The sequence below is a fragment of the Chryseobacterium gossypii genome, from assembly GCF_041361455.1.
GTDB classification, from domain to species: domain Bacteria; phylum Bacteroidota; class Bacteroidia; order Flavobacteriales; family Weeksellaceae; genus Chryseobacterium; species Chryseobacterium gossypii.
Genome location: NZ_JBGCUR010000001.1, coordinates 288,358 through 346,028 on the forward strand (window position 1 = coordinate 288,358; position 57,671 = coordinate 346,028).

Here is a 57,671-nt window from a genome sequence, read left to right on the forward strand (position 1 = left end):
GAATTTAAAAGTTTCATCCTTGTATTGCATTACCAAGGAGTAAGGTTTACCGGTTTTAAATATAATTTAAAATTATTATCTTTGCCCGTACAAAACCCAAAACAACAGACATGTAGGATATAATTTCTTTCCGTTTTATTGAGCAATAGCCGGCAGCGTTATTGAAGTTTTAACCTTAATAAGAAAGAAATCATGCTTTTTCTACATAATATATCCTTTGGGTTTCCTGCAGGAAATCTGCTTTTCAATTCTATAAATTTAACGGTACAAGCCCACACAAAATCAGCCCTTATCGGTAGCAACGGTACGGGGAAATCTACCTTGCTGAAAATCATTGCCCGTGAAATTGAACCCCTGGAGGGAATGGTCAGCAGCCAGGGAGGAATATTCTATGTCCCCCAAATGTTCGGGAATTTTAATCATCTGACGGTTGCAGAATGTCTGAAAATCGATAAAAAATTAGAAGCTCTCCAAAAAATTATCAATGGGGAAGTGGATGAAATGTATTTTGAAATTTTGAATGACGACTGGGACATTGAAGAACGTTGCCAGTATGCTTTACAACACTGGAAACTTGAGAATGTAAGCTTACATCAGAAACTTGAAAGCCTGAGTGGAGGGCAAAAAACAAAGGTCTTTCTTGCCGGGATTCAGATCAGCCAGCCGGATATTATTTTACTGGATGAACCTACCAACCATCTCGATATGGAAGGAAGAAACCTGCTGTATGAATTTATCGGTAAGACCCATTCAACGATGGTCATGGTGAGCCATGACAGAATCTTACTGAATCTGGCCGATACGATTTATGAGCTGAGCAATCAGGGAATTTCCGCATATGGTGGTAACTATGACTTCTATGCTGCACAGAAGGAAGTGGAGCAGGAGGCCCTGCAAAATGACATTCATGCCAAGGAACGCGCTTTGAAAAAGACCAGGGAAAAAGAAAGGGAAACCCTGGAACGAAAGCAGAAGCTGGATGCTAGAGGGAAAGGAAAGCAGGAGAAATCCGGAGTGGCAAGGATCATGATGAATACATTACGGAACAACGCGGAGAAAAATGCCTCAAAATTAAAAAGCATCCATGCAGAGAAGATCAATGACCTTTCCGGTGACTTAAGGGAACTACGTTCGTCCATGAGAAATTCCGATCAGATGAAAGTGAATTTTGATAACCCTGACCTGCATTTGGGAAAAATGTTGATTGCAGCAGAGAACATCAATTTCAAATACGGTGAAAAAAAACTTTGGAAAGAAAATCTCAGCCTTGAAATCCGAAGCGGTGACCGGATTTGCATTAAAGGTTCCAACGGTTCCGGGAAAACAACGTTGATCAGATTGTTATTGGGAGATTGGGAGCCATCGGCTGGGAAAATTACGAGATCGGATTTTCAAACGGTTTATGTTGACCAGGAATATTCTTTAATTGATGGAAATTCTACCGTATATGAGTTTGCCCAACAGTTCAATGATAACGCGATGCAGGAATCTGAGGTGAAAACATTGCTGTCAAGATTTTTGTTCGGAAAGGAAGCCTGGGACAAAAGATGTAGTGTCCTGAGCGGAGGGGAACGCCTGCGGCTTCTTCTGTGTGGACTTTCCGTCAGTCATAAGGCTCCCGATATGATTATTCTCGATGAACCGACGAATAATTTAGATCTTCAAAATGTAGCGATTCTCACAAACTCCATCAAAGATTATCAGGGAACTTTGCTGGTGATCTCGCATGATAAGATTTTTCTGGAGGAGATTGGGGTGAGTGGTGAGATTGTGTTGGAAAGATAAAAAATTGAATATTGAGTAAAACTTTTGGTATTTTTTCGTTTATTTATTGCTAATATACAATATAAACCAATCAAGAAACGGGAAACCGTATGATTTTCACCCCATTCAAAAATAAAATCCACCTCAAATTTGCTCACCCAATTTTTTAAAAGTAATTTTGCACGAATCTAAAATAATAGTAAAATATGTCAACTTACGTAGTTGTTGGTCTTCAGTACGGAGATGAAGGTAAAGGAAAAATCACGGATGTTTTATCGGCAAAATCAGATTACGTTGTACGTTTCCAGGGAGGGGACAACGCAGGTCATACGGTTTATGTAGGCGATGAAAAATTTGTTTTGCACCTTCTTCCGTCGGGAGTTCTTCAGTGCAAAGGGAAGTGTATCATTGCGAACGGAGTAGTGGTAAACCCTAAATCTTTTATTAAGGAGGTTAATCAGATAGAAAGCAAGGGGCTAAGAACCGATCACATTTTTATCAGCAGAAGAGCGCATGTGATCATGCCTTACCACATTTTATTGGATACTTACCGTGAAGAAGAGCACGGAGGAACACAGATCGGAACTACTAAAAAGGGGATCGGACCCTGCTATGAAGATAAGATCGCAAGGGTGGGCATCAGAATGGTTGACCTTCTGAATCCTGAGATTTTAAGAGAGAAAATTGAGAAAAACTTAAAAGTAAAAAATTCTCTTTTTGAAAAATATTACGGAAAGCCAACACTGGACGTAGAAGAGATTTACAATGAATTTTTAGAGATCGGGAGACAACTTCAGGATAGAATCGTTGATACGGAGCTGGAACTGAATGAAGCCATCCACGAAGGTAAAAACGTTTTATTTGAAGGAGCACAGGCGTTGATGCTGGATATTGACTTCGGAACTTATCCGTATGTAACTTCATCTTCTCCATCCACGGGAGGCGTTTGTACCGGAGCAGGGGTTCCACCGACATCCCTTCAAAATCTGATCGGGGTTGCCAAAGCATACTGCACAAGAGTAGGGAACGGCCCTTTCCCGTCAGAATTAGACAATGAGCTGGGAGAAAAGATCAGACAGATCGGAGGTGAGTTTGGTGCCACAACAGGCAGACCGAGAAGAACAGGCTGGCTGGACCTTGTTTCCTTAAAGCATGCCTGTATGATTAACGGAATCAACAATCTGGTGATTACAAAATTAGACGTTCTTACAGGAATTGATACCCTGAAAATCGTTATCAAATATAAAACGGAAGACGGAAAAATCATCGATTACTTTACTTCTTCAACGACCAAGCTGTACGACTACGAAGCGATTTATGAGGACCTTCCGGGCTGGACGGAGGATATTACAAAAGCCAGAAGCTATGACGAGCTCCCTGAAAATGCTCAGAAATACATCGAATTTATTGAGCAGTATCTGGGAATCAATGTTTACCTGGTTTCTGTAGGACCTGAAAGAAGCCAGAACATTATCAGGAAAGAGCTATTTTAATGGCAGAAAACCGGAAAATAAAATCCTACGGATTTCATAAATCCACAGAGAAAACCGTGAGCCCATGAGATCCGTAGGATAAGTTGTTTTCAATGCACAGGTTGGCAGTGCGCTGAACCCGTCAGCTATTAGTTTTTTGAATATTTCGCATAGGCCTTTGCAAGCTTCTCATCATATTTATTTTGCCTGTAGCCTTCGCCATTGTAGCCTTTGGCAAAAGCAGCCCAGTTTTTATTCCTCAGATGAATCAGAAGTCCGTTTCTGTCCAGGAACTTTCCGAATGCTTTCAGATGCTCACCCTCGTTGATCTCCATCTTTGAGACGAAATCATTTACATCGCTGTAGCCTAAATCTCTGGCATTGAATCCCATGATCTGGAAGCATCCCCAGGAAGCCGAAGATAAGGCCGCATCTTTGAACCTGGTATCGCTTCCCAGGCTGATAGCCTCATTTAGCCTGTCGTATTCCTTTACGCCTCCCTGATAATAGATTTTTGTCCATTTCGGGTATAAAATATCTTTGCTGGAAGCATTGTAATACTGATTCGGATCAATTTCCCTTTTCTTAAGTTCCCTCCAGAAAATATGGCCTTCAAACAGGATTTTGGGCTTGTTATTGATCAGGAAGCCTTTTCCGCTGCTTTCAACTTCATTAACAGCTTTTACGGCTGCCAGCTCTAAACCGTACCGGCTTGCAAAGCCAACCAGGTCGCTTTCTTTTAAAAATTTATCCGTTGAAGGAGTAGAAGCCGTATTTTTTTCAAGCAGTACCGCCCAGGTTTTCATTCCTACAATCCCGTCTACCACTAAGGCATTCTTTTTTTGAAAATCTTTCACGGCAGCATCTACTTCCAGGGAAAAGGAATCGGAAATTTTAATATCGTATCCCAGCTTGTAAAGGATCTCACAAAGGGTGAGAACTTCCGGGGCCTTAGCGTAATATCTTAAAAGTTTCATGGCAAAGTTTTTATTGGTAGTTATGAATTATGAGTTATATGTATTCTTGTTTTGCTCTTTTACCCTGCAGGTATTTTCGGCATTCTTTCACAGATCATTCCGATCAGAAAGAACGACCTGAATTTTACTTCCTCCCGCTGGAGTTTGTATTCCAATGTAAGCGGGGTGGCATTGGTTACACTGAATTTCTCATTTAAAACGGCATAATCATCAATTCTCAGTTCTACGCTATATTCTCCGATATCAATAAGCTGATTGATGATTCCCGCCTCATTGGTTTCAATCTCATAGATCCTGTTGTTATTGATTCCCTTTATGGAAATTGCACATTTGTAAACAGGGTCATTGTTGGCTTTATCGAAAACCTTAAATTGTACGTTTGCACCTGCTGGTGGTGGAGGTGGCGGTACAGGTACGGTGGGATATTTGGGGCCCCATGTGCCCCATGGTGTTTTGATAGGTCCCGGGACCGGAGTTACCGGTTTTACGGGTGTCACCGGCTGTACAGGGCTTGCTCCGTGTACAGGCTTGGGATTCAGATTCCTGATTCCGCTTAAAATATTCCCCATGTTGATTTTACCGGCAGTGGCTGCGGCTGCTTTTATTGTCTCGGGCTGCGCCGGTTCAGCTGTTGCCCTGGCTGCAGGACCATTTTCCATGACCGGTTTTACGGTTTCAGCAGGCGGAGATTTTCTTGCCATATAATTCAGCTGATCAGACTTGATGGTCTTAACGTTCGTAATGGCTTTTAAAAATTTCTGATTGTTATTCTTATTAACAAAAACCTGCTGCTTCATCACGAGCGGCCCGAAATAAACCAGCTGGTTAGGATTACTTACCACATCACTGCTGATCAGCGGATCCAGAATGATCTTAAGATTTTTGATCAGCATCATGGTTTTGGGGAAGGCAGGAAGCTTAAAATCGGTGGAGATCGTCTGCCCGTCCGATATTTTTTTAGGCTCGTTCCATTCAAAAAGTTCTGACAGCATGAAGTTTTTATTGAACCAGTTCCGTTTCAGATGAACAAAGGAAAGGTCAAATTCCACAGCCTGGATCATACTTTCATCATAATCAATGGATAAAATTTCTGACGGAAGGTTTTCATTACTGCCTTTGGCGGTTTGAAACAAGCTTTCCAGCTCATTTTTTTCAATCCTCATATTGTTCCATCCCGATTCATTTTCCATAAAATCATACGGAATGAAATTAATATCGTGAATAGACGAATTGCTGATGATATCTGTTTTTTCGGCCGCCTCAAAAGTGTTTTTTGCGTTTTGGGCCATAGCCACATACAGATCTGCTTCAGAAGCTTTGTTGATCCTGGCCAGTTCCTTTTCGATCAGGTCCTTGTTTCCTTTTACCTTCCATTCCGAAAAGGCAAGCTCTTTTATATTGTTGAGGTTGATTAATTTGTCGTTCCTGTTGCTCTTTTCTTCCTCTGTTTCCAGTCCGTCGGATGCTTCAAGATGAGCGGTGATATTATTCACGGCATCTTCATAAAGAGATCTGTATTTTTTGTAGGCTTTAAACTCTTTGGTATCTGCGTTTTTAGCATCAAAAAGAACAGCACTTTTACTTTCCAGGACTTTTTCCAGGTGTTCTTCTATGTTCTTCACACGGTTTTTTTCCAGAATATCCCTATAAATGTCAAAAAGAGAATTATTGGGGTTGAGATCCCAAAAATTTGGAGAAATCGGAACCGAGTTGAGCTCATAGGCTACATTCTGTTTTTTAATGATGGATAAAGCTTTTTTCTGATCATCATTCAGCAGGCTTGATGGTTTCAGAAGCTCCAGTTCCTCGTTCTCATAAACCCTTAATGACGGGCATATCATAGGGAGGTCATTTTCCATTGAGCTTTGAGACATATAGATATCCCTGAGTTTCTGGTAAACGGCAACAAAATATTTCATGGCTATTAGTTTATTTTAAGATAACCGGCAGAAATTCCCTGCCGGCTATTCTTGTTGAAGATATATTATGATTTTCCGTCAGTCCATTTTTTGATATTTGGATTCGGATCCGGAGATTTAGGGATTACATGGCATTTGTAGCCGATGATATAGATCCCGTCAGACGTCAGTTTTTTACCGCTCCATTTAGAGTTTGATTTTACATCCTGATTGTCGTAACTGTAGTTTCCTCCGAATACGAAAGGCCCTATTCCCACTGCTGCACCTGAATTTACAGAGTTTTTAACATCGGTATATGCTGAGCTGTTGTTGCTGAAATCCAGACAAACATCCTTCGCAATGATGAGCTCGGTAATGATGGAAGGCATCAGCCCTTTGCCTTTACCGTCACTGATGATGTCTCCGTTCAGGGTTTGCGGTGAATTTTCATGCAGTTTCCAGTATTTGGATTCCACGAACTGCTCGCTGAACCAGCCTCTTTCCACCCTCACTTTTCCCAGCTTGAAGGAAATCTTCATATTGGTATAGTCGGTATTGATCTTAGTTTTTTCATGTTTTCCGCCTCCTTTTCCGCCGATGGAGAAAATACCCAGGCTGAATCCTGCGGCAGCTCCCCAATTGTGAACGGTCTTGGAATAATCATAATTGGATTCACCTTCAACGATCGTTACAGTAGGCCACCCTTTGGATTCTTTCAGGGCATTGGCGGCAACAGGAATGGAAGGAGAATAGTTGGTATAATCCAGGATCCTTGTTCTCTGGCTGTTTCTGAATTCAGCCTGAAGCCTTTTCTTGATCACAAGCATATGCTTTTCTTCAATCTCGCTGAGATAATTCTGGATCCTTTCCACCGCTTCCTTATACCCTAAAGATTGCCATGCCTTTAAGGCTGCATCCTCACGCTTTTTCATATTCTTTCCGTCAATGGAGAGTTTGGCCATAGCTTCCGGGTCTCCGTTGTCGGCAGCGGTCCTGATTTCGTTATTCGCATCCACTACATCAAAATATTTCATCTGGTACTCAACATATTTTGCATAGGTAGGAGAAACAAAGGTCTGGAAGATCTCAGGCTTGTTCATATCATCAATCGGGGCTGTTTCATCAAAGTCAGGATTCTTTACCTTTTTGATTTTGAAAAGCTTATCCCTCAATGAATTTAATTTTTTCTCTATTTTTTCATCTATCTCGGTATCCACTACCACAGACCATTGTAAAAGATCCTCATATACTTTAGAGACCCTTTTTTGAGAGTCGTTCATAATGCTCATGATCGTAATCTCTCTTCCATTCCCGCTTTTTGTAAGAGGAGGCAGCTGGGACGGGATTACATCTACCATGGCTGCGAACTGCTCCATTTGAAGGTATTTTTTAAATTTGCTGCTTGATAAGGCATTCTGATAAGCCTCCATGTCTATTTTAGGATTTCCGTTAGCATCAAGAACAGGTTTTCCTGTTCCGTCAAGCAAAGGTTTTGGAGACGGAGCATCCCCAAAAAGTCCATTTAATGCATAGTCGAAAGTATCCTCTGTAAGCGTAACACCTACAGGGTCGAATGCAATGAAATCATTAGGTCCTAAAGAATCCGGATTTCCTCCGTTGGTTACAGTGTCATACACTTGTTTTAAAAGCATGCTCATTAATGAGTTCGATTTTGCTTCCTGAGTTAAAGTTGGCATAATTATAAGTTTTTTAATTTTTCTTGCTTACTCTTTTCGGTTTTCGGCATCCCCGTTTTGTATGGTACAAATCTATTATGGCTGCAAAAGAAAATGTTCAGTGATTTTCCGATTTCTGGGATGTGGTTTTTACTGTTTTTTACTTTATGTTGTTTTTTCAGAGGCTATATCCGGATTTTTTTAAAAAAGTATAAACACATTCATTCCCTTTGGGCAAGAAGTAGTATTCAGGATAATTGATTTTATGTATTGTTATAAATTATTTTAAAATATTGACGTTTTGATAAAATTTTGGCAAATGTTTTGATATTGTTACATTGCTTATCGATAAGACCCATAAAAACTAATAATCATTCTATATTAACAGTTTAAATATTATAGTGATGAAACACGTACACCAGAATGATGAATTTCGGTTGAATGAAATTCTTTTTGAGCATCGTAACAAAGAATATGGTGCTTATGTTTTAAGAAGCGAATCAGACAGAATACTTACCAAATCGCTCTTTGTAGGGATAAGCCTGCTGGCTGCAATCTCTATTACTCCTATGGTAATCTCTGCTTTTAAAGCTACTGAGGTTCCGAAACCAAAACCTCCTGTCATTTATTACCTCCATCCGGTTGATCCCATTGATCCTGTTACACCTATAAAAAAACCGGAGGTGCCGCATATCCAGCAATCCAAACCCGTGAAAACCTATGATAACACGGTTCCTGAGCCTAAAGCTGATGTGACTAATGAGAAGGTCGTAGAAAAAATTGAAGGTGCGGTAGCAGGGATACAGAATAATTCAGAAGGTGAAACAGCCGGAACAGAGTATCACCCTACCATTCCTAATGTGGGAACCGGCCCTGCCGTTCCTTATGTGCAGCCAACAATTTCCGTTACTCCTAAAGCAGGAGAGGAGACCCCTGAGACAATAGTTGATGTTGAAGCTGATTTTGTTGGCGGAATCGATGCATTCAGGAATAAAGTAATGAATGGTTTCGATGGTTCCGGATTTGATGATAATGATGTTATGAAAACTACAATTACCTTTATTGTGGAAAAAGACGGCAGCATTTCAGGAATCAGGGCAGACGGAAAAAATACCGCATTTAATAATGAGGCGATCAGAACAATCAAATCGATCAAAGGAAAATGGGTTCCCGCTAAAATAAAAGGACGGGCCGTAAGAAGCTATTTCAAATTTCCGATTTCAATGAAGTTCAGCGAGTAATCTCAAAAACGATCCAGATACTACTTATCCACAAAGATTTTTTTTTGTGGATAATTTTTTTTATGGCTAAAAACCTTATTAACAATATTTTAACTCAATTTTCGTTTTCTTCATTCACCGAGAGCAAAGAAAAAAGTGTATTTTTGAAGCTTAAAGTTCTAATAATGGCAAAAATCATAGGTATCGCTAATCAGAAAGGAGGAGTTGGAAAAACAACAACAGCTGTAAATTTGGCCGCAGCATTAGGGGTATTAGAGAAAAAAATATTAATTATTGATGCTGATCCCCAGGCTAATGCAACATCCGGTTTAGGAGTTGATGATGTTCAGTATTCTACCTATAACCTACTGGAACACAGTGTTGATACGAAAAGCTGTATCAAGAAAACAGCCACTCCGAACCTGGATATCGTTCCGTCACATATAGACCTGGTAGCGGCGGAAATTGAGCTGGTAGATAAAGAAGACCGTGAATACATGCTTAAAAAAGCATTGCAGGACGTAAGAGATGAGTATGACTTCATTATCATTGACTGTGCTCCGAGTTTAGGTCTGATCACCGTCAATGCACTTACTGCAGCAGACTCTGTAATTATTCCCATCCAATGTGAATATTTTGCGTTGGAAGGTTTAGGGAAACTTTTGAATACCATTAAAAACGTTCAGAAAATCCATAATAAGGACCTGGATATTGAAGGTTTGCTGCTGACCATGTATGACAGCAGGCTGAGATTGTCTAATCAGGTGGTGGAAGAGGTGAATGCCCATTTCCCCGAAATGGTTTTTGAAACCATCATCAGCAGGAATGTAAGATTAAGTGAAGCGCCAAGCTTCGGAGAAAGCATCCTGAATTATGATGCAGAAAGCAAGGGGGCTATCCAATATATTCAGCTGGCGGAAGAAGTTCTGCTGAAAAATGAAAACTTAGTAAAGCAATAAAATATAATAGTGAATGGCTAGATCGATAGGGGATGATTATTAATGATCTTCATCCTTATCAATATAATTTAACCATCATTTATCATCTATATCTATGAAGGACAAAAAAAGAGCGATGGGGCGTGGTTTGGGCGCGATCTTAAGTGCTGAATCCAAAGCAACGATCAACTCTGCAACCGATGAAGGGGCAGATAAATTTGTTGGAAATATCGTAGAGGTGGCGATAGAAGATATTTATCCGAACCCGACCCAGCCGAGAACTTATTTTGATGAAAAAGCCTTAAACGAGCTTGCCCAGTCCATCAGGAATTTAGGGGTTATTCAGCCGATTACCCTGAGAAAGGACGGTGAGAAATTCGAAATCATATCAGGGGAAAGGCGTTACAGAGCAAGTAAGATTGCAGGATTAACCACTATTCCTGCATATATCCGTCTGGTAAATGATCAGGAGCTGCTTGAAATGGCTCTTGTTGAAAATATCCAGAGGGAGGATCTTGATGCCATTGAAATTGCCCTTACATATCAGAGGCTGATGGATGAGATCGGCCTTACCCAGGAGAATCTCAGCCAGAGAGTAGGTAAAGACAGAAGTACAATTACCAATTCCATCAGGCTGCTGAGGCTGAGCCCGGATATCCAGAATGCGATCCGGAGCGGTGAAATCTCTGCGGGACACGGCAGAGCCATTATCAGCCTGGAAAATGAAGAACATCAGCAGACCCTATTTGATATGATTATCAAAGAGAAACTGAATGTTCGTCAGGCAGAGCAGGCTGCTACAGCACTGAAAAATCCAAAATCACCGGCGGCTAAAAGGGCAAAAGCCGAGCTTTCCAACAATTACAAGAGAGCTCAGAAAACCATTGCAGATATCCTAGATGTAAAAGTGGAGATCAAAACCTCCGGCAACGGAAAAAAAGGTAAAATTGTCCTGGACTTCAAAAATGAAGAAGAGCTGGAATATATTTTATCCCATATTAAATAATGAAGAAAATACTTTTCACATTTTTCCTGTGCCTGTTTGCAGCTGCATATTCCCAGGTAAATCCTAATGATACCATCCGGGTGGAACATCATCCGAAAGACAGTATCCCTGTGGAAAGCCATAGTGCAAAACCTGAAGCGAAAATTGTTGCAGATCTGGAAAAAGCCAACGGGCCTACCAGAAAAACATTAAAACTAAACCCTACGAAAGCAGGGCTTTATTCCGCGGTTTTACCCGGACTGGGGCAATTTTATAATAAAAAATACTGGAAGATCCCTATTGTCTGGGGAGCAATGGGAGTAGGCGTAGGAGTAGCCGTATGGAATGATAACCAATATAGGAAGTACAGGGAATACTATGTGGCTAAACTCAACGGAACCCCTAATGAATTTGTTGATACCCATCCCTGGCTGGATAAAGTAGCCCTGGGAAATGCGCAGGACAGTGCAAAAAGACAGAGGGACTACGCCATTGCCATTACAGGGCTGTTATATATTCTGAATATTGTGGATGCCGTGGTTGATGCCCACCTTTATGAAAGCCGTCATGACCCGGATCTCACTTTTAATCCGGCCGTTATTCAGGACCAGTACGGAATCACACCTCCAAAAACAGGGATAAGTTTAAGTTACAGATTTTAATTACAGATTTCATATGAAAATAGCATTAGTTGGATATGGTAAAATGGGCAAAATCATTGATGAGATTGCAATAAGGAGAGGACATGAGGTGGTAGCCCGGCTAAAAGAAACTCCAACTGCTGAGAACCTCAATAATCCCGATGTGGTTATTGAATTTTCCTTGCCCGAAGTTGCTTTCGAAAATATCAAAACCTGCCTTGAGAACAAAATCCCGGTTGTATGCGGGACAACAGGATGGCTGGACAAGAAAAGTGAAATAGAAAAAATAGCCGTTGAACATGATACGGCATTCCTATACGGATCAAATTTCAGCCTCGGAGTAAATCTATTCTTTGCCCTGAATGAGAAACTGGCCGTACTGATGAGAAATGTGGATGAGTACTCCTGCCAGCTGGAAGAAATTCATCACATTCATAAAAAAGATGCTCCAAGCGGTACAGCGATTTCCATTGCGGAAGGGATCATTAAAAATAACCCTAAATTTGAAGCGTGGAAGCTGGAGGAAACCCAGGGAAACCAGCTGGGTATCTTTGCCATCCGCGAAGATGAGGTACCGGGTACGCACAGTGTTTTCTACAGGAGTGAGGTAGATGAGATAGAGATCAAGCATACTGCCTTCAGCAGAAACGGGTTTGCGCTTGGAGCTGTGATCGCTGCGGAATGGATCAGGGATAAAAAAGGAAATTTTGGAATGAAAGACGTTTTAGATCTCTGATTTTGTAACAAATTATTTAAATTGTAAACCAATATAGCGTGGTGAGGATCCATTATCGTAAACCACATTTATAAGTAGAAACAGGCACAAAAATTTATGAATTATTTTTTAACTTATACCGTATACGTTCTCATTTTATCCCTGCTGATGGGGATTTCCACATGGAAGCTGTTCAAGAAGATGGGGTATAGCCCGTTATTTGCGTTCATCCCTTTCTATAATTATTTCATTATCCTGAAAGAAACCAAGCATCCGAAATGGTGGGCTATCATGTCCTATCTTCCTATTGTAGGGCCTATTATGATGTCTGTTTTCCATATTTACTTAATGAAAAAGTTTGGGAAAAGCCTTTTCCAGCATCAGCTGCTTACAGTGATCCTTCCGTTTATTTACATGGCGGTGGTGAACTATTCCAAGGACACTGAGCTGGAAGATGAGAATGAGCTGTTCCTTACTGACGAAGAAAAAAATGCTAAAAAGAAAGACTCTTTTATCGGATCTATCACCTTTGCAGTGGTTTTTGCAACCATTATCCATGTCTTTGTGACACAACCTTTCGGAATTCCTACAGGATCAATGGAAAGAACATTATTGGTAGGAGACTTCCTTTTTGTAAATAAGTGGAGCTATGGTTACAGATTGCCAATGCGTCCGGTTGCAATACCGTTCTTACAGGGGACTATTTTTGATTCAGGTGAGAAAGGAAATCCTAAAGATGATCCGAAATCTTACGTTGATGCCGTTAAGTTGCCATACGAAAGAATTTTCCAGTTCAATAAGCCTCAGAGACATGATGTGGTTGTTTTTAATTATCCGCAGGATTCCGTACATACCGCCATCGACAGGAAAGATCCTTATGTGAAAAGATGTGTTGCTGTTGCAGGGGATATTTTCGAAATGAGAGGCGGAAAGCTTTTTGTGAACGGAAAGCCGGAAACGATTTTGGGTGATCAGGAAATCCAGCATGCCTATATAGTGAATACCGGGGCTCAACTGGATATCCCGTCCTTATACAATACCTACGGATTTTTACCGGTAAGAGAAGTGCAGACAGATCAAGGTTTTGAATATGCATTTCAGGGACTGACGGATAAAACGGCAGCTGAAATCAAAGCCTTACCGAATGTAATCAGCATGAAGGAAAGTATTTTCCCGAAGGATTCAGCAACGATCTCACATAAGCTAAATGCTGATAAAACCGCACTTACAAAAAGTATTGACACCACCCAGTCCATTTTCCCTATCAACAAGCCCTGGAACCAGGATTGGTACGGACCGCTCAGAATCCCTAAAAAAGGTGATGTAGTAACCATTAATCAGGAAACATTACCGGAATACCAGTGGATCATCACTGAATATGAGCATAATAGTTTAGAGAATAAAAACGGTAAAATCTATATCAACGGAAAAGAAACCAACCAATATACCATCAAACAGGATTATTATATGATGGTGGGTGACAACAGGGATGCTTCCCTGGATGCCAGATTCTTTGGCTTTGTTCCTGAAGAGAACATCGTAGGAAAGCCGATGTTTACCTGGCTGAGCCTGCAGGGAGCCTTTAAAGATGCCAGCTCCTCATATCAGGCACCGTTCAAAATCCGTTGGGACAGGATGTTTAAAGCTACCAACACCGGAGAAGCCAATAAAACTTCCTACTGGTGGATCGCAGCCATGATCCTTATCCTGTTCTTCGGTTGGGAATATTTTGTAAAATTATTCAGAAAGAAAAAAACAGAAGAGGATTTATAATTATTAAATAAACTGAATTGAGATGAAGTATTTGAAAAAATACTTCATTCTTGTATAGTAAATATGAAGAATGTATTATTACCGGTATTTTATTTACCACCTGTTTCATGGTTCTCGGTATTTCTGGAGCCTGAAAATGATATTATATTGGAACAGTTTGAAAACTTCCCGAAACAAACCTATAGAAACAGAGCCAATATTTACGGGGCAAACGGAAAGCTTTCTTTGATCATCCCGATCGTGCATAATGGTAAAAGGGCCTTTAAAGACATAGAGATCTCGGAATCGGAAGACTGGAGGAAACTTCACTGGAAATCCATTAAAACAGCTTATCAAAGCTCTCCGTATTTTGAGTATTATGAAGAAAAGTTCAGAAAAATATTTGAGCTGAATGAAAAATACCTATTCAACTTCAATCTCAAAGGGCTGGAGATCATCCAGCAGATCCTGAAGACAGAAAAGGCATACTCTTTGAATGAAGAATATATCAAAAATCCTTCGGAAATCAGTTTCAGAGAAAAGTTTTCTGCCAAGCACCCTTCAGAATTCACAATGGAAGAATATTATCAGACTTTCTCTGATAAATCAGGATTTTTAAAAGATCTGTCCGTTTTGGATTTAATTTGTAACAAAGGACCTGAATCTTTGACTTATATTAAAAATATTAAACAATCTTACTAACATGAAAAAGATATTCTTAGCTGCAGTTTTTTTAGCGGGTTTCAGCTTTACCTTTGCTCAGGAGGCACAGGGAAAAAAACTGGATCCGAAAGAGGATAAAGATCTTATGACCTGGTATCATAAAGATTTTGCAACTACAAAAGTATACGGGATCAATACAGAAAATGCCTATAAATATTTGGAATCAAAAGGTCTTAAGCCTAAAACGGTTATCGTTGGAGTTTTGGACAGTGGTGTTCAGGTAGACCATCCGGGGCTGGTTAAAAATGTATGGACAAATCCTAATGAAGTTCCGGACAACGGGAAAGATGATGATGGTAACGGATATATTGATGACATCCATGGCTGGAACTTTATCGGAGGTAAAAACGGGGATATAGATGTGGATAATATGGAAGTGACCAGAGTGGTAGCCAAGTACAAGCCGGTATTTGAAGGTGAGGATTCCGCTAAAAATAAAGCCAACCAGGCCAAAATGCCGGAAGAGTTCGACATGTATATGAAAGCCAAGTCACTTTATACCACCAAAAGCGTTGAAGCGAAACAGGGCCTTCAGACATTTACCATGATCAATGATCTGATCCCGAATATGGTTAAATTGCTAAGCGGGAAATCCGTTACCCCTGAAAATATAGCAGCCATAAAAAAACCTACAGATCAGAAGGATATGATGGCGCTTAGTGTACTTACTCAGGTTTCCCAGAGTCCTGAGTTTAAAGGTAAATCCGCTGCCGATTTTGAGAAAGCGATGAGAGAACAGATGAAAGACGCGATAGATCACTATGGCCCGGCGGAAAAGCAGTATGATCTCAGCTATGATCCAAGAAAAGAAATCGTAGGAGATAACTACGATGATTATTCAGAAAAATATTACGGAAATAACCATTATGAGGGGCCTGATGCCGAACACGGAACCCACGTGGCCGGTATTATCGCCGGATTGCCGCAGGGAAAAGAAGTTCAGTACGGAGTGGCCTCCAGGGTAGCCAAAATCATGTCTGTAAGAACGGTTCCAAACGGGGATGAAAGAGATAAGGATGTTGCCAACGCAATCAGATATGCCGTGGACAATGGTGCCAGAATTTTGAATATGAGCTTCGGTAAACCGGTTTCTCCCGGTAAAAATGTGGTTTGGGATGCATTCAAATATGCGCAGGATAAAGGAGTATTACTGGTAAAGGCTGCAGGGAATGAAAATGAGGATGTTGCAGAACATATCGCTTATCCTACCAATTTCAAAAATGTTACTGACGAGAAGCCGTTCGTAAACAATGTAATGGTTGTAGGGGCAAGCACCAATAAGAATGATGCTTTGAGAGCCGATTTTTCCAACTTCAATAAAAAAATGGTCAACGTATTCGCACCAGGAGAAGAGATTTATTCTACGGTTCCGAAAAACGAATATAAATACCTTCAGGGAACCTCAATGGCCTCACCGGTTGCGGCTGGTGCAGCGGCTGTTTTATTAGCCTATATGCCAACACTGAAGCCTGCCCAGATAATCGAAGCTTTGGTGAAATCCAGCAACCCGAACACTGAGAACAAATTCAATGAGTTCTCTCAGGCAGGAGGAGTTATCGATCTGGAAAAGGCCGCAGAATATGCTTACACCCATTTCTACAATGGACAGTCTTCAGGGGTTAAAAAGCCTGCGAAATCTGCAAAAAAGGGCGTTAAAAAATAACTTAAATGCCTGTTTTTTAAGATAAAAGATAGAAAGTCCGAAATTTTCGGACTTTTTTTATTTTTATTTTTCATTTTGGCACGGTTTTTTGTAACTTTATTGTACTAATAATAAACAACAATATGAAAAAGTTACTACTTGCAGGAATGTTGGGAACATCCCTTTTTGCAGTGTCTTGTTCCTCAACGAATAAAGCGGCAACATCTCAGAACCAAAGATCTGAATTCCTGAAACTGAAAGGAGACTGGCAGATTGTAAGCATTGATTATGACAAGCAATACAAAATCAAGCCTTTTGACGAAGGAGCGGATGCCCAGTGCTTTGTGGGAAGCCACTGGAGACTGATTCCTAACAACTGGACAGGAGCCTATACTTTGAATGGAGGTGGAAGCTGCCCGGCGATCACCCAGCCTATCAAATTTGAAGTGAAAGACGGAAATACTTTCATGTTCAAAAAAATAGCTGAAGGTACTAAAGCGAAACAAAATACAGTAGGATATACCTTAACTGTGATAAACCAGACTGCAGACCAGTTCTCCCTGGAACAAAACGTACCATTCGACGGGGATAATGTAAAAGTGGTCTACAACTTCCAGAGAACAGGAATGAAACAATAATAAACATAAAAGATTAAAAAAAGATGAAATTTAATAAAACATATATTGGAGCCCTTTTCCTATCATCAGCTTTATTACTTACCAGCTGTGAGGCCGTTCAAAATTCAAATCACCAGCAAAGAGGTACTGCGGTAGGAGCAGCCTCAGGAGCCGTGATCGGTGGTATATTGGGAAATAACGTTGGTAAAGGTAAAAACTCTGCATTAGGAGCTGTTTTAGGAGGTATTATCGGCGGTGTAGCGGGTAATGTGATCGGGTCTAAAATGGATAAGCAGGCCAGAGAAATAAAAGAAACCCTTCCGGGTGCGGAAGTGGAGAGAGTAGGAGATGGTATTAAGATTACCCTGAACGAAAGTATCGTTAATTTTGCATTCGATTCCTCAGATCTTACACCGGCAGCTAAAACCAATCTTGATAAGCTTGCCCAGGTACTCATCAACAACCCTGATACCAACATCAATATTTACGGACATACAGACAATAAAGGTTCTGATGATTATAACATGAAACTTTCTGAAAGAAGGGCCAATTCTGTGAAGGCATATCTTTCCGGTAAAGGAATTGATTCCAGCAGATTATTTGCAATGGGTGAGGGGGAAAGCATGCCGGTAGCCAGCAATGATACAGAAGAAGGAAGAGCTAAGAACAGAAGGGTGGAATTTGCGATCACTGCGAATGAAAAAATGATTAATGACGCCAAACAGAGCGGTAATTAATTAACATATAAATATTTTCTTAAATAACCGCTTCGGCGGTTTTTTTTGTATTTTTATGCTGAATTTTTTTTAAATTATTATTTTTGCATCTGAAACAACATAAATGAAGAAATATTTTAAGCTGCTCCGTGTGGAGCAATGGGTGAAGAACCTTTTTGTTTTTGTTCCCCTGTTTTTTTCAGGTAACATCAAAAATTTTGATTTACTCACCAAAAGTATATTCGCCTTTTTTATTTTCTCGCTTGCGGCAAGTGTTGTTTATATTTTAAATGATTATAATGATATTGAGGCAGACAGGAAGCATCCGGAAAAAAGACGGAGGCCTCTTGCGAGCGGTGCCGTTTCAAAGCCGCAAGCAATAGGCATCCTTATAGGGCTTATTGTTTCAGATGTAGCCCTTATTTTGCTGGCACAGACCTACTTTCACCAGAATCTCTGGAAATTTGCCACGATCATAGGATTCTATTTCGTTATGAACCTTGCATATACCTTCAGGTTAAAACATGTCCCGATTATCGATATTTTCATTATTGCCATCGGGTTTGTTTTAAGGGTGCTGTCAGGAGGGTATATCACAGGGATCAATATTTCGCAGTGGGCCATATTGCTGACCTTTGTGCTGGCATTGGTTTTGGCCATTGGAAAAAGAAGAGGCGAACTTATTAATGCGCAGGTCTCAGGGAAGACAAGAAGGGCTTTGGACGGATATAATGTACAGTTTGCGGATATAGCGCTTTCCATTTCCGTTACGCTGGCCATTGTATGCTACCTGATGTTCACCCTGTCACCGGAAGTGCAGACCAGGTTCCATGAAAGGGTTTTTTATACGGTGATTTTTGTTGTATTTGCCTTTTTACGGTATTTGCAGCAGACGTTGGTGTATAACAGGACGGAGTCACCCACAAAAATCGTTTATAGAGACAGGTATATACAGGTTACCTTGTTATTATGGGTCGCTGCATTTTTAATTCAAATCTATTTTAAAAAATGAAGCCGAATTTTGTACAAAAAGTTACCAATTGGGGCAATTTTCCCGTAGTGGAAAAAGAGATGAAGTCTGAAGACAGCTTCGGAAAAATAAAAGAGTTTGTATTAAATCATAATGAAGTGATCGCAAGAGGGAACGGAAGATGTTACGGGGATGCTTCATTGGGTGAACATATTTTTTCTACCAGGAAATTAAACAAGTTTATCAGCTTTGACCGCCTGAACGGGATCATCGAATGTGAATCGGGAGTATTGCTTTCCGAGGTCCTCGAGGTTTCTGTTCCCCAGGGATATTTCCTATACGTTACACCCGGAACCAAATTTGTTTCCGTAGGAGGAGCCATAGCCTCAGACGTTCATGGCAAGAACCATCATGCGGAAGGCTGTTTTTCGGAATACGTCATTGAATTTAAACTTATGACTGAAAACGGAGAGATTATTACCTGTTCCAGGGAGCAGAACCCAGATAAATTCTGGGCGACTATCGGAGGGATGGGTCTCACAGGAATTATTCTCACTGCCAGATTCAAGCTTAAGAATATAGAAACGGCATATATCCGTCAGGAAAGCATTAAAGCCGAAAACCTGGACGAAATTTTCAGATTGTTCGATGAGAGTGAAAGCTGGACCTATACTGTTGCCTGGATTGACTGTCTTCAAAAAGGAAAGAATATCGGAAGAAGTATCCTGATGAGAGGGGAGCATGCTTTTCAACACGAATTACCGCCTAACCTGGCCAAAAATCCGTTAAGATTAAAAAGCAAATTCCAGCCGACGGTTCCTTTCTATTTCCCGAATTTTGTCCTTAATGCCTTTACGGTAAAGATCTTCAACTGGCTGTATTATAAAAAGCAAACCAGGAAGGAAGTCAGAAATTTTATAGATTATGAAACCTTCTTTTATCCTCTGGATGTCATCAATGAATGGAATAAGATTTACGGGAAATCGGGCTTTATCCAGTATCAGATGGTAATCCCCAAGGAAACCGGAAAGGAAGGGATGAAAAAGATCCTGGAAACGATAGCCGATAGTGGTAACGGATCTTTTTTAGCTGTTTTAAAGCTTTTTGGGAAGAATAATTCCCAGGCTTACAATTCATTCCCCATGGAAGGGTATACTTTAGCACTTGATTTTAAAGTGAATCCCAGGCTAAAGAAACTGGTGGGGCAGCTGGATGATATCGTACAGGAATACGGAGGCAGGATTTATCTTACAAAAGACAGTATGAGCCGGTCATCCTTAACTAATTATCTTAAAAATATTCAAAATCCTAAATTTGTGTCCTTACAGCACAAAAGAATCATAAATAATAATTCATAAATGATAGTTCTGGGAAGTACATCTGAGGTAGCACAGGCTTTTGTGGAAAAAGCTTTGCAGGAAGGGGAAAAATTTGAAAAAATATATCTTTTCACCTCCAACAGGGAAGCTACTGAAAGATTTGCAAGGCATATTGATGTGAAGTTTCTTCAGCAGTCTGAAGTGATAGAGCTGGATCTGATGAAAGAAACAGATTACAGTAAATTTGAAAATATCAATTCAAACGTATTATTTTGTGCAACAGGGTATCTGGGAGAAGGGACGGAAGACGGACTGTATGATAATAAAAATACGGAGAGAATCATAGATATCAATTACGCCAGGCTGGTTCCGGTGATAAATTATTTTGCACAAAAGTTTGAAAGCAGGAGATCGGGAACGATCATAGGATTGTCATCGGTGGCGGGAGACAGAGGAAGACAGAGCAATTTTATTTATGGAAGTGCCAAAGCGGCTTTTACGGCCTATTTAAGCGGGCTGAGAAACTACCTTTTTGATAAGAAGGTTCATGTGCTTACCATAAAGCCAGGGTTTATGGCAACCAAAATGACGGAAGGCCTGCCGCTGAACCCTAAGCTGACGGCCACTCCCGGACAGGCTGCAGCCTGTATTTTCAAAGCTTATAAGAACAGGAAAAATGTGGCATATGTTTTGCCGGTTTGGGGAATTATAATGATGATTATCAGGAATATCCCTGAACCCATGTTCAAAAAACTTAAGCTTTAACAAAGATGAAAAAGTTGTATTGTTTTGATTTTGACGGAACCCTCACCTATAAGGATACTATGTTCATGTATCTCAGGTTTTATGATCCTGCCAGATTCCGGATACAATTTTTAAGGCATGTTCCGCTGTTTATTTTATTGAAGCTGAGGCTGGCTGAAACCGAAAAAGTAAAGAAAAGCTTCATAGGATCTATCCTCAAGGGACAAACCCGGGAAAAGATCGAGAAAAAGTCACAGCAGTTTTTTGAGCAACATTATCCCAAAATTGTGAGGGAAAATGCCCTGGACTTTATTAAAAATATTGATCGTAACAATACTCAAAGTCTATTGGTAACCGCCTCGCTGGACATATGGGCCAAACCCTTCGCAGAGGCTTTGCAAATGCAGCTGGTTTCAACACGGGCAGAGTTTAAAAATGGTGTTTTTACAGGGAATTTCATCGGCAAAAACTGTAACGGAAAGGAAAAGCTGATAAGGATACAGGAAGAAATAGACCACTCCAAATATGATAAAATAATTGCTTTTGGAGATACTTCTGGAGACAAATATATGTTGAAGTGGGCAAATGAGGGACATTATCAATTTTTTCACTAATTTTGGAGAAACAAAATATAAATAATGAAAGCATTGCTCATTCTGTGTCTTGGGCTTGTCATGAGCTGTACGAGCACGTTATCCCAAAAACCATCGGAGATGCAAAAAAATGCGGAAATTCTTGTCTCGGAATCCCAGGGCGGATCTGACCAGCCAGGTTTTACCATCATTAAAGATGAACAGGAATTTGAAAAAATTATTAAAAGAAACCCGGGATTGGTAGAATCGGGTTCAGAATCTGCTGCCCAATATCCCAAATTCCCGAAGGATAAGAAGGTTGTTCTATACAACCTGGGGACTTTCAGGTCCGGGAATCACACAATTTCTGAGATCAGGAGTATTTCTGTGAAAGATAATATCCTGTACGTGGAGATTCCGCAGTATGAATCCGGCGGTATGGAGATTCAGGTGATTTCCAGCCCTTGGGTGGTCTTTACAGTTCCGTCCAGTTATCAGTTTAATTTTGTAGAATTAAAATATTCCAAATAAAATGAATAAAATATATTTAGATAATGCTGCAACAACGCCTCTTTCAGAAGAAGTTATTGATGCAATGGTAGATACCATGAAAATGAATTTCGGAAATCCTTCTTCCACTCACAGCTTCGGCCAGGAAGCCAAGATCCTTATCGAAAATGTGAGAAGGCAGATCGCAGATTATCTTCACGTTACACCCGCTGAAATCATTTTTACTTCCTGCGGCACAGAATCTAACAATATGATCATCAAATCCAGTGTGGAGCATCTGGGTGTGGAAAGAATCATCAGCTCTCCGCTGGAACACAAGTGTGTTTCGGAGAGTATCCTGGATATGAAGAACAGAAAGGGAGTTGAGGTAAACTATATCCGGCCTGAGGGAAACGGGGATATTGATCTGAACAAACTGGAAGAATTACTGAAAGCCTCGGATAAAAAAACGTTGGTAAGCCTGATGCATGCCAATAATGAGATCGGAAATATTACTGATATTAAAAAAGTTGCGGAATTATGCCAGGCAAATAATGCATTGTTCCATTCAGATACGGTGCAGACGATGGCCCACCTGCCTCTTGATTTTTCAGATATCGCTGTGGACTTTGCTTCGTGCAGCGCTCATAAATTCCATGGGCCTAAAGGTATAGGATTTGCATTTATCAGAAAAGCTACAGGGCTGAAAGGTATAATTACCGGCGGACCTCAGGAAAGAAGCATGAGGGCCGGAACCGAAAATGTAGCCGGTATTGTAGGGTTGGGAAAAGCTTTGGAGCTTTACCTTAAGAATATGGAAGCCTATAAGGATCATATACAGGAGATCAAGGACTATGCAATCGAAAGATTGTCAGCAGAAATTAAAGGCATTAAATTCAACGGGAGAAGTGCAGAGAAGGAAAGTCTTTATACCGTTTTAAGCGCTCTTCTTCCTTACAAAAACCCTTTAATAGGTCTCCAGCTGGATATGAAGGGCATTGCCATTTCCCAGGGAAGCGCATGCTCATCAGGTGCTTCAAAACCTTCAATGGTAATGATGATGATATTGTCTGAAGATGAAATGGAGCACAGCACCCCGTTGCGTATTTCCTTCAGCCATATGACGACAAGGGAGGATATTGACGCACTGGTGAACGCCTTAAAGGAAATTTCCGGTGATCTGGTTATAGAAAAAACAAATGTTGAACATAGATAACCTTATTTCCTGAAAATCGTAATTTTGATTATCCAAATTAAGGATCAGTATAAATAGAATATTAATTTAAATAAAAGAAACAAAATGGCTTTAGAAATTACAGATAGCTCATTTCAGGAAACGGTTTTGAAATCTGATAAACCGGTATTAGTTGACTTTTGGGCGGTATGGTGCGGACCTTGCAGAACTTTGGGACCCATCATTGAAGAAGTGGCAACCGACTTTGAAGGTAAAGCATTGGTAGGGAAAGTAGATGTTGATAACAACCAGGAAATCTCTATGCAATACGGGATCAGAAATATCCCTACAGTTTTAATCTTCAAAAATGGTGAAGTTGTAGACAAATTAGTTGGGGTAGCTCCAAAAGAGGTGATCGCCGAAAAGCTAAGCGCACACTTGTAAAAAAAATAACTTTGATAATGAATGCCTTCCGCTCATGGAAGGCATTTTTTTTAGAAATAATTTGCAGAGAATTAAAAAAGATGTATTTTTGCAATCACAAAAAAGAAACGAGTTCTTTTAACAGAAAATTGATCCGGTAGTTCAGTTGGTTAGAATGCCGCCCTGTCACGGCGGAGGTCGCGGGTTCGAGTCCCGTCCGGATCGCAACTGTTTAAATAGTAAAAAAGCTGTAAATATATTTACAGCTTTTTTTGTTTTGTTCCCGTTCTATTCTGAAAGTTTGAAAGTAAACTCGTTCCTGGGATCTTTCTTATACGCTTTTTCCTGAGTAGTTGGCGAAATCCCGAAAAGAGGCGAGTATGTTTTCACTTTTACGGTTTTATTATCCGGATAGAACTCAATAATTCTGAGCCAGCCATCACCGCCATTACCGTTGCGGTGCCCACCGCCTTCACTTTGCATATCAAAAAGCATCTGATTTACGTTTTTGCCATAGCTATTGGTATCCACACGGAAACCTTCACCTGAAATATGGCCGCTTAATACCAGCTGAAGGTTTTGAGAAGGCTGTATCAGCTTTTGCCATATCTGTTCTCCGTTATTAGATTCCGGAAGAGCGATGTTTTTTGATTTTTGGGGTACATTGTTTACTACAAAAGGTTCATACATGAACCATGAGTTATTTTTATCAGTTCTCTTGTCTTTTGAATCCAGGAAGGCATGGGTAATTAAAATTGACCGGTGGTTTTTGTACTGAGGCATATCCAAAACTTTTTTAGCCCATTCCAAAGTCTTATCCCTCGGCGCATATTCAAGGGTAAAAAATAAATAGTCTAAGCCATTGAGTCCCTTAAGTTCTAAAACAGAGTTTTCCATGCTTGGGACGCCGGCATCATTGAAAAAGTTTTGTACCAGATGTTTCTGGTTTAAGCGATTGAAATTGGAAGGGAAAAATTCATTATAGCGGGAAAATCTTCTGCCTTCCTCATTGATACTGAAATCATGATTTCCTGTTGCAGCTATATACGGCACTTTTCCATTTAGTCTTCCCAGGATCGATTGTATAGATTTCCACTGGTCATCCGCACTTTGGTCTCCGTCATATCCCTGATTAAGAATATTATTATGTTCCACCAGGTCTCCAACGTGGCAAACCATTTTAATATTAAGTGAAGCGATATTATCCTCGATCCATCTCACCATCAGATCTAAAACAGGCTGATTTTTATTCCATTTCACATAATTTTGCGTATCAGGGATCAGAATAATGCTCCATGACTTTTCATTGTCTAAGCGGGGAGCCTGAAATTTTTCCTGTGCGAAAAACACTGCGGACAGCAGTAGCAGCAATAGTGATATATTCTTTTTCATATATTTTCTTTATAGTTAATATCCGGGGTTTTGTTGTAGTGAAGGGTTTGCGTCTATTTCTGATTGGGGTATCGGCCAATGTTCATCCTTATTTATTTTATAAACCACTTCCTGGGTAGTAAAGTATGTTGAGGCTACTGAATGATTATAGACAGGGTTTGCACTTTCATCAAAACCTGATATTACAGATTTGGTCCAGTTGTTTGCGTTACGGTTCAGGTACAGGTACCCGTTCATTACATTATTGGCAATGCCCCAACGTCTTATGTCATACCATCTTAATCCGTCATTAGCCAGTTCTACTTTTCTTTCATAGCGAAGAGCTTTTCTCAGCTGAGCCTGAGACATACCGTTATTCAGAGGCGGCATTTTTGCACGGGCCCTGATCTGATTGATCATATCATAAACGGAATTATCCAGCTGATTCAGCTCGATTTTTGCTTCTGCATAGATCAGCATTAGTTCCGGAAGTCTGAAGATCCCAACATTTAAATCTGAATTTCCGCTTACTGAGGTAGAATTGAAGTCGGCAATATCAACCACTTTTCTCCAGAGGTAGCCACTGAAAGACCGATAGGCATTGGTAGCATCGGCATTGGCGACCTGTGTGGGTGCTCCGCCATTGGCCACGGACCAGTAGTTATTTACTTTTGGGAATGAAGTGCTCGGCTCAAACTGGTAACCCAAAAATCTGGAGTGGGGCCGTACGGCATACATATCAAGGCGAGGATCCCTGTTTTTAAAAGGATTTGTTTCATCATACAGCGGAGATTCTATGATTGACAGACCGTCTATCATTTCATAGGAATCTATGAGATTTTGGGTAGGACCCCAATAGCAAACTCCTTTACCCAGACGGGATGCTGCGTAATATTGCTGATTATGAAGATATCCCGGTACATTAAGGTTATATTCGGCTACCCAGATCCATTCTTTACTGCTGGAAAAACCGCTGTGCCCGAAGATATTACTTGGATCCGGTTCCCCTACCGTATGGTCTTTACCCACGTAATTCACAGAAGAGTTGAACGGTGTCAGACTGTGAACTCCTGCAGCCAGATCCAAAGCTTGTTTTGAAGTAGCTGCTGCCGCTGCGTATTGTTTAGAATAAAGTTCAATTCTGGCTTTTAACATTAAGGCTGCTATACGGGATGCACGGACATTTCCGAACTGCGATTGGGATACCGGAAGTTGGGGTGCTACAGCTTCAAGCTCTTCAATAATGAATTGCTGAATTTCGGTAACAGGCGTCCGGAGAACGTTAGCATTGTTCAGGGTAACTGCTGATTTTAGCAGGGGAACATCTCCGTAAAGCTCAATAAGCTGAGAATAGCAGTACGCACGGATAAACCTCAATTCCGAGCCAAGTTCCTGCTTTTGGACTTCGGTAATTCCTGAAATCTCATTCAGTTTATCGAGTACTGCGTGACATCTTGCGATCGTTTTATAATGAACCTCCCATGGTTTTATTGCTAATGCATTGGTGGTAGTAACGGAACTCGTGATAGGCGATGTATAATTGGTTCCTGGTCTTGCATATCCGATATCCGTAATGTTATCCATCACGTGCCAGATCGGAGTACTGGCGGCATCCAAAGTACTTAAGTTTCTATACGCTGCAAAAAGACCCATTTTTCCTTCTTCATAGGAAGCTGGGAAGGTTCCGGATGTCGGTCCGTTTAGCGGCTCCAGATCCATATCGGCACCTGAGCATGAAGTGATTATGGCAAATAAGAATATTTTTAGAAAGTTTTTCATTTTTTTTTCATTAAAATTTAACATCAATACCGAATGAAAATGTTTTTACCTGTGGATAATAGTTTCCACCTCCCAGAGAAACTCCATCAGAGCTTCCCGCATTGTAATTGATCTCCGGATCATATCCTTCGTAGAATTTTGTGAAAGTCAGCAGATTTTGTCCGTTTAAATAGATGTACATGCTTTCCAGGAAAGTGTTGTCTATAAAGGATTTAGGAAGTTCATATCCGATCTGTACATTTTTAAGGCGTGTATAGGCTGCACTTCTCATCCACATTGTAGAATTTTGTGTATTGTTGGTAGACGTCAGGGAAACCCGTGGAAACTGAGCATCTGTGTTTTCCGGAGTCCAGTAATCAAGCTGCCAGGGTTTTACGGCACTTGAGTTTACCGCAGGAATTACATAGTGTGAATCCAGATAGCCGTCAACTTTTCCGACTCCCTGTATCAATGCCGATAGCCTGAAACCTTTCCAGGAAAATCCCAAATTAAGGCCGTACGTATATCTGGGCACTGTACTTCCGATAATAGTTCTGTCAGCATCAGTAATTTTTCCATCCCCAATCGGATTACCATTGGCATCAAAGGCTCCGGCAATATCCCGGTATCTGATGTCTCCCGGCTTTAAGGTTCCAAATTGCGTTGGGCCGGCATCGATCTCCGCCTGATTTTGGTATAAACCGTCGGCAATAAAGCCGTAAATGGAATTTACTGAAGAGCCAACCTGCTGCCGGAGAAGTGTTCCGGAAGATTGCCCTTTCATGTCAATGATTTTATTATTTACATCGGAAAGATTAAAACCGATATTCATTTTAAAATCCCCCCATCTTTCATTATACTGCGCGCCTATCTCCCAACCTTTGTTGCTTACGGTGGCAGCATTTTGAACCGGTGCTTCTAAACCTGTAAGCTGGGAGGTATTTAATCTTAGGAGAATTCCTTCGGTTTTTTTATTGTAAATGTCAAAAGACAGGTCCAGCTTTCTCCATAAGGAAAGATCAACACCTACACCGGACATTGTGGTCTCTTCCCACTTCAGATCAGGATTAGACATTATCAATTGCTGTATCGTTTGATACACCTGTCCGTTCATAGAAGTGCTCCCCAATGATAATGGTTCTGAGAACGGATAGTAAGAAGAGCTGATATTCTGATTTCCTAATTTCCCCCAGGAGCCTCTGAATTTTAATTGGCTGATAGTACTTCTTAGACCTTCAAAAAAGTTTTCTCTTGAGACCACCCAGCCGGCAGAAAATGAAGGAAAAAAAGCCCAGCGGTTTTTGCCGATAAATCTTGAGGTGCCATCGTACCTTACATTGGCCTCAAATAGATATTTTTGATTGTAATTATAATTTAGCCTTCCAAAAGCAGAAACCAGCAGCCATTCATATTCTGATCCTCCATTATCTTTGGTCTCGTTATCCGCACCAGCATCCAGTACTTCATAATTATCATAAAGGAAATCCCGTCTGTACCCGGACAAGATTTTTTCATTATACGTTTCCCTCGACGTTCCGGCAAGAAGCTCGAAATTGTGCTTGCCAAATTCTTTCTTCAGGTTTGCCTGGAACTGATAAGTTCCGTAAAACTGGCGTCTTGCAGATTCCGTAAGCTCCGTAAAGGTATTGGCGGCACCCGCTTCAGTTCCGTCCTCATAATAGGTGTTTACACTTTTTCTGAAAAGATGGATATTGGTTGTGAGATAACGTGGGGCCACAAGACCTTTCAATGTCAACCAATCCGTAGGCTTATAAGAAACATTCAGGTTTCCTATAAACTCTAAATTGTTCTGTTTACGGTTTCCTCCATCTTCGATGTACCCGACCGGATTAATTTTTACCCACCCGTCGGAATAGTTTTCACCATAATAAATGGGGATATTCGTAGGCATTCTGCCAAGATAATTCCAGATGGTTCCTTCATCAGCGATCTGCTTTCTGTCTTTGTTGATCAATGACAGGTCTAGTCTGATATTCCACTGGTCATTGGGAGTAATGTCCATATTATTACGGAAAGTGAATCTCGTAAAGTTGGTATTTTTAATGATGCCTTCCTGTCTTGCATACCCGAATGACGGTGCTACACTGATAATCCCGGATTTTGCGGATAATGAAAAATAATGGTCTTGCAGGAATCCGCTTCCCTGAAGGATCGCCTTTTGCCAGTCATAGTTGCCGGGATTTTTGTTGTATGCCTCCAAAAAGGCGCTGATATCTTCATCACTGTAAATTTTTGTACCATTGTCATTCATGCTGGCGTCATTAAAGACTTTCATGTACGTAAGACCATCGGTGACTTTTGGTATGGCTGTTGGTGTCTGCCATCCTGTGTACATTCGGTATTGGGCAGACAGCTTGTTTCCTTTGGCACGTTTGGTAGTGATGAGAATAACTCCGCTGGCGGCTCTGGAACCATATATTGCAGAAGAGGCGGCATCTTTAAGAACAGAGATAGATTCAATCATGTTAACATCTATATCATTGATGTTTCCTGCGACGCCGTCGATAATAACAAGGGGATTGCTGTCAGAACCACCAAAGCTATTGATCCCTCTGATTCTGATATTTCCGGCATCACCACCTGGTGCACCTGTTTGTGTAGTAACTGTAACCCCCGGTGCCAGGCCCTGTAAAATGTTTCCGGCTGAAAGTACCGGTTGTCCGTCTGCTACTGAACCTTTCACTACGGATACGGAGCCTGTCACTATGGATTTCTTTTGGGTACCGTACCCTACAATCACTACCTCGTCTATTTTTTTCTCCTGCTGGTTTACAGTGTCCTTTTGGGATCTTATTTCATTTTCGGCAAGGGAGTAGCTACCGGAAGTCAGTTTCCTGAGGCTTACCGTATTGTTCTGGATCTGATAATCCAGAGGAACGGTCTTTTTCAGATAATCCAAACTTTGCTTTAATGATGAATAGTTGATTTTGTTTTCATCTACCCAGATGTTTTTAAAATCTGAAGCAGAATAAAAGAATCTGGTTTTAGTAGATTGTCCTAACTTTTTAAGTATCCTGACCAAAGGTACCTGCTTTTGAATACTGGTTACAGGCGTGTTAGCCTGGGTCTGCGCATAATTGATCACAGGTAGACCCATCGCTACGAGTAAAGCAATAGAAATTGCAGTTTTTTTCATAAATTTGATGAATTAATTTATTATTCTTTAGCGAGTTTTAGATTAATTACAAGCACTGATAACGCCACATTATTAGTGCTGTTTTATTTTAATACAGAACTATTTCATTTTCATTTTTAAAGACGGTTTTTAGGTTAAATGGATAATTTATGATGGAAAGAATTTCTTTCAGATTTCCTGAAAATGAGCCTGATACCCGGTTTTTAGAAAGTTTTTCAGGATAGGTGATATTGGTTCCGTAGGTATTCTCTATTTCAGTTATGGCATCTTCAAAAGTTACATTTTCAAAAGTGAAGGGCCTCACCGTACTCGTTGCATAATAATGAAGATCTTTTTTTGTCGGAGAAGTGCTCCAGTTCTCATCAGGCAGGAGAAATGTCAGTTTGCCGTTGTGTTCTATTTTTACTTTTCCTTCAATCAATTTTACCTTTTTTTCCTGCGATCTCTGATCAACTAAAAATTTTGTTCCCAAAACCTCAACATTAAAATCACCTGCGTCTATGATAAAAGGTTTGGATTTATCTTTTGCAATCGAGAAAAAACCTTTTCCCTGAAGTGTTACATTTCTGTATTTTTTCCCAAAATCTTTATGTAGGGATAATTTACTGTAAGGTTCTAAGGTGATCATGCTGTTATCAGATAATCTGAACGTTTGGGAAGATCCATTGGTTTGCAGCACTAATGCAGGCAGATCATCTTTGATTTCTTTTGAGGCCGGAGCCCTATAAAAAAATAGTATCCCGAATATGGGCACCAGAATAGCGGCCGCAGCCATCCAATAATATTTTCGTTTGTTATCCCGTTTAATCCTCCTTTCAATTCCTTCCCAGATTTTAGCGTCGGTTGCAGGATCCATTTCCTGTTTTTCTTCGGAGACGGCTTTCCAGATTTTTTCAAAATCGTTTTGAGTATCTTTCATACACTTATACTTACGTGGCTAAATCAAAATATCCACCCCTGAAGGATGGATTTAATGATTTGTTTATATCAATTAATATTGGGTTAAAATAGGTTGAGGTTCGCCTTTATGTATCGGACAACTTTGTTGACTTGTTTTTCCACAGCTGTTTTTGAGATGTTATTTTCCTTGGCGATCTGTGAATAGCTTATTTTTTCTAACTTGTTCTTGTAAAAAAAAGCTTTGCTTCTTTCAGGAACCTCTTCCAGAAGGTTTTGTATTTTCCGTAACTGCTCTTCTTTAAACTCATTATCGGTCTTTTCTGAATCAGCCTCATCTTTTATAAGGTCTTCATGCGAAAAAGAGATGAGCATTTTATTTTTCCTGTAAAAATTAGAAATTTCCTGTTGAGCTGTTTTGAAAATGACAGATTCTAAAGTCTGGTGGTTTTTTAGTGAGGAGGAATGCTTCCAAAGATGTATGAAAATCTCCTGCACCACATCTTCCACATCTTCCACATTTGAAATAAACTTTTTGACAAAAAAGTATACTTGATGTTTGTAATCTAAATATATTTTTTTAAAATATTCCATTATCAAGAACCACACAGTTTCAATGCATGGCAAAAGTAATCAATTCATATCGGGCTGATACCAAATATTAATTAAATTTAATTTAGATATCCCATCTGTATTCTCTTGTCCGGGTAACGTGGAGCAGACGGAACAGGTCCGGATAAGGAGCCTTTAAACGGAATTTAAAAGCAGAATAATAAAAAGTAACTCCGTAATTTCAGCATTATTCCAGGTCATGGATGTTGTTTTGGATTTTTTGTGTTTGATAGTCTGTTGGTTAGGGGAATTGGGGGAGAAAAAAGTTTTATTTTGTTTGAATGCATTAGAAAAAATCATATCTTTGCCCCACTTAAAATTGATCCGGTAGTTCAGTTGGTTAGAATGCCGCCCTGTCACGGCGGAGGTCGCGGGTTCGAGTCCCGTCCGGATCGCATAAACGCAATAATATAATATCTCAATTTCAAGTTAGCGTAAAAAGATCGATAAATCCTGCAACTTTCAAAAATTGCAGGATTGTTTTTTGGAAATGCTTCCGTTTTTGGATTTCTCCTTAAGGATAGTTCCATTTGTTTATAAATCCTGTGAAGCCTTTTATGATTTACGTTCTTCTGTACTGTTTTTTGGGAGCCTACAACAATTGGCATTAAAAGCCAAACAAGTCTGTATCAATACCGAGACCAAACCCAAGCCAGTATTTTCCGTTATTGATCCACTTTTTTCCTGCTGTATCAGTTCCAAAATCAAAGCCGACAGGAATGAGGGCAAAGGTTATCTTGTTATAGGTATAGGTGGCAGCCAAAGACGTTGACAGCATGAGTGCTGTATAGGACTTCTCAGAATCATTAAAATGATTCTGCGTGTTTTTATCGCTCAGTTCTTCCGCCATAGGAGATAAAAGTACTCCAAAAGCAAATTTATGATTACTTGATCGATCAACCCAATATCGATCAACGCTTTTAACATAAAAAGGAACAAAAAGTCCGATATTATCCACATCAGCTTTAGCAGTGACATACCCATCTTTATTTCTTGCCCTAACCTTAAATGGCACGGTCATGATTGAAAGTTGTCGCATCGCCGCTAAGGACGTGTAACTGTTGCTATGGCTTACATACTCTTTTTTTTCAGCATCCAGATCTGCGTAATAATCTCTAAACATTTTGTTCTTGACGTCGTAGAAATGAACCTTTAGATAAACTTTGTTGTCATTCTTTGTGGAGTCCTTGGAAAGCTCTGTTGAAATTACTTTTATTTTTCCCAATCCGTGTTTCCATATTTCCGGATCATCGAATAATTGTTCCTGGGCATGGCACAAAAGAGTTACTCCCAAAGAGAGTAAAATGGTCAATATTCTTTTCATGGTTTTAGTTTTTGTAATGGTTACATAGTAAATTTAATACTTTTGAGATTCTAATTGAAGAACTTCATAAAAAAATCGCTCTTTTCGATCAGGCACTAGAGTACCATTTTTTAAAACTATTTTTACCGTTTACCAATAAGGTCCTATTATGACATCCCGTAATGTTGTCGACGAAAGTACACTGTTTTCAAAGTTCAAAGCGAAGGAAAACAGTGGCCAATCGTGACACTTTTAATTTTCAAGATAAAAATAATCAGTGTTAATAGCCTGTTCAGATGCCGGTTCGGACCGCAATTGTTTAAATAGTAAAAATGCTGTAATATATTTTACAGCATTTTTTGTTTGGTGTCCGTTTAAGGATGGTTGTTTATTATACTTTCTCAAATGATGAGCTGAAAGGATATGACAGATGATCAAATAGCGCCCGCAGGAGCAACTGCAGGGAAATCCTTTTCAGGATCAAAGACATTATTGAAAAAGTTTGTTAATGAGTACATAGCAACCAGGGCAACGATCTCCATGATATTGGCATCGGTATAGCCTGCGTCTCTGACGGCTGATACATCTGCGTCATTGATATTTCCCCGGCTTTCAATCACTTTTCGTGCAAATTGTACTGCTGCATCCCGCTTTGGATCATTGGCATGCCCCTTCCTTGCGAGGATGATCTCTTCAGGCGTAAGCTGAGCCATATGCTGGGCAGTAAAACTATGAACTGTCAGACAGTAGTTGCAACCATTGACCTCTGAGACTGCTAAGCCAATACTGTCGCGGGTCTTCACATCAAGTGCCCTGCTCAGTGAATTCAGCAGTGTGGCCCACGCGTTGAAGGCTATAGGACTTTGGGCAAAAGCTGCCATCATATTTGGAGTGAATCCGATGTTTTTCGTAAACGCATCCAAGGTTTGCTTTGAGTCAGCCGGCACATTTTCCGGATTTAAAATTTTTGTTCTGGCCATTTTAGTAATTTTAAGAATTAGATGTAATGATATTGTTTAAAGGTATTATTTATACAAAGTTTAACACTTCGGAAACCGGTCGGCGTGGTTTTTGTATCCAGTTTCCCTGGCGTTCTGCACCTACAGATAATAACAGGACGGGTATTTCGTTTTCTGCCAGCCCGAATTCCTTGTGGACAGCCTCGGCATCAAAACCGATCATGGGGGTCGAACCCAATCCCCAAGAGCTTGCTATATACATCATGGTTGTGGCACCAATAGTCCCGCTTCGTACCGCCTCGTCACGTTGACGTTGAGGATAGTCGGCATACAGGTTGCGGGCAGGGATTTCCCAGTCCGGAATCAGTTTTGCAGGCATGATGCCGGCTTCAACCACCGGTTGCAGCCGTTCCGGGATGACAGTCGAATCAGCTAACTGACCGATGACGATGAAGGTGACGGAAGCTTCCTTAATCGCAGGCTGATTCCAGGCAATCGGGCTCAATCTGGCCTTTGCTTCTGCAGAATGTACAGCAATAAAGCGCCAGTTTTGCATGTGAAAGGATGTCGGGGCCGTTGTGCCAATTCTTACAAGTTCCCGGATCTGATCTTCGGTTAAGATAGCGGTAGGGTCGTAATATTTAGTTGCCCTACGGTTTAAAATAGTTTCAATAACAATATTGCTAGAAACTTCTTTTGTTTGCACAATGTTGGATGTGTTTTCCATGATTTAAAATGTTTTATGTTAAAAAAGATTGTTTCTTATTGACATTACAAAGGTAGGGTAGCAAATAGGCTGAGGAGGTGTCTATAATACCTTTTGGGTTGTCTGAATTCCTATGTTAAGTTGATTATAGGGTGCGATCTTTTTTCTTGTTATCCGATAGTTTTTCCTGCGTAGGACCGGCTGGAGCCATGCACAGCTGCATGGGGATATGAGCTTTTAAGAAGGTAGGGAGAAAGGAGTCTGTGCCCATACTAAGCTTATCTGACTTCCCGGGTGAAATCCAGCTGACTCCAGCTGACTCATGATCGACAAGGTTTAACACTTGAGTATGCTAACCCTATAGATTATTTGCTTCATTGCTTAAGCTGAAGAGTAATGATTATTGAATGGATCTTAATGTAATGACGGATCTTTCTAATTACTTCTGAACGAAGAGATGTTTATTCCGGCATAGGTCTTAAAAAATCTGCTGAAATGGGCTGGGCTTTCAAATCCGAGGTCATAGGCGATCTCCTTAGCGGATTTTTCTGTATAGTGTAAATACCGCTTAGCTTCAAGGATAAGTCTTTCCCGAATGATTGTTGAGGGTGTTGGCTGCTTTAAAAATGCAAACTGGTTAGTCAGGGATTTTGGCGCCATATTAAGGGCACCTGCATAAAAGCTAACCTTGTGCTGCTCTTTGAAATTTTGCTCTACCAATAAGGAGAATTTTCGGACAATCTCCATCTTTTCATCTGGAAATTGTTGATAACTTTCATTTTGGAGTTTGGCTATTCTTGTAATTTTTATGATGATCCTTTTTAATAATGTGCGAAGCATTTCTCCCTGAAAATGGTCATGGATCATTAATTCTTCCGAAAACACCTTTTCCAGATATAACAGATCCTCCGCATCCTGGTCGTTCAGAACAATAAACATCGGGTGTTTTATCCCATAAAAAAGGAAGCCTGCACAACCTACCTCAGCATCATGATCTATAATGCAGTAAAAATCTCTGTTGTATTGCCAAACGGTGAGGTTTTCCGGTTGCTGAAAAGTGAAATGCTGATTGGAAACCAGAGGTAATATGCTTTGGGCAGGCATAACGTAGGAAACCTCGTCTATCAGGACCTCCTGTGCTTTACCTTTATTATATACAAAAGTATTAACAGGATAGGACCGTAGCAGGCCAGGTCCTTTTCCTGAAAATAATCTGTTATTAATATGCATGGCGAACCAGGCCGATGTTGTCCTTTCGTTATATTCCCTGATCAAGATCTCCGGATTTTATTTAAGTGTAATTATTTCTGTTATCAATATCAAGAGTTGTTTATTCTCCGGCTACCATGTGCATTGCAATGGCAATACGGTTCCAGCTGCCGATAGTAACGGTAACAAAAATCACCTGCGCCAGTTGTTGCTCGCCCAGCAATGCCAGTGCACGTTCGTAGGTTTCGTCCGATACGCCGCCTTTATCGATCTGAGCGACTTCCTCTGCTAATTTCAGGGCGGCCTGTTCGGTTTCTGTAAAGAAAGGCGTTTCCCACCAGGCTGATAAGGCAAATAAGCGTTGTGGAGTTTCTCCCAGCCCCAATGCCGATTGCGTATGGGTGTTGATACAGTAACCACAGCCGTTGATCTGCGAGATCCGTGTCCGGATAAGTTCCTGAAGCCTGGCATCAAGCTCCAGTGTTGGTAAATATTTATCAGCAGTGCCCATTGCCCGGTATAATTTAGGTTCCGCTTTTCCGATGTCCATTCTTGTTTTTAGCATAATCTGTATAATTTATTGTTTTGTATATTTTTTTCTATTCTGATTTCTTGTAGCCATATCCCGGTATGAGAGATATGATTATTTACGGACCTGTATAATTGTTTTTCCTTTGATCTTTCTTGTGGGGTTGAATGCGGTTACGGCATTCTCCAGACTTTCAATCTGGCCAATATTTGTTTTAAGTTTGCCATTACGCAACAACCCGGCAATTTCAATCAGTTGAGTCCGGTTAGCCTCTACAACAAAATCAATGGCTATTCCGTCTGCTGGTTTCACGTCGGTAGGACCGGCAATCGTCACTAATGTTCCCTTAGGCCTGATGAGTGATGCAGATTTTTCAGCGATTTCACCACCAAAAACATCAAATACCAGATCTACTGAACCAATATCCTGAAGGCTATCTTTTTCAAGATTGACAAACTCATGAGCTCCGAACTCAAACGCTGCCTGCTGATCGTCACCGCGTCCGGTTCCGATGACGTAAGCTCCGGCGTGGTGGGCAAGCTGGGCTGCCATTGAGCCTACCGCACCTGCCACTCCATGTACAAGAACGGACTGTCCTGCCTGAAGCCGGCCAAGATCAAAAAGCCCCTGCCACGCAGTCAAACCAGGAATGATGATACTTGCACCGTCTGTAAAATCAATATCTCCCGGTAATGGGGCCAGATTACGTGCTTCAACAGCAATATATTCAGCCAAAGAACCATCACGGGTCCAATCCGTAAGGCCAAATACACGTTGTCCTAAAGATACTCCTGTGGCACCATAGCCCAGGGCAATTACCACTCCTGCCAATTCGTGTCCCGGTACGGATGGGCTTCGGTCGCGGCCTAGCCGGTCAGTCCATGTTGAGGGCCATGTCAGTTCACCCGAAGTAAACCCTGAAGCATATACCTGAACAATGACGTCATTTAATGCCGGTTCCGGAACAGGCCTGCTCTGTAAGGTCATGCCATTGGTATCCATATTGGGATCGGTGACCACAATGGCCTTCATCGTTTGCTTACTTTTTTCTTCTTTCATACCATTTGTTTTTTGAGATTAATATAGATTCTTGTTGACAGCATTTCCTTCATATTGAGGATAATGCTTTCTGGTGTTTTTTATTGATATAATCATCCAGACTCAGTTCATATCTTGGAATGCTTGCCAGCAGGAATGCAGCAGTACAATCCACAAATACACTGTAATCCAGCGGACTTTTTAATCCGAAAGAATATGCCATGGCCAAACCAAATAATAAGGTGAGTATGGAAGCCCCCAGGGCGACAAGTCTGGTCTTGTAACCAATGATCAGTAATACAGCGAACATCGTTTCAAGCACTGTGGCACTTACTGCCAGAAAAGGGATCATTCCTTTCGGAACGAATGAATTGACGGAAGCGGTATATTCCAAAAAGTCATGCCATCCCGTTGATTCATTCCAGAATCCAAACCTTCCTGCAACTGCGGATAAAAAGGTAATACCGAGACCAATTCTCAGTAAAAGCGATGCTATGGATAATTTTTTCTCCATATCTTTCTGATTTTAAGCTAAATTTATATTTTTACTGGATTAACCTGATAATCCAGTTTGAATATAATAGCTAATCCAGATGGAAAAATTCCGCGATTTAATTACTATTGAAAGATCTGCTGACGTTCCTATCTATCTGCAGCTTGCCAATGCAATAATTCATCAGATACTGAGCGGGCGGCTGCGAAAAGGAAGGAAAATGCCCGGTTCCCGTAGCTTAGCGGATCTGCTGAATATCAACCGTATGACGGTAGTTGCCGCTTACGAAGAATTAAAGGCACAGGGCTGGATTATTCAACATGCAAGAAAGGGGAGTTTTATCAATGACCAATTACCCATATTACAACCAAAAGAAATTACGGAGAATACCAGCCCTTTTTTAAAACCTCCCGGCCTGCCATTCCCTGTCAATGAAGATCGGGTCGGAATTCCTAACCTGATAACCGGCAAACCGGGCCAACTGGTAATAGACGACGGTTTTCCGGATCTAAGGTTAGCGCCGGTGAGGGAAATAGCCCGCAGCATGAAAGGCTTATCCAGAATGCCAACCTATACCAGGTATCTGCAGTATGCCACACCTAAAGGGAACGGGCTATTAAGAAAGGTATTGTCAGGCTACCTGAATGATACAAGGGGCCTGCCTGTGAACGAAGATAATTTAATGATCACCAGAGGCGCAACCATGGGGATTTATTTAGCTTCCCGTATCATTACGCAGCCTGGTGACCATGTGATCATGAGTGAGCCCGGTTTTCGTTTCGCCCGGCGGATCTTTAATCAATTGGAATTGAATATCAATAAGGTACGTGTCGATGAATATGGAATGGACATCGATGCTGTTGAGCAAATTTGCAAAACCAGACCTATCCGTTTGGTTTATACTGTTCCCCATCATCATTATCCCACAACGGTCACCCTGTCACCTGAACGGCGGATCCGTTTACTTGAATTAGCCAGGAAATACAGTTTTGCCATTATTGAGGATGATTACGATTACGATTTTCACTACAGCAGCAAACCTATGATGCCTATGGCCAGTATAGACCGGTATGGAAGCGTGGTATATGTAGGCACGCTGACGAAGACTTTAGCACCGTCTATCCGGATCGGTTTTTTGACCGCCAATGAGAATTTTATCAACCGTGCCGCATCATACCGTAATTTGATTGATTTCCAGGGAGACACATTTTCAGAAGCGGTTATAGCGGAACTTTTCCGCGATGGCACCATGACCAGGCACATCAAAAAGGCATTAAAAACGTATAAGGAAAGAAGAGACCATTTTTGTGATCTTTTAAAAGATCAGCTGGGAGAAAAGGTAAGCTTCGGTGTACCAGACGGAGGGATGTGCGTATGGACAAAATTCAATGATGTAGATTTAAAAAAGCTTTCATTGAATGCAGGCCTTAAAGGTTTGGGAATTAGTGACGGCAGCAAATATAATACGACAGGTAATGATTATAATTCCATCCGCATGGGATTTGCCAGTTTAAGTTTCCATGAGCAGGAAAAAGCCATATCAATTTTAAAATCCTGTTTATAACATGATATCCAAATGCTAAACAAGTCCCGAAGGGAATTGCCATTGAATGATAAGCTTACCGGACCAGCCTTATCCATACACTACTTATTGTTGAAAATGGTTTTCAGCCAGTCCGAGCATAGCTTTTTCCAGTTATCGGTGAGTTCAGATTTGTTGGTGATCCCGATTTTATGCTCACCTTCGGGAAAGATGAACAAGGCGCCCTTTACTTTGTTCCTCAGCATAGCCTCATAATATAAGATACTGTTGATCACGGGGACCGTACGATCGTTTTGGGCATGGAACAGAATGGTAGGTGGAGTTTTTTCCGTTACCCGATTCTGCATGGAGTATTCTTTGATCTTTTCCGGGGAAGCCTCTTCGCCAAGTAAGCTTTTACGGCTTCCCACATGGGCAAATTCTCCCAGATCAATAACCGGAGAAACCAGAATTGCAAAATTGGGAACCGTGGAAAAATTCTCCCAATCACCTTTTAATTCGGTGTAATCAGTAGAAATATTACTGACGGTGGCTGCCAGGTGTCCGCCTGCCGAAGTTCCGATCACACCGATCTGCTCCGGCGAAATACCATAATATCCCGCATTTTTTCTAAGGTATTTTATTGCGGCCTGGATATCCTGTAACGGGGCTATTTCCCTTTGCTTTAAATCAGGTGAAGTCGGTAGTCTGTAATTTAGAACAAAAGCTGAAATCCCCTGGGTATTGAACCATTTTGCGATCTGATATCCGCCCAGATCGTAAGTGAGCTTATAATATCCGCCACCGGGAATGACAATGACCGCCATCTGCTTTCTTTCTTCTTTGGGAGGTAAAAAAGCAAACAGTTCGGTTTCCTTTATTTGTACAATTCTGCCTTCTTTTTCCTCAGTTTTTAAAGAGAGTCCTTTGGAGTTCGGCATCTGACCTTTGGGCCAGAGAGTGATTTTTTCCTGTGCCGGTAACTGAATAAGGAAGAAAATCATTAAGTTGAAAACAGATTTTTTCATAGCCTGTTAATGTATTGTGAAAGTGTATTTTACTAGAATGGAAGCTTGTGATCTGATACATCAGCCTTTAAGGAAATCTTCTCTGAATGGCGTGAAAGCATCTATCAGTGTTCCTGCTTCCAGGCATTTTACTCCATGAAAAACATTGGGCTGGGCAAAAAATCCGTCACCCTGCCGTAAAACTTTAGTTTCCCCGTCTACGGTGACCTCAAATCTCCCCGAAGAAACATAGGTGATCTGCGAATGAAAATGCTGGTGTAAAGGCCCTACAGCATCTTTTTCAAACCTTACAATTACCATCATCACCTGAGCGTTATATCCTACAAACTGCCTGGAAACACCTTCCCCAAGATCTTCCCAGCCGGAATTGCCATCGAAAAATGGTTCTTTTTTGAAATTCATAGTATTTTAAGTTAAATATTTACAAATTATTGAGGTCTTGCATTTAAGCGATCTATTTGATATATTTTTCCAGTCCGGTTTTCAATTTTTTCAGATCTTTCAGAGCCAGTTTGGCAACAGATTCGGCTCCCAGCCTGGACAAATGCGTATCGTCATCTTTACCTTTCGGATAATAAGGATTTTCACCTTCTTTATAATGCAGATGCAGTTTTTTTGAATTTTCCGGACCGTAGGAAATTTCCAGCTGTTCTGTCAACAGCTGCATATCCACGAATGGCACTTTCAAATCATCCGCTACCATCCTTACCACCAAAGGATATTCTTTATGGGTATCGATCAGGACTCCCTTTTCATTAAAATTCCTTCTTACTATGGAGGTCATTAAAATAGGTGTCGCGCCTTTCGCCCTTGTTTCATTCACATACCTTTCCAGATTGGCTCTGTATTGGGTGTAAGGATTGGTGAACTTTGTCGAGTCTTTAAACTTCTGGTCATTGTGCCCAAACTGAATGATCACAAAATCCCCTTTTTTCAATTGCTTTTCTACTTTGTCCCATCTCCCTTCCGTTCTGAAGCTTTTTGAGCTTCTGCCGTTCATCGCATGGTTCTGAACCTCAATTCCGGTGGTTAAAAATTGTGGTAAAACCTGTCCCCAGCCATACTCGGGATTTTTCTCCGGGTTTTCCTTATTGGCCATTGTGGAATCACCGATCAGGAAAAGAGTAGGCCTCTGTTGTGCGAAAATCACTATTGATAAGAATAATAATAGTATGCCCAGTCTTCTATTCATTTTAAATTATTATTTATTAGGTTTCCAGTGATTAAATATCTTTTCAATAGTATAATTTTTCAACTCCTTTTTTGTCAGCTGATGTGACCAGCTTACGCGTTTCGAGGTATTTCCGCCGTCACCTTTGCTTCCGGATTCTGCATAGTACGCTGTTTTTTCTTTATCGGGAAACATTTTGTCTCCTTTCCAGGGATCCCAGCCTTCGGGAATGATGTGTCCGCCCATTTCTGTGCTGATGAAAACTGTTTTGGCGTAAGGTCTCCAGGGCCTGCCCAAATACACTTTTGTAACACCTTCTTTTGCAGTCAGCTTACAGTTGAAAAAGACAAAGCCGTATGGTTTTCCGGCCTCCGTAGCGGCTGCAGTAATGTAAGAATCGGCTAAACTTTTTATCGTACAGTTTTTAAAAACAGCTGTTGCCTGCCCGAAGATAAAATCCGTGGTTCCTTCGATGTAGCAGTTCTCAAAATATTGCCTGCTATGATTTGTGGCCGAATAGATCGTGTCCTGGCACCCTAAAATTCTGGAGTTTTTAATTATGAAACGATCACCTTCCACATGAAGCGAAACAGCCTGTCCCTCATGACAGGAAGAATTTTGAATGGTCAGATTACTGATTTTAATATCATCACCCATCACCAGTAGCGTATAAGAATCGAATGTGGTCATTTTTCCGTTAAATGCGTCCGGTTTCCCGGAAAAATCATTGTTGGTAATGATGGTGTTGTCTTTATTTTCGCCCTCTAACGTGATCTTATGTTTTGAAGACGGAATGATTACTTTTTCATGATAGGTTCCGGATCTGATAAAAACCAGTGCTTCCGCCGGACCCAGATCCCTGACAGAATTGATGGCCTTCTGAATGGATGTGAAATCTCCGCTTCCGTCTTTGGCAACGGTAATTCTTATGTACGGATCATTTCCTGCAAAGAGAAAGTCTGCTGCCGAAATGAGGAGAATTAAAAATAATTTTTTCATAGGTCATATTATTTTAACGCAAGGACCTGATTCTGTCTGGCAATATCATATCTATTTTCTGATGATCCCGGAGGAAAATATTATTATCTCTGTCATTCCCATTACCTTAAAACCTTATCTAAAAAATCCAGTGTATGATCCAGGGTTTCCGTAAACCAGGGTTCTGCTGACCAGAATGAATGCGGAGCGTCTTTGATTTCATAAAACCCGGTAGGAATGTTGTAGCCCTTTAATATTTTCATCATATCATCTCGTCCCGCATGAAATCGGGGCTGTGAGCTGTTGATGAAAAGGGTGGGAGGGGTATTTTTATTCACATATTCCAGCGGTGACGCTTCTTTCCATATTTTCGGATTATCTTTTCGCTGATATCCCAGCCAATATGCGGCATAAGCTCCCTCTTTATCCGCTTCCTTGTGAACAAAGGAAACAATACCATCAACGTTCACTATGGCCTGAAGCTTATTTTTTTTCCTGACTCCGACCAAAGTGGCGATCTGTGCTCCGGCTGATTCACCGTAAACCGCTATTTTTTTCTTGTTCAAAGAATATTTTTCATGGTTTTTCCTTAGCCATTGAATACCGGTTTCAATATCTTCAGCTCCGGCAGGATATCTGGCAACATCAGCCAACCGATAACCGATCGCAATGACTACATATCCTTTGGAAGCCAGTTCCATTGCCATAAATTTTTCATTGTCTTTGCTTCCTGAAATCCATCCGCCACCGTGAACCATTGCTATTCCCGGATATTTTTTTGATGCGTCCGAAGGATAATATACGTCGGCTTTCAGGGAAAGCCCGTTGATACTGGTATATTCTAAGCCTTTGTCAATTCTGATATTCTCAGGAACAGGCCGGTCAATAGGAGTAATGAAAGGATATTTCTTCTTGAGCTTTTCAAATGTATTTTCGTTTGTGTAAGGAGTAGCATTCGGTCGGTTTACCTGCCCGAATGCCATTGTCCCCACAAAAAAAATAGAAATATAAGTATGCCTTTTGTTAAAGATCATTTTGCTTATGGAATTTTTTATACTGTTTTTAGGCGGTTTATCTGAGGTACAGGCTTTAAGCGTAAGATTGTGGCTCATGGAAGAATTATTAATTTTTAGTAATTCTGAACCAGTCAAAATCCGCATACCCCCCGCGAGGCGATTTCGTAGTACTTATGCTGTATAAACCTATTTTAGCGCCAATCCATTTTCCCGGTTTTGCCTGGAAAATATCGCCTGCTTTTGTAAAATCCTTTCCGTTTTCACTATAGCTGAACTGGCATAAGCCACCCGGCTCACTGACATCTACCTTTAAATATGCTTCGTTACCTTTTAGTTTCGTTTCAAGCAGAACCTTTTCTTCACCACCTTTATCCACTTTTTCCGCTCTTCTTAATTGTAAATAAAATCCGTCCGGTTTGTTGGTAATGACAATCGATTGATGGTCTGTGCCCATTACCAGCAGGCCTGCGGTCTTTCCTTCTTTGGCATCTTCAGGGATCAGTTTAACCTTTGTGGAGGCGGCAAAGTTTGGAGCCGGGAATTTTTGGGTTAATAAATTCGGAACCTTCCACAGGTTTTTTTCACCTTCAGGAATTTTTATTGAGAATAATCTTAAAAATTTCTGTCCGGGAAGTTTGGATGACCAGATGATATTTTCATTTGCACTCCATTGCCATTGAAGCCCCCGTTTATCACCATCAAATTCATCCGTTTCTGCAGGTGTTACAACAGGATGAATCCGTTTAATATTGGGTTTCTTATAAGTTAAAACCGGCTCACCGATCCCGTTCTTATTATGGTCAGTTCCCATTGCAGGCCAGTCTTTCTCCCATTTCATAGGCTGTAAATGAACAACCCTTCCGGCTGTACCCGTATCCTGGAAGTGATAGAACCAGCTTTCACCCGAGGGCGTATCTACCCAGGCACCCTGATGTGGACCGTTGATCTTCGTTGAACCTTGTTCCAGCACGATTTTTTCTTCGTAAGGGCCGTAGATATTCTTTGACCTTAATACCAGCTGCCAGCCGGTAGCGACACCGCCCGCAGGGGCAAAAATGTAATAATAGCCGTTTCTTTTGTACATTTTAGGACCTTCAACTGTCGGGTGTGCACCATGGCCATCAAAAATGTGAGCGCCTTTATCCAAAACCTTTGTCCCACCAGGATCCATTTTATTGAGGGTTAAAATACTTTTTACTCCCGCACGGCTTCCTGCCCAGCCATGAACCAGATAGGCACTGCCATCTTCATCCCAGAACGGGCACGGATCGATCAGGCCTTTTCCTTCCATTACTAAAACAGGCTTTTCCCACGCGCCGAGCGGATCTTTGGTTTTTACCATGTAAATACCGAAATCCGGATCTCCCCAGTAAATGTAAAATTCTCCTTTATGAAAACGGATGCTCGGGGCCCAGACGCCGTCACCTCTTCTCGGGATTGAAAAATATTCTGCTGGCAACACATCCCCGATAGCATGATTCACCAGCTTCCAGTTGACCATATCTTTAGAATGAAGAATCGGCAGTCCCGGAGTTTCATTGAAGCTCGAAGCGGTCATATAATAATCTTCACCGACACGGATGACATCCGGGTCCGAATAATCTGCATACAGGATCGGGTTTCTGTAATTTTTTCCCAAATCGGCAGTCCAGACCTCAGAAACGTAGTTTTTTTCCTGCGCGCTGAGGTAAGTTGAAAGTGCGATTGTTGCTATATCTAAAATGTTTTTTGTCCTCATTAAGTCAGATTTGGATCTATCTGTTAATTTTAATGCGATTTAATTAGGAGATGCTTCATTTTGATACGCTGTGTCTAGGATAATGAACCGTACAATCACTTTTCAAATTCCAGACTTGCCAGAATGAACGGACCTGTTCCCTTTGCATCATTGGAACGGATCTCTTCGTTGATGTAATATTCGTAAGAGCCGTCTCTGTAAGGGTTCCCGCCTAAACCGGCAACAGCGCAACATCTGTTTAAGTTGACCACGCCGTTTTCATCCACTGTGATCAAATTTTTGATGATCCCGTCGTAGCCTTTTTGGGCATAAGCTTTATAGGATTTGGGCAGATATCCGTTATTCACCGCCTTGATAATGGTATAAACAAACATTGATGAGGCTGTGGCCTCGGTATAGTTTCCTTTCTGCCCGGCTTTATCCAGCACCTGGTACCAAAGCCCGCTTTCCTTATCCTGAACTTTGATGATGGCGTCTGTATATGATTTTATATAGGAGATCAGTCTTGCCCTTCCCGGATGATCTTCAGGCAGGAAATCCAAAACATCTACCATTGCCATTCCGTACCAACCCATCGCTCTTCCCCAGAAATTAGGAGAAAGTCCTGTTTGTTTGTCGGCCCATTTCTGTTCGCGGCTTTCGTCCCAGGCATGATACAATAGTCCTGTCTTTTTATCTAACAGGTTTTTTTGGACGGAATCAAACTGGAAGAGAACGTCATCATATGCCTTCGTTGCGTCGGCACCCTTTACAAAATCCCGGGTATAGTGCGTATAGAAAGGCATTCCCATATACAGGCCATCAAGCCAGACCTGGTATGGATATATTTTTTTATGCCAGAAAGAGCCTTCTTTGGTCCTTGGCTGCCCGTCAATTTGCCGGCGGAGTGTCTGAAGAGCCCTGAGGTATTTTTCTTTCTTCTCTTTTTCGTAAAGATACAGAAGCACATTCCCGCTGTTCAGCATGTCTATATTATACTTTTGTAAGTCGTAGGTAAGAATTGTACCATCCTCTTTGATGAGCTTTTCCCCGAAATCCCTGATGTAGTTATAATATTCTTTTTTACCTGTTTTAGCATACAGTTTTTCAGCACCATCTAAGACGATCGCCGACGGATAGGTCCATTTCGGGCTTTTGCTGAAATCCAGCATCCAGGATTCAGGGAAACGGTGCATTTCGGAAAGCATCATTCTTTCAGACCATTTCAGATGGGTAGGAACTATTTTTCCGGATTTTGAAGCTTCCGTTGCAGGCTTTGCTGCGGCAGCAGTTTTTGTTTGCGCCGGGATCAGAAGGACTCCTGAGCCCAAAGCGGCAAAAGCCAGCAACTTTATGTTGTGATTAATGAAATTCATAGCTTAAACTTTATAGCTGATCGTTTTTATCTAACATATCCAGTTTTTTTTCCAGGTCCTGGTAGAAGGCTTCCTCAGTTGTCAGTCCGTTAGGTTCCCGGGACCAGGCCGCTAAAAAATAATAGGAAACATTTTGGGTTTTCTTGAAAACAACGGCATGTGTAGATTTTGTCTTTACATATTTTTCAAAACTTTCTACAGGGTAGAAGACAGCCATTCCGAGGTTATCGTCTTTTTTTGCTAACGTCTGCTGCCCGTAAGTGGCAATGTAAGCCCATTTTTTATTTTTACTGATCCCCTGTTTCAGCGGAATATCTTTGATGGCTACAATTCCCGTACATAATCCTGAAAGCGCAGTACTTAGGCTTAAATCAACCTTTACAAAACGGTCCTTATTGAAAATTGTAAGTTTAGATCGCAGATCTACGGCATCACCCCACGTTTTCCAGCCTTTGTAATTGATGGTTGCATAAGACCGGTCTGTTTCGTTGGCTACTTTGGCAGTTGTACTTTTTACCATCTTAAAAGTTTCCACAAAATCATTCTGCTCGTCATATCTCCCATAAGAACCGATACCTATGGTACGGCCGGAATTTAAAATATCCTGTCCCCAGGATGCATCATTATGATAAGATTCAAAGCCGTCCTGTCCGACTTCCGGCAGAACCAGCGTGTTTACTTTTTTACCGAAAATATCCGTCGCATTTCTCCAGTCCAGATACAGCCTGTAGCCAATCTGGTTGTTTTCCAGACCGATACCTTCATATCTGATATAGTACGAGTGGTCAGTGTGTCCGGCAGGAAGCACAAGTTCATGAATGTTTTTGAAAGTTCCGCCGATGTATTTATTGCCTTCCCATTTTCCGCCTTCTTTTACGGAAAGTTCCGCATAAGAAAAGGGGGCTTTTGGATTTTTCCTGATTTTTTCAATCACAGCCGTCTGCGCTGAAAGGCTTGAGCTGATCAGTGCCGCTGCAACAACTAATTTTAACCAACTGAGTTTCATAATATTTTTATTAAGACAGGTTTTATCAATAACTGTATTTGTTAGTGCAATCGATTGCGTAAATTTTTATAAAAATATACCAGCTTCTAATCTAATACTATTTTCCAAAAGGTAAAGAAAAAATATGGTTTTTCTTTGGTTTTATCATGCTGAACTGCTGAATTTTTCTGGATCATATTATTTAATTGTTTGATTATTAATGTATTTTGGGTATTTATGAATTTAAAAATATTCACAATGAAAACTACAGAATCTGCTGTGATTTAATGTAGTATTGGCTCAAAACCGGTCGCTTCCTGGCCTGAAAAATCCCCAAAAATGATAGCCTGGGAATAAATTTTCACTCTTTTCCTGATTTTTCATAGTTTAATATCGAAAACATTAATCCTGTTTTATACTTTGCATTATTTGTTGGTTTTATGTATGATATATGTATCAGTATTTATGTGTTTTTATTATATTGATATGGTTGTTTCAATGACTTAGTTCTGACAAAATTTATAAGATACAGTAAGCAGTCGGCGATTTTTGGTTAATATGGACAATAAAGTTCATAGCAAAAATAATGTGGTTTTAGTTATTGTTTTGGTTGTATTTATTTGAAATGTAGGTAATTATGAATTTAAATTAATTTTTTATAAACTATTTAAAGAATAATCATATCTTTAGACCGCAAGTATTTTTTGCCAATTTAGTGTAATTTTATGCAATCGATTACGCAATGTTTAACTGGTTTGCCGAAACCAAAAAAAGAAAAATAAAGCAGTATGATACAATCAGAATTTCGTTACGCCCATCATCCTGAAGATGTAAAAAAATATAATACTGAAGATCTCAGAAGGGAGTTTCTAATAGATGATTTATTCAATGAAGATAAAATAAGACTGGTCTATTCTATGTATAACAGGCTGATTGTGGGAGGTGTAATGCCTTCAACACAGGCTCTGAAACTGGAACCTACTGATGATCTGAAAACTCAGCACTTCCTGGACAGAAGGGAGTTGGGGATCATCAATGTTGGCGGTGCCGGAAAAGTAACGGCAGACGGCGAGGTATATGAGCTGGGAAACAAAGAAGCCTTATACATCGGGAAAGACACCAGGGAGGTGATCTTTGAGAAATCGGGTAATGAGCAGCCATATTTTTACATCAATTCTGCCCCGGCCCACCATGCCTATCCTACACGAAAGATCACAAAAAATGAAGCTGAGATTGTGGAATTAGGTGAAGAAAAGTATGCCAACAGGCGTACCATCAACAAACTGATCGTAAATTCTGTGCTTGAGACCTGTCAGCTGCAAATGGGGATGACCGAGCTGCATACGGGAAGCGTCTGGAACACGATGCCGGCGCATACTCATACCAGAAGAATGGAAGCCTATTTCTATTTTGACCTGGAGGAAGGGCAGACGGTAAGCCATTTTATGGGACAACCTCATGAAACGCGTCATCTCTTTATTACCAACAGACAGGCGGTATTGTCTCCGGAATGGTCTATCCACTCAGGAGCGGGAACTTCTAATTACAGCTTTATCTGGGGGATGGCCGGAGAAAATATGGACTATGGTGATATGGACGGTATCAAAACTAACGAACTAAAGTAATTTTCTAATGAATTTATTTGATTTATCCGGTAAAGTAGCAGTAGTTACAGGCGGTACTCACGGATTAGGAATGGCAATGGCAGAAGGTCTTGCCGCCGCAGGTGCTGAGTTGGCTATTACAAGCACAACGCCGTCAAAATTAGAAGAAGCTTTACACTATTATCATTCTAAGGGATACAAGGCAACAGGATATGTTTTTGATGTAACGGATGAGCTGGAAGCCAGCCAGAAAGTAGCTTTAATGGAAGCCACCCATGGAAAGATAGATATCCTTGTCAACAATGCAGGCATCATAAAACGCATTCCGGCGATTGATATGGAGGTGGAAGATTTCAGAAAAGTAATTGATGTGGATCTTACAGGGCCTTTTATCATGTCCAAATTAGTCGGGAAATATATGATCAAAAGAAGATCCGGTAAGATCATCAATATCTGTTCGATGATGAGCGAGCTGGGTCGCGATAATGTAGTGGCATATGCTTCCGCAAAGGGCGGCCTGAAAATGCTGACCAAAAACCTGGCCACAGAATGGGCAAAATACAATATCCAGGTGAACGGGATAGGCCCCGGATATTTTGCGACTTCCCAGACGGAGCCCATCAGAGTGGATAGAAATCCATTCAATGAATTTATCATCAGCAGAACTCCCGAAGGAAGGTGGGGCAACCCTGAAGACCTTGCAGGCACGGCTATTTTCCTGGCTTCCGATGCAAGTAAATTCATCAACGGGCAGATCATTTACGTTGACGGAGGAATCCTCGCAACCATCGGAAAACCTGCCAATGAATAACAACAGAATCAGACCAGAATGAAACCTTTTATTACAGATCAATTTTTATTACAAAATAAATACGCTGAAGAATTATATTTCAGATATGCGGAAAAACAACCGATCATTGATTACCATAATCACCTGATCCCTAAAGATATTGCAGAGGACACGGTTTTTGAAAATATCTCAAAAGTCTGGATCGCGGGAGACCACTACAAGTGGAGAGCCATGCGTACATTAGGTGTGAATGAAAAATTTATCACGGGAGATGCCTCAGATAAAGAAAAATTTCAGGCCTGGGCAAAAACGGTTCCGTATACCTTGAGAAACCCTTTGTATCACTGGACACATCTGGAATTAAAAAGATATTTCGGAATTGATGAGTTACTGAATGAAGACAATGCGTCTGAAATTTATGAAAACATCACCGCCCAGCTTCAGACCCCTGAAAAATCAACAAGGGGCTTATTAAAGATGATGAATGTAGAATCTCTGTGTACAACGGAAGATCCTACGGATATTTTGAATTACCATCAGGATCTCGCGAAAAGCGATTTCAGCATTAAAGTAAGTACAGCCTTCCGGCCTGATAAAGCGATTTTAATTGAAAATCACAACTTTGCGGATTATATGGCAAAGCTGGGCGAATCGGCGGGAATTGAAATTAATTCTTATCAGGCATTATGCGATGCTTTACTGAAAAGAATCGAATATTTCCATGAGAACGGATGCCGGTTATGCGATCACGGATTGAATAATATTTCTTTCGAAGAAGCTACAGAAGCGGAGGTTAATGCCATTTTCAATGATAAATTAAACGGAAAGGTTATCGCTGAAAAGCAGGTCAACCAATTCAAAACCGCTGTTTTGTTATTCTTAGGTGAAACCTATCACAGGTTTGGATGGGTGCAGCAGTTCCATTTGGGGGCATTAAGGAATAATAACGAGAGAATGCACAGGATTTTGGGTCCTGATACCGGTTGGGATTCTATTGGTGATTTCGTTCAGGCTGAAACTTTATCTAAGTTTTTAAATACATTAGACGGAAAAGACAAGTTAACGAAAACCATCTTATATAATTTAAATCCTGCCGACAATGAGGTTTTTGCTACCATGATAGGAAACTTCAATGACGGAAGCATCAAAGGAAAGGTACAGTTCGGTTCAGGATGGTGGTTCCTTGATCAGAAAGACGGAATGATTAAACAGATGAACGCCCTCTCAAACATGGGGCTGATCAGCTGCTTCGTTGGAATGTTAACCGATTCGAGAAGCTTTCTTTCTTACCCGAGACACGAATATTTCAGAAGGGTATTGTGTAACCTTTTCGGTGAGGAAATGAAAAACGGCGAACTGCCTGATGATATGGAGCATGTCGGGAAAATTATTTCTGATATTTGTTATCATAATGCTAAAAATTATTTTGATTTTTAATTAAAAGGTTATGAACAGCAAAATAGTCACATTCGGTGAAATTATCATGCGGCTTTCCCTACCCGGGAACAGAACGATGAGGCAAAGCCACGAAATGGAGTTCTTTTTCGGGGGCACAGAGCTTAATGTGGCGTCTTCACTGGCTACAATGGGATGTGATGTAAGGCATATAAGCAATGTTTCTGATGATTTTGTAGGTGAATCGGCAGTTTCCTTCGTGAAAAGCTTCGGAATAGATACCGCTTTTATCCGCAAGAACGGACATCCTTTAGGCCTGTATTTTTTGGAAGTAGGCTCGTCGGTTCGTGCCAGCAGAATCGCTTACAATAGACTGAACGGCTCTTTTGCCAATATTAAACCTGAAGATGTTGACTGGAGAAAGGCTCTTGAAGGCTGCCGGTACTTCCACTGGACGGGCATTAGTCCCGGGATTTCCGAAACAGCCTATGAGACGTTGAAGAAAGGGTTGCAGATAGCACGCGAATCAGGAATTGAAGTTACCACCGATCCCGCTTACCGTTCCAACCTCTGGAAATATGGTAAAAATGGAAATGAGATTCTGAAAGAGCTGGTTTCTTATTCAACGGTTTTCATTGGTGGGGTGAATGAAATTAATGAGATCCTCGGAACCCGTTTCTCGTCAGATTATGAAGGTTTCATCGAAGCCTGCAAAGAATTAAAACAACAAATCCCTTCTATCCATAAGGTTTTCGACAAAATAAGGATCGGAGTAACGGCAAGTTCCCAGCAAACGCAGGGCAGAGCCTGGGTGAATGATCATTATTTTGAAACTGAACTTCTGGAAATCAATCCTGTAGTTGACAGAATCGGTACAGGAGATGCTTTTGCCGCAGGCCTGATCTATGGCCTGATCAACTTTGGTGACGAAAAAGCATTAAAGTTTGCCAACGCAGCCTGTGCGGTGAAGCACACCATTCTGGGTGACATCAACTATTGCAGCGCAGAAGATATTTTAGAAGTGATGAACGGAAACTCAGGAGGAAGAATAAAAAGATAGATATGGCAAGATTTACCCGTATAGAAGTTGCATTAAAGATAAAGGAAACAGGCATCGTTCCTGTATTTTATCACCCTGATGCGGAAGTTGGCAAGAATATCCTAAAGGCTTGCTACTATGGCGGTGCCCGTGTTTTTGAATTTACCAACAGAGGAGATTTCGCTCAGGAAGTCTTTTCGGAATTGGTGAAATATACCGCGAAGGAATTACCTGAAATGATATTGGGAATCGGTTCCGTGGTCGATGCCGGAACAGCTTCCTTATACATTCAGAATGGTGCGGATTTTATCGTTGCGCCGTCTTTAAATCCTGATGTAGCAAAGGTCTGCAACAGAAGAAAGATCTCCTGGATGCCGGGCTGCGGTTCAGTTTCCGAGATTTCTTATGCCGAAGAACTGGGCGCTGAAATCGTAAAGATCTTCCCCGCAACACAGGTTGGCGGACCGGAATTTATCAAAGCGGTAAAAGGCCCCATGCCGTGGTCAAATATAATGCCGACGGGCGGGGTGCTGCCAACGAAAGAAAATATTTCACAATGGATCTCTGCAGGAGCATATTGTGTAGGATTAGGTTCACAGCTGTTTGTAAAGAATGATAATGGAGAATATGATTACGGGAAAATTACAGAAACTGTAGCGGATTCCATCCAGATTATTAAAGAATTGAGATGATTGTTTTTAATCTTAAGGTGGATCCGTCAGTTGAGTGAATATCTTAAGCCGGAAGAAAGGAATCTCTTGGATCGGTTTTTTAAAATATACCGCTATACGCTTCATTTCTTATCCCGGATGGACGGAGAAAGCACATTTGGTTAAATAAAATGTTCTCAAAAGATCTGTGCCGAATAGTATGGAAAGGGATTTTTATCTCTTCATCCTAAAATCAATGAAAATCGATATCATTAAAAATTGATATGAAAAAGGAAATAGCCTCGAAACCAAGTAACTTCAGATGGACGATTTGCGTATTGCTGTTCATTGCGACAACCATCAATTATATGGACCGGCAGGTGTTGTCACTCACCTGGAAAGACTTCATTGCACCGGAATTTCACTGGAATAACAATGATTATGGAAATATCACAGCTTTATTCTCCATTTTCTATGCCGTAAGCATGCTTTTCGCGGGGAAATTTGTGGATTGGATGGATACCAGGAAAGGTTTTCTCTGGGCTATCGGAATATGGTCCGTAGGAGCAGTATTACATGCTTTTTGTGGGATTGCTACTTCAGGGGTTCTGACCGGGAACTGGCTGGTAGGTTTTGAAGAATCAAAAGCAGCCATCAAAACGGTGGACAATATAGGGTCTGTCATCAGTACAAGCGTAACGCTGTTCATCTTTGCCCGTTTCGTTTTAGCTGTTGGTGAGGCAGGGAATTTCCCGGCAGCCATCAAGACTACGGCGGAATATTTCCCTAAAAAAGACAGGGCTTTAGCAACAAGTATTTTCAATGCCGGGGCAACAGTGGGAGCTTTGGCAGCGCCGGTCACCATTCCTTTTATTGCGAGTGCTATGGGATGGGAGTGGGCATTCATCATTATTGGGGCTTTAGGATTTGTGTGGATGGGACTCTGGGTATTTTATTACAAAAAGCCCCATGAACATCATAAAGTGAATGAGCACGAGCTAAATTATATCCAGCAGGATCAGGAGGATCTGCGGATGGAAGATATTGAAGCTTCAGAGAGGAAATTCTCCTTTAAGGAATGCTTCAGCTACAAACAAACCTGGGCTTTTGCTTTCGGAAAGTTTATGACAGACGGGATCTGGTGGTTTTTCCTTTTCTGGACGCCGGCATATTTAAGTTCCGTTTACAAAATGGATTCTACGGAAAGCGCGTTGCCGCTGTTCGTTCTGTACATGATCACCCTGCTGTCTATCATTGGAGGCTGGCTTCCAAAATATTTTGTGGAAAAGAAGGGTATGAACGCCTATGCCGGAAGAATGAAGGCCATGTTGATTTTCGCGTTTTTTCCTCTGTTAGCCTTACTGGCACAGCCATTAGGCTCCGTCACATACTGGCTGCCTGTCCTGATCATCGGTATCGCGGGAGCCGCGCACCAGGCCTGGTCAGCAAATATTTTCTCAACAGTGGGCGATATGTTTCCGAAGAAAGCGATTGCCACCATCACCGGAATTGGCGGGATGGCAGGCGGAATCGGTTCGTTCCTGATCAATAAATCCTCAGGATTGTTATTCGACCACGCTCATAAAGCCTGGACAACCGTTGACGGAATACCTTTGTTGGAAAGATACCCTCAATACATCAACAGTCGTTTACCGGACGGATTTTTTGAACAGCTGGAAAAATCAGGGGCCGTTGTGGCAGACGGAATCGATAAGGGATATATGATCATTTTTTCAGTCTGTGCTGTCGCTTACCTGATTGCATGGAGCGTTATGAAGATATTGGTTCCAAAATATAAAGTGATAAAGTAAAAAATGATGGCGAAGCAAACAAAACAAAAATTAAATCGTGAATTGACCGGCTTCCGGGAAAAGCTTCCCGTTAAAATCATACAGTTTGGCGGCGGAAATTTCATGAGAGGATTTACAGATTATGTGATAGATCGGTTAAACAAAGAAGCGGGCTTCAATGCAGGAATTGTAAACATCCAGCCTACGCAGGGCGGTTCTGTTCATAAACTGGAGGAGCAGGACAACCTGTATACGCTTTTTTCAAGAGGAATTAAAAAAGGTGAGATCATTGATACAAAACAGATAATCTCTGCAATTCAGAGATCCATCAACCCCTATACAAATTACGGCGGATTCCTGGAGCTGGCAAAAGAGGAAGAATTAGAATTTGTCTTTTCGAACACGACAGAAACAGGTATAGCATACGATGAATCCGAGGACAGTTATCAGGGACCCCATAAAAATTTCCCTGCGAAACTGACGGTTTTGCTGTATGAAAGATTCAGGTATTTCCACGGAGCTCCGGATAAAGGTTTAAGAATCATACCTTGCGAATTGATCGAAGATAATGCCTTTGCCTTAAGAGATATCATCATCAGATATGCCCGGCTTTGGAATCTGGATGATAACTTTGTGCAATGGATCGAACAAAATAATTATTTTCATAATACCTTGGTAGACAGGATCGTTCCGGGCTATCCGAAGGATGATGCGCACACCTATGAAGACCGGTTGGATTATGAAGACCAGATGATGGTGGTTTCCGAGGCTTTCTTGCTCTGGGTGATCCAGGAAGCCGGGGATTTAAAGGAAAGAATCCCTTTTGATAAGATCAATGAGCAGATTCTGGTGGTTGATGATATCCGGCCGTATCGTTTAAGAAAAGTAAGAATCCTGAATGGCGGCCATACCCTGATGCTGGCCCCTGCCGTATTATCAGGGAAAGAAACGGTAAAAGAATCTATTGATGATGCATTCATCGGTACATTTTTGAAAGAAACGGTTTTCAATGAAGTGAACCCAACGCTGGGCTTAGATGAAGCTGAATTGAGAGATTTCGCTGAAGAGGTTTTTGACAGGTTCAGAAATCCCTTCATCAAACACTACCAGTCGAGTATCGCTTTATATTTTGTCTCTAAATTTAAGGTAAGAGTTATTCCAAGCTTATTAAAATATGTGGAAATTAATCAAAAGCTACCGCTGAATTTAACCTTCTCTCTGGCAGGCTTAATCAGATTTTATCAGGGAAGTTTCGGGGGGAAACCTTTACCGCTAAATGATGAAGAATCAATTGTTGCCAGATTTAGAGAAATATGGGCAAACGAAGAGTATGAGAAGATCGCGGAACTGGCTTTAAGTGAAACTGCTTTCTGGGATACGGACCTTACCCGGATTGAAGGCCTGAAAGAGGCAACCGCAAAAGCTTTATGGGAAATAGACCATAACGGTGTGGAAACAGCATATCACAATTTTATCCAATTTTATTCGTGAAAAATTATGCAAAAGAAAGTACTGAAAGTAAATCCGGGGGATAATGTAGCGGTGGCACTGGTAGATCTGGCGCAAGGGGAGACTGTTACTTTAGGAGAACTTACTTACGATATTGTAAAGGATACGAAGGCGAAACACAAATTCGTGACCGATGACCTTGCCGTGGGTGATCCCATTATCATGTACGGGGTTCTGGTGGGAAAAGCAAGCCAGCCTATCCGGAAAGGAGAGGTGATCACAACTGAAAATGTGAAACACCAAAGCGCAAAAGTGGAAGGTAGGACAGAAACCGCTTCCTGGACAGCGCCGGATGTGGAGAAGTGGAAGGACAGAACTTTTATGGGCTATCACCGCGAAGACGGGCAGGTAGGCACAGGGAACGTATGGTTATTTTTCCCGCTGGTTTTTTGTGAAAACAGAAATGTAGAAATCCTGAAAGATATTTTTGAAAAGGAGCTTTTATTTGAAAAGACATCGAAACATCAGTTATTGCTGAGATCACTGATCAATAATGCAGAAGCGGAAACGGTACCTGAAGAAGACCAGGATAACAGAATATTTAAAAATATAGAAGTTAAATTCATTACCCATCAGGGTGGTTGTGGCGGGATCCGTCAGGATGCGGAGGCTCTGGGGAGATTACTGGCAGGATACGTTAATAATCCGAATGTAGCAGGAGCGACGGTTTTAAGTTTGGGCTGCCAGAACTTGCAGGTCCAGATCTTTAAAGATGCGTTGGAAAAAATCAGTCCGGGCAATAAAAAGCCGGTTATTATTTACGAACAGCAAAAATCGGGAACAGTAGATGAAATGCTGAGCGGGATTATCAAAGATTCCTACGAAGCAATTAAAAAAGCTAATGAAATAGAAAGAAAGCCGGCACCAATTTCCAAATTGGTTTTAGGTCTGGAATGCGGAGGTTCAGACGGTTTTTCGGGGATTTCCGCAAACCCGGTTCTGGGACGCTTATCAGATTTAATGGCCGCTATCGGCGGTGCAACCATTCTTTCCGAATTTCCGGAATTGTGCGGGGTAGAACAGGAGCTGGCAAACCGTTGTGTAAACGAAGAAGATGCAGAAAGATTTTTACAGCTGATGAAAGACTTTGAAAAATCAGTTATAGCTGCAGGTTCCGGATTTGACATGAACCCGTCTCCGGGGAATATTAAGGACGGACTCATCACCGATGCCATGAAATCTGCCGGAGCAGCTAAAAAAGGCGGCTCTTCACCGATCAATGATGTGCTTGACTTTACCGAATACATTAAGAAGCCGGGTCTGAATTTACTGTGTACACCAGGAAATGACGTGGAATGTACAACAGCTCTGGTAGGGTCCGGTTCTAACATGGTATTATTCACAACAGGTTTGGGAACCCCTACAGGGAACCCGGTTGTCCCGGTAGTGAAAATTTCATCGAATACTCCACTGTCAGAAAGAATGCCGGATATTATCGATTTTAATACCGGAGATGTGATCACAGGGGAAAGAACAATTGATGAAAAAGCAGAAGAATTGCTGGAGTTTATCATAAAAGTTGCCGGTGGAGAGGTTAAAACCAAAGCCGCAATCCTTAATCAAAATGATTTTATCCCCTGGAGAAGAGGTGTAAGCTTATAATTATTGTTTTTAATTATATAAATATTAGAGTTGAAGAAGA

51 protein-coding genes and 2 tRNA genes are annotated in these 57,671 nt (G+C 41.1%); 30 read left to right on the forward strand and 23 right to left on the reverse strand.

The features are described from left to right. The first annotated feature begins 192 nt into the window (after nt 1-192). Nucleotides 193-1,785: a ribosomal protection-like ABC-F family protein gene (abc-f, locus tag ABMQ40_RS01460; protein WP_370895782.1), complete on the forward strand. Its 1,593-nt coding sequence runs from the start codon at nt 193-195 to the stop codon at nt 1,783-1,785. Nucleotides 1,786-1,970: 185 nt separating this feature from the next. Continuing rightward, on the forward strand, nt 1,971-3,257 hold the full coding sequence (locus ABMQ40_RS01465) for an adenylosuccinate synthase (protein WP_370895784.1): 1,287 nt from the start codon (nt 1,971-1,973) through the stop codon (nt 3,255-3,257). A gap of 128 nt (nt 3,258-3,385) precedes the next feature. Here the strand turns inward: ABMQ40_RS01465 and ABMQ40_RS01470 are convergent, their stop codons facing one another. From ABMQ40_RS01470 to ABMQ40_RS01480, 3 genes are all read right to left on the reverse strand, one after another. Further along, nucleotides 3,386-4,213, reverse strand: a complete 828-nt coding sequence (locus tag ABMQ40_RS01470; protein WP_370895786.1) for an N-acetylmuramidase domain-containing protein — start codon at nt 4,211-4,213, stop codon at nt 3,386-3,388. 59 nt (nt 4,214-4,272) lie between these two features. Beyond that, the gene (locus ABMQ40_RS01475; protein WP_370895788.1) at nt 4,273-6,132 is read right to left on the reverse strand and encodes a hypothetical protein; all 1,860 of its coding nucleotides are present in this window, start codon (nt 6,130-6,132) and stop codon (nt 4,273-4,275) included. A gap of 65 nt (nt 6,133-6,197) precedes the next feature. Further along, nucleotides 6,198-7,808 carry a hypothetical protein gene (locus ABMQ40_RS01480; protein WP_370895790.1) on the reverse strand — a complete coding sequence of 537 codons (1,611 nt, stop codon included), beginning with the start codon at nt 7,806-7,808 and terminating at the stop codon, nt 6,198-6,200. Nucleotides 7,809-8,191: 383 nt separating this feature from the next. On the opposite strand from ABMQ40_RS01480, the gene ABMQ40_RS01485 reads away from it, so the two are divergent. The 18 genes from ABMQ40_RS01485 (at nt 8,192) to ABMQ40_RS01570 (ending at nt 23,652) form a co-directional block, all read left to right on the forward strand. After that, nucleotides 8,192-9,028 carry an energy transducer TonB gene (locus tag ABMQ40_RS01485; protein ID WP_370895792.1) on the forward strand — a complete coding sequence of 279 codons (837 nt, stop codon included), beginning with the start codon at nt 8,192-8,194 and terminating at the stop codon, nt 9,026-9,028. Nucleotides 9,029-9,192: 164 nt separating this feature from the next. Further along, entirely contained in the window at nt 9,193-9,966 is a 774-nt protein-coding gene (locus tag ABMQ40_RS01490; protein WP_370895794.1) for a ParA family protein, read from the forward strand. A gap of 94 nt (nt 9,967-10,060) precedes the next feature. Next, nucleotides 10,061-10,951, forward strand: coding sequence for a ParB/RepB/Spo0J family partition protein (locus ABMQ40_RS01495; protein WP_370895796.1), 891 nt, complete (start codon nt 10,061-10,063; stop codon nt 10,949-10,951). Then, on the forward strand, nt 10,951-11,592 hold the full coding sequence (locus ABMQ40_RS01500; RefSeq protein ID WP_370895798.1) for a DUF5683 domain-containing protein: 642 nt from the start codon (nt 10,951-10,953) through the stop codon (nt 11,590-11,592). The genes ABMQ40_RS01495 and ABMQ40_RS01500 overlap by 1 nt, the downstream gene beginning before the upstream one ends. A gap of 13 nt (nt 11,593-11,605) precedes the next feature. Beyond that, complete coding sequence (gene dapB / locus ABMQ40_RS01505) at nt 11,606-12,307, forward strand: 4-hydroxy-tetrahydrodipicolinate reductase (protein WP_370895800.1); 702 nt, start codon at nt 11,606-11,608, stop codon at nt 12,305-12,307. 96 nt (nt 12,308-12,403) lie between these two features. Next, nucleotides 12,404-14,059 (forward strand): signal peptidase I, encoded by a 1,656-nt coding sequence (gene lepB, locus ABMQ40_RS01510; RefSeq protein ID WP_370895802.1) that lies wholly within the window; start codon nt 12,404-12,406, stop codon nt 14,057-14,059. Between the two features lie 63 nt (nt 14,060-14,122). After that, nucleotides 14,123-14,740: a WbqC family protein gene (locus tag ABMQ40_RS01515; protein WP_370895804.1), complete on the forward strand. Its 618-nt coding sequence runs from the start codon at nt 14,123-14,125 to the stop codon at nt 14,738-14,740. A gap of 1 nt (nt 14,741) precedes the next feature. Beyond that, nucleotides 14,742-16,424 carry a S8 family serine peptidase gene (locus ABMQ40_RS01520; RefSeq protein WP_370895806.1) on the forward strand — a complete coding sequence of 561 codons (1,683 nt, stop codon included), beginning with the start codon at nt 14,742-14,744 and terminating at the stop codon, nt 16,422-16,424. A gap of 122 nt (nt 16,425-16,546) precedes the next feature. Further along, nucleotides 16,547-17,041, forward strand: a complete 495-nt coding sequence (locus tag ABMQ40_RS01525; RefSeq protein ID WP_370895808.1) for a hypothetical protein — start codon at nt 16,547-16,549, stop codon at nt 17,039-17,041. A 23-nt stretch (nt 17,042-17,064) separates the two neighbouring features. Beyond that, nucleotides 17,065-17,757 carry a YiaD family glycine zipper/OmpA-like lipoprotein gene (locus ABMQ40_RS01530; RefSeq protein ID WP_370895810.1) on the forward strand — a complete coding sequence of 231 codons (693 nt, stop codon included), beginning with the start codon at nt 17,065-17,067 and terminating at the stop codon, nt 17,755-17,757. A gap of 103 nt (nt 17,758-17,860) precedes the next feature. Next, the gene (locus ABMQ40_RS01535; RefSeq protein WP_370895812.1) at nt 17,861-18,748 is read left to right on the forward strand and encodes a decaprenyl-phosphate phosphoribosyltransferase; all 888 of its coding nucleotides are present in this window, start codon (nt 17,861-17,863) and stop codon (nt 18,746-18,748) included. Beyond that, nucleotides 18,745-20,064 (forward strand): FAD-binding oxidoreductase, encoded by a 1,320-nt coding sequence (locus ABMQ40_RS01540; RefSeq protein WP_370895814.1) that lies wholly within the window; start codon nt 18,745-18,747, stop codon nt 20,062-20,064. Before ABMQ40_RS01535 ends, ABMQ40_RS01540 begins: the two co-directional genes overlap by 4 nt. Continuing rightward, complete coding sequence (locus tag ABMQ40_RS01545) at nt 20,065-20,790, forward strand: SDR family NAD(P)-dependent oxidoreductase (protein WP_370895816.1); 726 nt, start codon at nt 20,065-20,067, stop codon at nt 20,788-20,790. A gap of 5 nt (nt 20,791-20,795) precedes the next feature. Next, a complete protein-coding gene (locus ABMQ40_RS01550) occupies nt 20,796-21,383 on the forward strand; it encodes an HAD family hydrolase (protein ID WP_370895818.1) in 588 nt (195 codons plus the stop codon). A gap of 24 nt (nt 21,384-21,407) precedes the next feature. Further along, on the forward strand, nt 21,408-21,872 hold the full coding sequence (locus tag ABMQ40_RS01555; protein WP_370895820.1) for a hypothetical protein: 465 nt from the start codon (nt 21,408-21,410) through the stop codon (nt 21,870-21,872). Between the two features lies 1 nt (nt 21,873). Next, a complete protein-coding gene (locus ABMQ40_RS01560; RefSeq protein WP_370895822.1) occupies nt 21,874-23,046 on the forward strand; it encodes a cysteine desulfurase family protein in 1,173 nt (390 codons plus the stop codon). 84 nt (nt 23,047-23,130) lie between these two features. Further along, complete coding sequence (gene trxA / locus ABMQ40_RS01565; protein WP_370895824.1) at nt 23,131-23,448, forward strand: thioredoxin; 318 nt, start codon at nt 23,131-23,133, stop codon at nt 23,446-23,448. A 130-nt stretch (nt 23,449-23,578) separates the two neighbouring features. Next, nucleotides 23,579-23,652 (forward strand) — tRNA-Asp (locus ABMQ40_RS01570). 63 nt (nt 23,653-23,715) lie between these two features. Here the strand turns inward: ABMQ40_RS01570 and ABMQ40_RS01575 are convergent. The 5 genes from ABMQ40_RS01575 to ABMQ40_RS01595 form a co-directional block, all read right to left on the reverse strand. Beyond that, a complete protein-coding gene (locus ABMQ40_RS01575; RefSeq protein ID WP_370895826.1) occupies nt 23,716-24,819 on the reverse strand; it encodes a metallophosphoesterase in 1,104 nt (367 codons plus the stop codon). A 15-nt stretch (nt 24,820-24,834) separates the two neighbouring features. Further along, entirely contained in the window at nt 24,835-26,577 is a 1,743-nt protein-coding gene (locus ABMQ40_RS01580; RefSeq protein ID WP_370895828.1) for a RagB/SusD family nutrient uptake outer membrane protein, read from the reverse strand. A gap of 10 nt (nt 26,578-26,587) precedes the next feature. Next, on the reverse strand, nt 26,588-29,713 hold the full coding sequence (locus ABMQ40_RS01585) for a SusC/RagA family TonB-linked outer membrane protein (protein ID WP_370895830.1): 3,126 nt from the start codon (nt 29,711-29,713) through the stop codon (nt 26,588-26,590). An 88-nt stretch (nt 29,714-29,801) separates the two neighbouring features. Beyond that, complete coding sequence (locus tag ABMQ40_RS01590) at nt 29,802-30,632, reverse strand: FecR family protein (protein ID WP_370895832.1); 831 nt, start codon at nt 30,630-30,632, stop codon at nt 29,802-29,804. Between the two features lie 83 nt (nt 30,633-30,715). Then, nucleotides 30,716-31,204 (reverse strand): RNA polymerase sigma factor, encoded by a 489-nt coding sequence (locus tag ABMQ40_RS01595; protein WP_370895834.1) that lies wholly within the window; start codon nt 31,202-31,204, stop codon nt 30,716-30,718. Between the two features lie 339 nt (nt 31,205-31,543). Between ABMQ40_RS01595 and ABMQ40_RS01600 the strand changes: the two genes are divergently transcribed. After that, nucleotides 31,544-31,617, forward strand: a tRNA-Asp gene (locus ABMQ40_RS01600). Between the two features lie 212 nt (nt 31,618-31,829). Here ABMQ40_RS01600 and ABMQ40_RS01605 read toward each other — a convergent pair. From ABMQ40_RS01605 to ABMQ40_RS01635, 7 genes are all read right to left on the reverse strand, one after another. Beyond that, complete coding sequence (locus ABMQ40_RS01605) at nt 31,830-32,546, reverse strand: hypothetical protein (RefSeq protein ID WP_370895836.1); 717 nt, start codon at nt 32,544-32,546, stop codon at nt 31,830-31,832. 413 nt (nt 32,547-32,959) lie between these two features. After that, on the reverse strand, nt 32,960-33,505 hold the full coding sequence (locus ABMQ40_RS01610; RefSeq protein ID WP_370895838.1) for a carboxymuconolactone decarboxylase family protein: 546 nt from the start codon (nt 33,503-33,505) through the stop codon (nt 32,960-32,962). Nucleotides 33,506-33,554: 49 nt separating this feature from the next. Continuing rightward, nucleotides 33,555-34,211 carry a nitroreductase family protein gene (locus ABMQ40_RS01615; protein WP_370895840.1) on the reverse strand — a complete coding sequence of 219 codons (657 nt, stop codon included), beginning with the start codon at nt 34,209-34,211 and terminating at the stop codon, nt 33,555-33,557. Nucleotides 34,212-34,625: 414 nt separating this feature from the next. After that, a complete protein-coding gene (locus ABMQ40_RS01620; RefSeq protein WP_370895842.1) occupies nt 34,626-35,465 on the reverse strand; it encodes an AraC family transcriptional regulator in 840 nt (279 codons plus the stop codon). 55 nt (nt 35,466-35,520) lie between these two features. Then, nucleotides 35,521-35,964, reverse strand: a complete 444-nt coding sequence (locus tag ABMQ40_RS01625; protein WP_370895844.1) for a carboxymuconolactone decarboxylase family protein — start codon at nt 35,962-35,964, stop codon at nt 35,521-35,523. A gap of 78 nt (nt 35,965-36,042) precedes the next feature. After that, on the reverse strand, nt 36,043-36,987 hold the full coding sequence (locus ABMQ40_RS01630) for an NADP-dependent oxidoreductase (protein WP_370895846.1): 945 nt from the start codon (nt 36,985-36,987) through the stop codon (nt 36,043-36,045). A gap of 49 nt (nt 36,988-37,036) precedes the next feature. After that, on the reverse strand, nt 37,037-37,480 hold the full coding sequence (locus ABMQ40_RS01635; RefSeq protein ID WP_370895848.1) for a DoxX family protein: 444 nt from the start codon (nt 37,478-37,480) through the stop codon (nt 37,037-37,039). Nucleotides 37,481-37,559: 79 nt separating this feature from the next. On the opposite strand from ABMQ40_RS01635, the gene pdxR reads away from it, so the two are divergent. Beyond that, complete coding sequence (pdxR, locus tag ABMQ40_RS01640; protein ID WP_370895850.1) at nt 37,560-39,023, forward strand: MocR-like pyridoxine biosynthesis transcription factor PdxR; 1,464 nt, start codon at nt 37,560-37,562, stop codon at nt 39,021-39,023. An 80-nt stretch (nt 39,024-39,103) separates the two neighbouring features. Here the strand turns inward: pdxR and ABMQ40_RS01645 are convergent, their stop codons facing one another. The 8 genes from ABMQ40_RS01645 to ABMQ40_RS01680 form a co-directional block, all read right to left on the reverse strand. Beyond that, on the reverse strand, nt 39,104-40,009 hold the full coding sequence (locus ABMQ40_RS01645; protein WP_370895852.1) for an alpha/beta hydrolase: 906 nt from the start codon (nt 40,007-40,009) through the stop codon (nt 39,104-39,106). Nucleotides 40,010-40,069: 60 nt separating this feature from the next. Further along, nucleotides 40,070-40,411, reverse strand: coding sequence for a cupin domain-containing protein (locus ABMQ40_RS01650; protein WP_370895854.1), 342 nt, complete (start codon nt 40,409-40,411; stop codon nt 40,070-40,072). A 52-nt stretch (nt 40,412-40,463) separates the two neighbouring features. Beyond that, on the reverse strand, nt 40,464-41,201 hold the full coding sequence (locus tag ABMQ40_RS01655) for a rhamnogalacturonan acetylesterase (RefSeq protein ID WP_370895856.1): 738 nt from the start codon (nt 41,199-41,201) through the stop codon (nt 40,464-40,466). Between the two features lie 9 nt (nt 41,202-41,210). Continuing rightward, complete coding sequence (locus ABMQ40_RS01660; RefSeq protein WP_370895858.1) at nt 41,211-42,179, reverse strand: pectinesterase family protein; 969 nt, start codon at nt 42,177-42,179, stop codon at nt 41,211-41,213. Between the two features lie 101 nt (nt 42,180-42,280). Next, on the reverse strand, nt 42,281-43,270 hold the full coding sequence (locus tag ABMQ40_RS01665) for an alpha/beta hydrolase (RefSeq protein WP_370895860.1): 990 nt from the start codon (nt 43,268-43,270) through the stop codon (nt 42,281-42,283). 10 nt (nt 43,271-43,280) lie between these two features. Next, complete coding sequence (locus tag ABMQ40_RS01670) at nt 43,281-44,912, reverse strand: glycoside hydrolase family 43 protein (RefSeq protein WP_370895862.1); 1,632 nt, start codon at nt 44,910-44,912, stop codon at nt 43,281-43,283. A 95-nt stretch (nt 44,913-45,007) separates the two neighbouring features. After that, nucleotides 45,008-46,267, reverse strand: coding sequence for a glycoside hydrolase family 88/105 protein (locus ABMQ40_RS01675; RefSeq protein ID WP_370895864.1), 1,260 nt, complete (start codon nt 46,265-46,267; stop codon nt 45,008-45,010). A 10-nt stretch (nt 46,268-46,277) separates the two neighbouring features. After that, nucleotides 46,278-47,273: a DUF4861 family protein gene (locus ABMQ40_RS01680; RefSeq protein WP_370895866.1), complete on the reverse strand. Its 996-nt coding sequence runs from the start codon at nt 47,271-47,273 to the stop codon at nt 46,278-46,280. Between the two features lie 767 nt (nt 47,274-48,040). Between ABMQ40_RS01680 and kduI the strand changes: the two genes are divergently transcribed. The 8 genes from kduI (at nt 48,041) to ABMQ40_RS01720 (ending at nt 57,631) form a co-directional block, all read left to right on the forward strand. Beyond that, complete coding sequence (gene kduI, locus ABMQ40_RS01685) at nt 48,041-48,877, forward strand: 5-dehydro-4-deoxy-D-glucuronate isomerase (RefSeq protein WP_370895868.1); 837 nt, start codon at nt 48,041-48,043, stop codon at nt 48,875-48,877. A gap of 7 nt (nt 48,878-48,884) precedes the next feature. Beyond that, complete coding sequence (locus tag ABMQ40_RS01690; protein WP_370895870.1) at nt 48,885-49,667, forward strand: gluconate 5-dehydrogenase; 783 nt, start codon at nt 48,885-48,887, stop codon at nt 49,665-49,667. Between the two features lie 18 nt (nt 49,668-49,685). Continuing rightward, complete coding sequence (uxaC, locus tag ABMQ40_RS01695; RefSeq protein ID WP_370895872.1) at nt 49,686-51,083, forward strand: glucuronate isomerase; 1,398 nt, start codon at nt 49,686-49,688, stop codon at nt 51,081-51,083. Between the two features lie 10 nt (nt 51,084-51,093). Continuing rightward, nucleotides 51,094-52,101, forward strand: a complete 1,008-nt coding sequence (locus ABMQ40_RS01700) for a sugar kinase (protein ID WP_370895874.1) — start codon at nt 51,094-51,096, stop codon at nt 52,099-52,101. A gap of 2 nt (nt 52,102-52,103) precedes the next feature. Next, entirely contained in the window at nt 52,104-52,772 is a 669-nt protein-coding gene (locus tag ABMQ40_RS01705; RefSeq protein ID WP_370895876.1) for a bifunctional 4-hydroxy-2-oxoglutarate aldolase/2-dehydro-3-deoxy-phosphogluconate aldolase, read from the forward strand. A 242-nt stretch (nt 52,773-53,014) separates the two neighbouring features. Next, a complete protein-coding gene (locus ABMQ40_RS01710) occupies nt 53,015-54,541 on the forward strand; it encodes an MFS transporter (RefSeq protein WP_370895878.1) in 1,527 nt (508 codons plus the stop codon). Between the two features lie 3 nt (nt 54,542-54,544). Then, nucleotides 54,545-56,011, forward strand: a complete 1,467-nt coding sequence (locus ABMQ40_RS01715) for a tagaturonate reductase (protein WP_370895880.1) — start codon at nt 54,545-54,547, stop codon at nt 56,009-56,011. Nucleotides 56,012-56,017: 6 nt separating this feature from the next. Further along, complete coding sequence (locus tag ABMQ40_RS01720) at nt 56,018-57,631, forward strand: UxaA family hydrolase (RefSeq protein ID WP_370895882.1); 1,614 nt, start codon at nt 56,018-56,020, stop codon at nt 57,629-57,631. Nucleotides 57,632-57,671: the final 40 nt, after the last annotated feature.

What these genes read in the sequence shown, in the direction of transcription:
- abc-f (WP_370895782.1), top strand. Translation starts at nt 193, where the DNA reads ATGCTTTTTCTACATAATATATCCTTTGGGTTTCCTGCAGGAAATCTG.
- ABMQ40_RS01465 (WP_370895784.1), top strand. Translation starts at nt 1,971, where the DNA reads ATGTCAACTTACGTAGTTGTTGGTCTTCAGTACGGAGATGAAGGTAAA.
- ABMQ40_RS01470 (WP_370895786.1), bottom strand. Translation starts at nt 4,213, where the DNA reads ATGAAACTTTTAAGATATTACGCTAAGGCCCCGGAAGTTCTCACCCTT.
- ABMQ40_RS01475 (WP_370895788.1), bottom strand. Translation starts at nt 6,132, where the DNA reads ATGAAATATTTTGTTGCCGTTTACCAGAAACTCAGGGATATCTATATG.
- ABMQ40_RS01480 (WP_370895790.1), bottom strand. Translation starts at nt 7,808, where the DNA reads ATGCCAACTTTAACTCAGGAAGCAAAATCGAACTCATTAATGAGCATG.
- ABMQ40_RS01485 (WP_370895792.1), top strand. Translation starts at nt 8,192, where the DNA reads ATGAAACACGTACACCAGAATGATGAATTTCGGTTGAATGAAATTCTT.
- ABMQ40_RS01490 (WP_370895794.1), top strand. Translation starts at nt 9,193, where the DNA reads ATGGCAAAAATCATAGGTATCGCTAATCAGAAAGGAGGAGTTGGAAAA.
- ABMQ40_RS01495 (WP_370895796.1), top strand. Translation starts at nt 10,061, where the DNA reads ATGAAGGACAAAAAAAGAGCGATGGGGCGTGGTTTGGGCGCGATCTTA.
- ABMQ40_RS01500 (WP_370895798.1), top strand. Translation starts at nt 10,951, where the DNA reads ATGAAGAAAATACTTTTCACATTTTTCCTGTGCCTGTTTGCAGCTGCA.
- dapB (WP_370895800.1), top strand. Translation starts at nt 11,606, where the DNA reads ATGAAAATAGCATTAGTTGGATATGGTAAAATGGGCAAAATCATTGAT.
- lepB (WP_370895802.1), top strand. Translation starts at nt 12,404, where the DNA reads ATGAATTATTTTTTAACTTATACCGTATACGTTCTCATTTTATCCCTG.
- ABMQ40_RS01515 (WP_370895804.1), top strand. Translation starts at nt 14,123, where the DNA reads ATGAAGAATGTATTATTACCGGTATTTTATTTACCACCTGTTTCATGG.
- ABMQ40_RS01520 (WP_370895806.1), top strand. Translation starts at nt 14,742, where the DNA reads ATGAAAAAGATATTCTTAGCTGCAGTTTTTTTAGCGGGTTTCAGCTTT.
- ABMQ40_RS01525 (WP_370895808.1), top strand. Translation starts at nt 16,547, where the DNA reads ATGAAAAAGTTACTACTTGCAGGAATGTTGGGAACATCCCTTTTTGCA.
- ABMQ40_RS01530 (WP_370895810.1), top strand. Translation starts at nt 17,065, where the DNA reads ATGAAATTTAATAAAACATATATTGGAGCCCTTTTCCTATCATCAGCT.
- ABMQ40_RS01535 (WP_370895812.1), top strand. Translation starts at nt 17,861, where the DNA reads ATGAAGAAATATTTTAAGCTGCTCCGTGTGGAGCAATGGGTGAAGAAC.
- ABMQ40_RS01540 (WP_370895814.1), top strand. Translation starts at nt 18,745, where the DNA reads ATGAAGCCGAATTTTGTACAAAAAGTTACCAATTGGGGCAATTTTCCC.
- ABMQ40_RS01545 (WP_370895816.1), top strand. Translation starts at nt 20,065, where the DNA reads ATGATAGTTCTGGGAAGTACATCTGAGGTAGCACAGGCTTTTGTGGAA.
- ABMQ40_RS01550 (WP_370895818.1), top strand. Translation starts at nt 20,796, where the DNA reads ATGAAAAAGTTGTATTGTTTTGATTTTGACGGAACCCTCACCTATAAG.
- ABMQ40_RS01555 (WP_370895820.1), top strand. Translation starts at nt 21,408, where the DNA reads ATGAAAGCATTGCTCATTCTGTGTCTTGGGCTTGTCATGAGCTGTACG.
- ABMQ40_RS01560 (WP_370895822.1), top strand. Translation starts at nt 21,874, where the DNA reads ATGAATAAAATATATTTAGATAATGCTGCAACAACGCCTCTTTCAGAA.
- trxA (WP_370895824.1), top strand. Translation starts at nt 23,131, where the DNA reads ATGGCTTTAGAAATTACAGATAGCTCATTTCAGGAAACGGTTTTGAAA.
- ABMQ40_RS01575 (WP_370895826.1), bottom strand. Translation starts at nt 24,819, where the DNA reads ATGAAAAAGAATATATCACTATTGCTGCTACTGCTGTCCGCAGTGTTT.
- ABMQ40_RS01580 (WP_370895828.1), bottom strand. Translation starts at nt 26,577, where the DNA reads ATGAAAAACTTTCTAAAAATATTCTTATTTGCCATAATCACTTCATGC.
- ABMQ40_RS01585 (WP_370895830.1), bottom strand. Translation starts at nt 29,713, where the DNA reads ATGAAAAAAACTGCAATTTCTATTGCTTTACTCGTAGCGATGGGTCTA.
- ABMQ40_RS01590 (WP_370895832.1), bottom strand. Translation starts at nt 30,632, where the DNA reads ATGAAAGATACTCAAAACGATTTTGAAAAAATCTGGAAAGCCGTCTCC.
- ABMQ40_RS01595 (WP_370895834.1), bottom strand. Translation starts at nt 31,204, where the DNA reads ATGGAATATTTTAAAAAAATATATTTAGATTACAAACATCAAGTATAC.
- ABMQ40_RS01605 (WP_370895836.1), bottom strand. Translation starts at nt 32,546, where the DNA reads ATGAAAAGAATATTGACCATTTTACTCTCTTTGGGAGTAACTCTTTTG.
- ABMQ40_RS01610 (WP_370895838.1), bottom strand. Translation starts at nt 33,505, where the DNA reads ATGGCCAGAACAAAAATTTTAAATCCGGAAAATGTGCCGGCTGACTCA.
- ABMQ40_RS01615 (WP_370895840.1), bottom strand. Translation starts at nt 34,211, where the DNA reads ATGGAAAACACATCCAACATTGTGCAAACAAAAGAAGTTTCTAGCAAT.
- ABMQ40_RS01625 (WP_370895844.1), bottom strand. Translation starts at nt 35,964, where the DNA reads ATGCTAAAAACAAGAATGGACATCGGAAAAGCGGAACCTAAATTATAC.
- ABMQ40_RS01630 (WP_370895846.1), bottom strand. Translation starts at nt 36,987, where the DNA reads ATGAAAGAAGAAAAAAGTAAGCAAACGATGAAGGCCATTGTGGTCACC.
- ABMQ40_RS01635 (WP_370895848.1), bottom strand. Translation starts at nt 37,480, where the DNA reads ATGGAGAAAAAATTATCCATAGCATCGCTTTTACTGAGAATTGGTCTC.
- pdxR (WP_370895850.1), top strand. Translation starts at nt 37,560, where the DNA reads ATGGAAAAATTCCGCGATTTAATTACTATTGAAAGATCTGCTGACGTT.
- ABMQ40_RS01645 (WP_370895852.1), bottom strand. Translation starts at nt 40,009, where the DNA reads ATGAAAAAATCTGTTTTCAACTTAATGATTTTCTTCCTTATTCAGTTA.
- ABMQ40_RS01650 (WP_370895854.1), bottom strand. Translation starts at nt 40,411, where the DNA reads ATGAATTTCAAAAAAGAACCATTTTTCGATGGCAATTCCGGCTGGGAA.
- ABMQ40_RS01655 (WP_370895856.1), bottom strand. Translation starts at nt 41,201, where the DNA reads ATGAATAGAAGACTGGGCATACTATTATTATTCTTATCAATAGTGATT.
- ABMQ40_RS01660 (WP_370895858.1), bottom strand. Translation starts at nt 42,179, where the DNA reads ATGAAAAAATTATTTTTAATTCTCCTCATTTCGGCAGCAGACTTTCTC.
- ABMQ40_RS01665 (WP_370895860.1), bottom strand. Translation starts at nt 43,270, where the DNA reads ATGAGCCACAATCTTACGCTTAAAGCCTGTACCTCAGATAAACCGCCT.
- ABMQ40_RS01670 (WP_370895862.1), bottom strand. Translation starts at nt 44,912, where the DNA reads ATGAGGACAAAAAACATTTTAGATATAGCAACAATCGCACTTTCAACT.
- ABMQ40_RS01675 (WP_370895864.1), bottom strand. Translation starts at nt 46,267, where the DNA reads ATGAATTTCATTAATCACAACATAAAGTTGCTGGCTTTTGCCGCTTTG.
- ABMQ40_RS01680 (WP_370895866.1), bottom strand. Translation starts at nt 47,273, where the DNA reads ATGAAACTCAGTTGGTTAAAATTAGTTGTTGCAGCGGCACTGATCAGC.
- kduI (WP_370895868.1), top strand. Translation starts at nt 48,041, where the DNA reads ATGATACAATCAGAATTTCGTTACGCCCATCATCCTGAAGATGTAAAA.
- ABMQ40_RS01690 (WP_370895870.1), top strand. Translation starts at nt 48,885, where the DNA reads ATGAATTTATTTGATTTATCCGGTAAAGTAGCAGTAGTTACAGGCGGT.
- uxaC (WP_370895872.1), top strand. Translation starts at nt 49,686, where the DNA reads ATGAAACCTTTTATTACAGATCAATTTTTATTACAAAATAAATACGCT.
- ABMQ40_RS01700 (WP_370895874.1), top strand. Translation starts at nt 51,094, where the DNA reads ATGAACAGCAAAATAGTCACATTCGGTGAAATTATCATGCGGCTTTCC.
- ABMQ40_RS01705 (WP_370895876.1), top strand. Translation starts at nt 52,104, where the DNA reads ATGGCAAGATTTACCCGTATAGAAGTTGCATTAAAGATAAAGGAAACA.
- ABMQ40_RS01710 (WP_370895878.1), top strand. Translation starts at nt 53,015, where the DNA reads ATGAAAAAGGAAATAGCCTCGAAACCAAGTAACTTCAGATGGACGATT.
- ABMQ40_RS01715 (WP_370895880.1), top strand. Translation starts at nt 54,545, where the DNA reads ATGATGGCGAAGCAAACAAAACAAAAATTAAATCGTGAATTGACCGGC.
- ABMQ40_RS01720 (WP_370895882.1), top strand. Translation starts at nt 56,018, where the DNA reads ATGCAAAAGAAAGTACTGAAAGTAAATCCGGGGGATAATGTAGCGGTG.